The organism is Streptomyces sp. MAR4 CNX-425 (assembly GCF_048656465.1).
Taxonomy (GTDB): Bacteria; Actinomycetota; Actinomycetes; order Streptomycetales; family Streptomycetaceae; genus Streptomyces.
In genome coordinates this window covers 573,826-630,090 of record NZ_JBMDLF010000004.1, presented here as the reverse complement: position 1 = coordinate 630,090, position 56,265 = coordinate 573,826, and the positions used below count along the sequence as shown (strand labels likewise).

49 protein-coding genes and 1 pseudogene (2 of these 50 cut by a window edge) are annotated in these 56,265 nt (G+C 75.1%); 31 read left to right on the top strand and 19 right to left on the bottom strand.

Translation table 11 applies throughout. The annotated features are described in order from the left end of the window. On the top strand, window positions 1-746 hold the 3' portion of the coding sequence (locus tag ACHZ99_RS15665; RefSeq protein WP_420305180.1) for a LacI family DNA-binding transcriptional regulator. Its footprint begins 259 nt before the window's first position; 746 of the gene's 1,005 nt are visible here — the last part of the coding sequence; the start codon falls outside the window, past its left edge; its stop codon occupies window positions 744-746. 111 nt (window positions 747-857) lie between these two features. Further along, the gene (locus tag ACHZ99_RS15660) at window positions 858-1,832 is read left to right on the top strand and encodes an acetylxylan esterase (protein WP_420305179.1); all 975 of its coding nucleotides are present in this window, start codon (window positions 858-860) and stop codon (window positions 1,830-1,832) included. Here ACHZ99_RS15660 and ACHZ99_RS15655 read toward each other — a convergent pair. After that, complete coding sequence (locus ACHZ99_RS15655; RefSeq protein WP_420305178.1) at window positions 1,829-2,413, bottom strand: GntR family transcriptional regulator; 585 nt, start codon at window positions 2,411-2,413, stop codon at window positions 1,829-1,831. The two genes, ACHZ99_RS15660 and ACHZ99_RS15655, sit on opposite strands and share 4 nt — an antisense overlap. A gap of 176 nt (window positions 2,414-2,589) precedes the next feature. Here ACHZ99_RS15655 and ACHZ99_RS15650 point away from each other — a divergent pair, with 176 nt between their 5' ends. From ACHZ99_RS15650 to ACHZ99_RS15640, 3 genes are all read left to right on the top strand, one after another. Then, window positions 2,590-3,540 carry a (2Fe-2S)-binding protein gene (locus ACHZ99_RS15650; protein ID WP_420305177.1) on the top strand — a complete coding sequence of 317 codons (951 nt, stop codon included), beginning with the start codon at window positions 2,590-2,592 and terminating at the stop codon, window positions 3,538-3,540. A 126-nt stretch (window positions 3,541-3,666) separates the two neighbouring features. Further along, complete coding sequence (locus ACHZ99_RS15645; protein ID WP_420305176.1) at window positions 3,667-4,698, top strand: DUF2637 domain-containing protein; 1,032 nt, start codon at window positions 3,667-3,669, stop codon at window positions 4,696-4,698. Between the two features lie 94 nt (window positions 4,699-4,792). Next, window positions 4,793-7,930, top strand: a complete 3,138-nt coding sequence (locus ACHZ99_RS15640) for an alpha-mannosidase (protein ID WP_420305175.1) — start codon at window positions 4,793-4,795, stop codon at window positions 7,928-7,930. A gap of 32 nt (window positions 7,931-7,962) precedes the next feature. Here ACHZ99_RS15640 and ACHZ99_RS15635 read toward each other — a convergent pair whose 3' ends face one another. Continuing rightward, on the bottom strand, window positions 7,963-9,201 hold the full coding sequence (locus ACHZ99_RS15635; RefSeq protein ID WP_420305174.1) for a protein phosphatase 2C domain-containing protein: 1,239 nt from the start codon (window positions 9,199-9,201) through the stop codon (window positions 7,963-7,965). A gap of 1,781 nt (window positions 9,202-10,982) precedes the next feature. Here ACHZ99_RS15635 and ACHZ99_RS15630 point away from each other — a divergent pair. Continuing rightward, window positions 10,983-11,987: a helix-turn-helix domain-containing protein gene (locus ACHZ99_RS15630; protein ID WP_420305173.1), complete on the top strand. Its 1,005-nt coding sequence runs from the start codon at window positions 10,983-10,985 to the stop codon at window positions 11,985-11,987. Between the two features lie 121 nt (window positions 11,988-12,108). On the opposite strand, the gene rsgA is transcribed toward ACHZ99_RS15630, so the two are convergent. After that, a complete protein-coding gene (gene rsgA, locus ACHZ99_RS15625; protein WP_420305172.1) occupies window positions 12,109-13,227 on the bottom strand; it encodes a ribosome small subunit-dependent GTPase A in 1,119 nt (372 codons plus the stop codon). Between the two features lie 292 nt (window positions 13,228-13,519). Between rsgA and polX the strand changes: the two genes are divergently transcribed. Continuing rightward, window positions 13,520-15,253, top strand: coding sequence for a DNA polymerase/3'-5' exonuclease PolX (polX, locus tag ACHZ99_RS15620; protein ID WP_420305171.1), 1,734 nt, complete (start codon window positions 13,520-13,522; stop codon window positions 15,251-15,253). An 80-nt stretch (window positions 15,254-15,333) separates the two neighbouring features. On the opposite strand, the gene ACHZ99_RS15615 is transcribed toward polX, so the two are convergent. Further along, complete coding sequence (locus ACHZ99_RS15615) at window positions 15,334-16,212, bottom strand: NAD(P)-dependent oxidoreductase (protein WP_420305170.1); 879 nt, start codon at window positions 16,210-16,212, stop codon at window positions 15,334-15,336. A 95-nt stretch (window positions 16,213-16,307) separates the two neighbouring features. Here ACHZ99_RS15615 and ACHZ99_RS15610 point away from each other — a divergent pair, with 95 nt between their 5' ends. Beyond that, window positions 16,308-16,910 carry a TetR/AcrR family transcriptional regulator gene (locus ACHZ99_RS15610; protein WP_420305169.1) on the top strand — a complete coding sequence of 201 codons (603 nt, stop codon included), beginning with the start codon at window positions 16,308-16,310 and terminating at the stop codon, window positions 16,908-16,910. Between the two features lie 63 nt (window positions 16,911-16,973). On the opposite strand, the gene ACHZ99_RS15605 is transcribed toward ACHZ99_RS15610, so the two are convergent. Then, complete coding sequence (locus tag ACHZ99_RS15605; protein WP_420305168.1) at window positions 16,974-18,224, bottom strand: YihY/virulence factor BrkB family protein; 1,251 nt, start codon at window positions 18,222-18,224, stop codon at window positions 16,974-16,976. Between ACHZ99_RS15605 and ACHZ99_RS15600 the strand changes: the two genes are divergently transcribed. Together ACHZ99_RS15600 and ACHZ99_RS15595 are read left to right on the top strand one after the other, a co-directional pair. Further along, window positions 18,207-19,862, top strand: coding sequence for an acyl-CoA dehydrogenase family protein (locus ACHZ99_RS15600; protein WP_420305167.1), 1,656 nt, complete (start codon window positions 18,207-18,209; stop codon window positions 19,860-19,862). The genes ACHZ99_RS15605 and ACHZ99_RS15600 overlap by 18 nt on opposite strands. Before the next feature lie 374 nt (window positions 19,863-20,236). Beyond that, entirely contained in the window at window positions 20,237-21,529 is a 1,293-nt protein-coding gene (locus ACHZ99_RS15595) for a GAF domain-containing protein (RefSeq protein ID WP_420305166.1), read from the top strand. Window positions 21,530-21,551: 22 nt separating this feature from the next. Here the strand turns inward: ACHZ99_RS15595 and ACHZ99_RS15590 are convergent. Together ACHZ99_RS15590 and ACHZ99_RS15585 are read right to left on the bottom strand one after the other, a co-directional pair. Next, a pseudogene (locus ACHZ99_RS15590) lies at window positions 21,552-21,914 on the bottom strand (response regulator transcription factor); the annotation flags it as partial. A gap of 8 nt (window positions 21,915-21,922) precedes the next feature. Next, complete coding sequence (locus tag ACHZ99_RS15585) at window positions 21,923-22,525, bottom strand: ArsR/SmtB family transcription factor (RefSeq protein WP_420305165.1); 603 nt, start codon at window positions 22,523-22,525, stop codon at window positions 21,923-21,925. A gap of 175 nt (window positions 22,526-22,700) precedes the next feature. On the opposite strand from ACHZ99_RS15585, the gene ACHZ99_RS15580 reads away from it, so the two are divergent. Then, window positions 22,701-23,894, top strand: a complete 1,194-nt coding sequence (locus ACHZ99_RS15580) for a serine hydrolase domain-containing protein (RefSeq protein WP_420305164.1) — start codon at window positions 22,701-22,703, stop codon at window positions 23,892-23,894. A gap of 83 nt (window positions 23,895-23,977) precedes the next feature. Here ACHZ99_RS15580 and ACHZ99_RS15575 read toward each other — a convergent pair whose 3' ends face one another. Next, window positions 23,978-24,415, bottom strand: coding sequence for an ATP-binding protein (locus ACHZ99_RS15575; RefSeq protein ID WP_420305163.1), 438 nt, complete (start codon window positions 24,413-24,415; stop codon window positions 23,978-23,980). Between the two features lie 99 nt (window positions 24,416-24,514). Beyond that, window positions 24,515-25,726 (bottom strand): helix-turn-helix domain-containing protein, encoded by a 1,212-nt coding sequence (locus tag ACHZ99_RS15570; RefSeq protein WP_420305162.1) that lies wholly within the window; start codon window positions 25,724-25,726, stop codon window positions 24,515-24,517. 67 nt (window positions 25,727-25,793) lie between these two features. On the opposite strand from ACHZ99_RS15570, the gene ACHZ99_RS15565 reads away from it, so the two are divergent. Continuing rightward, window positions 25,794-26,381, top strand: coding sequence for a hypothetical protein (locus ACHZ99_RS15565; protein ID WP_420305161.1), 588 nt, complete (start codon window positions 25,794-25,796; stop codon window positions 26,379-26,381). Between the two features lie 187 nt (window positions 26,382-26,568). Here the strand turns inward: ACHZ99_RS15565 and ACHZ99_RS15560 are convergent, their stop codons facing one another. The 3 genes from ACHZ99_RS15560 to ACHZ99_RS15550 form a co-directional block, all read right to left on the bottom strand. After that, window positions 26,569-27,378 carry an ABC transporter ATP-binding protein gene (locus ACHZ99_RS15560; RefSeq protein WP_420305160.1) on the bottom strand — a complete coding sequence of 270 codons (810 nt, stop codon included), beginning with the start codon at window positions 27,376-27,378 and terminating at the stop codon, window positions 26,569-26,571. A gap of 3 nt (window positions 27,379-27,381) precedes the next feature. Further along, on the bottom strand, window positions 27,382-28,398 hold the full coding sequence (locus tag ACHZ99_RS15555) for an ABC transporter substrate-binding protein (RefSeq protein WP_420305159.1): 1,017 nt from the start codon (window positions 28,396-28,398) through the stop codon (window positions 27,382-27,384). 112 nt (window positions 28,399-28,510) lie between these two features. Further along, a complete protein-coding gene (locus ACHZ99_RS15550; RefSeq protein WP_420305158.1) occupies window positions 28,511-29,392 on the bottom strand; it encodes an ABC transporter permease in 882 nt (293 codons plus the stop codon). Window positions 29,393-29,715: 323 nt separating this feature from the next. Between ACHZ99_RS15550 and ACHZ99_RS15545 the strand changes: the two genes are divergently transcribed. The 11 genes from ACHZ99_RS15545 (at window position 29,716) to ACHZ99_RS15495 (ending at window position 40,806) form a co-directional block, all read left to right on the top strand. Then, the gene (locus ACHZ99_RS15545) at window positions 29,716-30,276 is read left to right on the top strand and encodes a GNAT family N-acetyltransferase (RefSeq protein WP_420305157.1); all 561 of its coding nucleotides are present in this window, start codon (window positions 29,716-29,718) and stop codon (window positions 30,274-30,276) included. A 94-nt stretch (window positions 30,277-30,370) separates the two neighbouring features. Next, on the top strand, window positions 30,371-30,454 hold the full coding sequence (locus ACHZ99_RS15540; protein WP_367648462.1) for a putative leader peptide: 84 nt from the start codon (window positions 30,371-30,373) through the stop codon (window positions 30,452-30,454). A 168-nt stretch (window positions 30,455-30,622) separates the two neighbouring features. Further along, window positions 30,623-32,317 carry a nitrite/sulfite reductase gene (locus ACHZ99_RS15535; RefSeq protein ID WP_420305156.1) on the top strand — a complete coding sequence of 565 codons (1,695 nt, stop codon included), beginning with the start codon at window positions 30,623-30,625 and terminating at the stop codon, window positions 32,315-32,317. Then, window positions 32,314-32,496 (top strand): hypothetical protein, encoded by a 183-nt coding sequence (locus ACHZ99_RS15530; protein ID WP_420305155.1) that lies wholly within the window; start codon window positions 32,314-32,316, stop codon window positions 32,494-32,496. The genes ACHZ99_RS15535 and ACHZ99_RS15530 overlap by 4 nt, the downstream gene beginning before the upstream one ends. Beyond that, window positions 32,493-33,197, top strand: a complete 705-nt coding sequence (locus tag ACHZ99_RS15525; protein WP_420305154.1) for a phosphoadenylyl-sulfate reductase — start codon at window positions 32,493-32,495, stop codon at window positions 33,195-33,197. Before ACHZ99_RS15530 ends, ACHZ99_RS15525 begins: the two co-directional genes overlap by 4 nt. 73 nt (window positions 33,198-33,270) lie before the next feature. After that, the gene (locus ACHZ99_RS15520) at window positions 33,271-34,026 is read left to right on the top strand and encodes a sirohydrochlorin chelatase (protein ID WP_420305153.1); all 756 of its coding nucleotides are present in this window, start codon (window positions 33,271-33,273) and stop codon (window positions 34,024-34,026) included. A gap of 217 nt (window positions 34,027-34,243) precedes the next feature. Next, window positions 34,244-35,362 carry an ABC transporter substrate-binding protein gene (locus ACHZ99_RS15515; protein WP_420305152.1) on the top strand — a complete coding sequence of 373 codons (1,119 nt, stop codon included), beginning with the start codon at window positions 34,244-34,246 and terminating at the stop codon, window positions 35,360-35,362. Window positions 35,363-35,395: 33 nt separating this feature from the next. Continuing rightward, window positions 35,396-36,199 carry an ABC transporter ATP-binding protein gene (locus ACHZ99_RS15510; RefSeq protein WP_420305151.1) on the top strand — a complete coding sequence of 268 codons (804 nt, stop codon included), beginning with the start codon at window positions 35,396-35,398 and terminating at the stop codon, window positions 36,197-36,199. After that, window positions 36,186-37,100 carry an ABC transporter permease gene (locus tag ACHZ99_RS15505; RefSeq protein ID WP_420305150.1) on the top strand — a complete coding sequence of 305 codons (915 nt, stop codon included), beginning with the start codon at window positions 36,186-36,188 and terminating at the stop codon, window positions 37,098-37,100. Before ACHZ99_RS15510 ends, ACHZ99_RS15505 begins: the two co-directional genes overlap by 14 nt. A gap of 236 nt (window positions 37,101-37,336) precedes the next feature. Further along, window positions 37,337-39,640, top strand: coding sequence for an MMPL family transporter (locus ACHZ99_RS15500; RefSeq protein WP_420305149.1), 2,304 nt, complete (start codon window positions 37,337-37,339; stop codon window positions 39,638-39,640). After that, window positions 39,637-40,806 (top strand): alpha-hydroxy-acid oxidizing protein, encoded by a 1,170-nt coding sequence (locus tag ACHZ99_RS15495; RefSeq protein WP_420305148.1) that lies wholly within the window; start codon window positions 39,637-39,639, stop codon window positions 40,804-40,806. Before ACHZ99_RS15500 ends, ACHZ99_RS15495 begins: the two co-directional genes overlap by 4 nt. On the opposite strand, the gene ACHZ99_RS15490 is transcribed toward ACHZ99_RS15495, so the two are convergent. Beyond that, the gene (locus ACHZ99_RS15490) at window positions 40,733-41,656 is read right to left on the bottom strand and encodes a bile acid:sodium symporter family protein (protein WP_420305147.1); all 924 of its coding nucleotides are present in this window, start codon (window positions 41,654-41,656) and stop codon (window positions 40,733-40,735) included. The genes ACHZ99_RS15495 and ACHZ99_RS15490 overlap by 74 nt on opposite strands. A gap of 100 nt (window positions 41,657-41,756) precedes the next feature. Here ACHZ99_RS15490 and ACHZ99_RS15485 point away from each other — a divergent pair, with 100 nt between their 5' ends. Next, entirely contained in the window at window positions 41,757-42,380 is a 624-nt protein-coding gene (locus ACHZ99_RS15485; RefSeq protein WP_420305146.1) for a LysE family translocator, read from the top strand. Window positions 42,381-42,393: 13 nt separating this feature from the next. On the opposite strand, the gene ACHZ99_RS15480 is transcribed toward ACHZ99_RS15485, so the two are convergent. Then, window positions 42,394-42,900, bottom strand: a complete 507-nt coding sequence (locus ACHZ99_RS15480) for an NUDIX hydrolase (protein ID WP_420305145.1) — start codon at window positions 42,898-42,900, stop codon at window positions 42,394-42,396. A 106-nt stretch (window positions 42,901-43,006) separates the two neighbouring features. On the opposite strand from ACHZ99_RS15480, the gene ACHZ99_RS15475 reads away from it, so the two are divergent. Further along, complete coding sequence (locus ACHZ99_RS15475) at window positions 43,007-43,582, top strand: FHA domain-containing protein (RefSeq protein ID WP_420305144.1); 576 nt, start codon at window positions 43,007-43,009, stop codon at window positions 43,580-43,582. Between the two features lie 20 nt (window positions 43,583-43,602). Here the strand turns inward: ACHZ99_RS15475 and ACHZ99_RS15470 are convergent, their stop codons facing one another. After that, a complete protein-coding gene (locus tag ACHZ99_RS15470; protein WP_420305143.1) occupies window positions 43,603-45,204 on the bottom strand; it encodes a penicillin-binding transpeptidase domain-containing protein in 1,602 nt (533 codons plus the stop codon). Window positions 45,205-45,363: 159 nt separating this feature from the next. On the opposite strand from ACHZ99_RS15470, the gene ACHZ99_RS15465 reads away from it, so the two are divergent. Continuing rightward, window positions 45,364-47,325 carry an ABC transporter ATP-binding protein gene (locus tag ACHZ99_RS15465; RefSeq protein WP_420305142.1) on the top strand — a complete coding sequence of 654 codons (1,962 nt, stop codon included), beginning with the start codon at window positions 45,364-45,366 and terminating at the stop codon, window positions 47,323-47,325. 27 nt (window positions 47,326-47,352) lie between these two features. Here ACHZ99_RS15465 and ACHZ99_RS15460 read toward each other — a convergent pair whose 3' ends face one another. Both ACHZ99_RS15460 and ACHZ99_RS15455 read right to left on the bottom strand, forming a co-directional pair. Then, window positions 47,353-48,618 carry an MFS transporter gene (locus ACHZ99_RS15460; RefSeq protein ID WP_420305141.1) on the bottom strand — a complete coding sequence of 422 codons (1,266 nt, stop codon included), beginning with the start codon at window positions 48,616-48,618 and terminating at the stop codon, window positions 47,353-47,355. A gap of 70 nt (window positions 48,619-48,688) precedes the next feature. After that, a complete protein-coding gene (locus tag ACHZ99_RS15455) occupies window positions 48,689-49,450 on the bottom strand; it encodes a nucleotidyltransferase domain-containing protein (protein WP_420305140.1) in 762 nt (253 codons plus the stop codon). Between the two features lie 489 nt (window positions 49,451-49,939). On the opposite strand from ACHZ99_RS15455, the gene erm reads away from it, so the two are divergent. Continuing rightward, window positions 49,940-50,875 carry an ErmE/ErmH/ErmO/ErmR family 23S rRNA (adenine(2058)-N(6))-methyltransferase gene (gene erm / locus ACHZ99_RS15450; RefSeq protein ID WP_420305139.1) on the top strand — a complete coding sequence of 312 codons (936 nt, stop codon included), beginning with the start codon at window positions 49,940-49,942 and terminating at the stop codon, window positions 50,873-50,875. A gap of 107 nt (window positions 50,876-50,982) precedes the next feature. Here erm and ACHZ99_RS15445 read toward each other — a convergent pair whose 3' ends face one another. Further along, window positions 50,983-51,816: an exonuclease domain-containing protein gene (locus tag ACHZ99_RS15445; protein WP_420305138.1), complete on the bottom strand. Its 834-nt coding sequence runs from the start codon at window positions 51,814-51,816 to the stop codon at window positions 50,983-50,985. 146 nt (window positions 51,817-51,962) lie between these two features. Continuing rightward, window positions 51,963-53,246 carry an SAV2148 family HEPN domain-containing protein gene (locus ACHZ99_RS15440; RefSeq protein WP_420305222.1) on the bottom strand — a complete coding sequence of 428 codons (1,284 nt, stop codon included), beginning with the start codon at window positions 53,244-53,246 and terminating at the stop codon, window positions 51,963-51,965. A gap of 331 nt (window positions 53,247-53,577) precedes the next feature. Between ACHZ99_RS15440 and ACHZ99_RS15435 the strand changes: the two genes are divergently transcribed. The 4 genes from ACHZ99_RS15435 to ACHZ99_RS15420 all read left to right on the top strand — a co-directional run. Continuing rightward, window positions 53,578-54,339, top strand: a complete 762-nt coding sequence (locus ACHZ99_RS15435; protein WP_420305137.1) for a S1 family peptidase — start codon at window positions 53,578-53,580, stop codon at window positions 54,337-54,339. 230 nt (window positions 54,340-54,569) lie between these two features. Continuing rightward, complete coding sequence (locus ACHZ99_RS15430) at window positions 54,570-54,794, top strand: DUF397 domain-containing protein (RefSeq protein WP_420305136.1); 225 nt, start codon at window positions 54,570-54,572, stop codon at window positions 54,792-54,794. A 133-nt stretch (window positions 54,795-54,927) separates the two neighbouring features. Next, entirely contained in the window at window positions 54,928-55,479 is a 552-nt protein-coding gene (locus ACHZ99_RS15425; RefSeq protein WP_420305135.1) for a SigE family RNA polymerase sigma factor, read from the top strand. Beyond that, window positions 55,476-56,265, top strand: the 5' portion of a protein-coding gene (locus tag ACHZ99_RS15420) for a PQQ-binding-like beta-propeller repeat protein (RefSeq protein ID WP_420305134.1). It continues 560 nt past the right edge of the window; only the first 790 of its 1,350 coding nucleotides appear in the window; its start codon is at window positions 55,476-55,478; its stop codon lies beyond the right edge, outside the window. The genes ACHZ99_RS15425 and ACHZ99_RS15420 overlap by 4 nt, the downstream gene beginning before the upstream one ends.

Genomic DNA, 56,265 nt, shown 5'->3' with positions numbered 1-56,265 from the left:
GGATCGTCATCGACAGCGTGCCGGACCGCGCGGACGTCCTGCGCCACACCCTTGAGCGCATCATGGCGCGCGGCAGCGACGGCGTCCTGCTCGTCCACCAGGTGCCGGCGGCCGAGACCCGCGCGCGGCTGGCGGCGAAGCGGATCCCGCTGGTCGTCATCGACCCGCCGGCCGAGCCGGGCCCCGGCATCCGCTCCGTGGGCTGTACGAACTGGCAGGGCGGCCTCGCCGCCACCCGCCACCTCATCGAGCTGGGCCACCGCCGCATCGCCGGCGTCACCGGCCCGCTCGGCGTCTGGTCCGCCCGCGCCCGCTTCGACGGCTACCGCGCGGCGCTGCTGGAGGCCGGGCTGCCGGTCGCGGAGGAGCTGATCCGCCGGGCCGACTTCTTCGCGCCCGACGGCCGGGCCGGCGCGCTGGCGCTGCTCGACCTGCCCGAGCCGCCGACGGCGGTCGTCGCGGCGAACGACGGGCAGGCGTTCGGCGTGCTGCAGGCGCTCGCGGAACGGGGGCTGCGGGCACCGGCGGACGTGAGCGTCACCGGGTTCGACGACACCCCGGTGGCCGCGTGGGCGGCGCCGCCGCTGACCACCGTCGTACAGCCGCTGGAGGCGATGGCGGCGACGGCGTTCCGGATGCTGCGGCTGCACGGCGAGGGCGGCGCGGCGCAGCCGGAGCAGGTGGAGCTGGCGACGACGCTGACGGTGCGCGAGTCCACGGGCCCGCCGCCGTCCCGCACGCCGTGACCGTCCCGTACGCCCGCCCCGAACCGCTCCCCCGGACGCGCCCGCACCGCGTCACCGCACCGCGTTCCCCGTCACCGTCCCCGTCACCGTCATCACCGACTGGAGCACCGTATGGCCCTGTTCGACATGCCCCTCGACGCACTCCGCGACTACCGCCCCGAGCGCGAGGAGCCCGCCGACTTCGACGCCTTCTGGACCGCTACGCTCGCCGAGGCGGAGTCCGCCGCGGGCGGCCTCGCCCCGGAGTTCCGCCCGTACCCGACGGACCTGACGGCGGTCGACGTGCACGACGTGTCCTTCGCCGGGTGGGGCGGCCACCGGATCTCCGGCTGGCTCGTCCTGCCGCGCGGGGCCGACGGGCCGGTGCCGTGCGTCATGCACTACATCGGCTACGGCGGCGGCCGCGGGCTGCCGCACGACCACCTGTTCTGGCCCGCCGCCGGCCGCGCCGTCTTCGTCGTCGACACCCGCGGCCAGGGCGCCGCCCACCGCAACAACGCGGGCTCCACCCCCGACCCGTACGGCACGGGCAACGCGCAGACCCCCGGCTTCCTGACGCGCGGCGTGCTCGACCCCGCGGAGTACTACTACCGCCGGGTCTTCACCGACGCGGTGCGCGCCGTCGACGCCGCCGCCGCGCACCCGGCGGTGGCCGCCGACCGGATCGCGGTCAGCGGCGGCAGCCAGGGCGGCGCGATCGCCACGGCGGTCGCGGGGCTGCACCCGGAGGTGCGGGCGGCGATGATCGACGTGCCGTTCCTCAACCACTTCCGCCGGGCGGTCACGATCACCGACAAGGACCCGTACCAGGAGCTGGTCCTGTACCTGGCCACCCAGCGGGGCGCGGACGAGCGGGTGTTCCGGACGCTGTCGTACTTCGACGGGCTCAACTTCGCGGCCCGCGCGCGGATGCCCGCGCTGTACTCGGTGGCGCTGATGGACGAGGTGTGCCCGCCGTCGACGGTCTTCGCCTCGTACAACCACTGGAGCGGGCCGAAGGAGATCGAGGTCTACCCGTGGAACGGCCACGAGGGCGGCGGGAACGAGCACCGGGTGACCTCGCTGGCCTGGCTCGGGCGCCGCTAGGGGCCGAGCAGCTCCCGCAGCACCGCCTCCGCCGCCGCCGTGTCGCCCGCCGCCAGCGCGTCGACCAGCGCCTGCCGGCGGGCCTGCGGCGCCGGCGCGCGCCGGGCCCGGGCCCGCAGCTCGCCGGCGACGCGGACCAGCTGGCGGTTGCCGGAGAGCGCGACCAGCGCCTCGTGGAACTCCGCGTCGTCCGCCGCCAGCCGGCTCAGGCCGACCCAGCGCTCCGGCGGCAGCCCGGCCGCCAGCCGGTGCAGCAGCGGTACGAGGAGCAGGGCCCGCACCTCCGCCAGCTCGGCCAGGTCGCGGGCGCTGGGCGCGAGCACCCGGAAGCCGCGGTTGGGCAGTATCTCCACGGCGCCCTCCGCGGCGAGTTGCTGCATGGCCTCGCGCACCGGCGTCGCCGAGACGCCGAAGCGCTCGCCGAGCGCGGGCGCGGAGTGCACGTCGCCGGGCCGCAGCTCGCCGCGGAGTACGGCGGTGCGCAGCGCGTCGAGCACCTGGTCGCGTACCGAGTGCCGGCGCACGCGGGCCCGCGCGCGGGGGTGGCGCGCCGCCGCCGGCGTGAGCCCCGCCTCGTCCACTGTTTTCTCCCGATTCGCCCCAGAAGTACGCCCGCCGGGCGATCTCCGCGCCACACCATAACCCGGTGCCCCTTGCCTACCCCGGGATCAAGACGGTTAAGGTAAGGCTTACCTCAACCCGTCGACGGGTCGAGAACACGCCACGCCCCGCCGAGCCCAGGGTGGTCACCGCACCGATGTCCGCACCCGCAGTGCCGCAGCCGCTCGACGACGCCGGTGCCCCGAGCGAGCCCCGCGAGCCGGGCCCGCCGAGCGCCGCGCGCGCCCGGCCCGCCGGCGGCACGCCGCTCACCGCGGCGTACACGCGGCTCACCGAGGTCCTGCCGTTCCTGGCCGTCACCGAACTCGGCCCCGCGGACCCGCTGCCCGCCGGGCCCGGCTGGGTGGCCGCCGCGGACCTCGCCGCCGGCGGCGGGGTCCTGGACGACTTCCTCGCCTGGGACGCCGGGCAGGTCCGCCGCACCTACGGCGAGGAGGCCCGCCCCGACGTCGTGGCCAGCTTCGGCCTGCACCGCTACGCCTGGTCCGCCTGCCTGCTGGTCACCCTCCCCTGGTTCCTGCTGCGCCGGGTGCCCCGCCTGCCGCTGGACGCCGTGGCGCTGCACCGCAACGCCGACGGCAGCCGCGCCCGCGTCGCCGCCCGCGGCGCCGGGTTCGCCTGCCTGCCGGACGACCCCGCCGCCGGCCTGCCCGGCGCCCGCGTCGTCGCCGGCGAGGAGGCGCTGCGCGCCGAGGTGCGGGGCGCGGTGGCCGGCCATCTGGAGCCGGTGCTCGCGGCGTTCGGGCCGCGGATGCGCCGCGGGCCCCGCGCCCTGTGGGGGATGGCGACGGACGAGATCGTCGAGGGCCTGTGGTATCTGGGCAGCCTCCTGGGCGAGGAGGAGCGGGCGATGGCCGAGACCGGGCTGCTGCTCCCCGGGAACGGCGCCGGGACCGGGCCCGCCACCGCCCCGTACCGCGGCGGCGCCGCCTTCCGCACCCTCACCGGACCGGCCGGGGAGCCCCTGGCCACCCGGGACCGGGCGAGCTGCTGCATGTACTACACGCTGCGGCCCGAGGACACCTGCGTCACCTGCCCCCGCACCTGCGACTCGGAGCGCGTCGCCCGCCTCGCCGCAAGCGCTTAGCCCGCAAGCCACCCCTTTGAGTGGCTGATTTCGTTTCCTCCGGAATCGCCGTGCAGTTCCGCGAGTATCGGTGCCCGAAACACGAGTCACCGGTCACCGGTCATCGCGCGAGGCAAGGGACATCCGATGGGATTCAACGGGATATCGCTGAGCTGGGCCCTCCCGGCCGCCGTGCTGCTGCTCGGGCTGCTCGCGGCCGTCGCCGTCGTCGTACGCGGCCGGCAGCGGGCCGACGAGCCCGCGGACTCCTGGGAGGCGGGCGAGCAGCGCCGCCGCCGCAAGGAGGCGATGTACGGAACGCTCGCGTACCTCCTGCTCTTCTGCTGCGCCGCGGTCGCCGCCGCGCTCTCCTTCCACGGCCTGGTCGGCTTCGGCCGGCAGAACCTCGGCCTGTCCGGCGGCTGGGAGTACCTGGTCCCGTTCGGGCTCGACGGCGCCGCCATGTTCTGCTCGGTCATCGCCGTGCGCGAGGCCAGCAACGGCGACGCGGCGCTCGGCTCCCGGCTGCTGGTGTGGACGTTCGCGGGCGCGGCGGCCTGGTTCAACTGGGTGCACGCGCCGCGCGGCACCGGGCACGCGGGCGCCCCGCAGTTCTTCGCGGGCATGTCGCTGTCCGCCGCGGTGCTCTTCGACCGGGCGCTGAAGCAGACCCGCCGCGCGGCGCTGCGCGAGCAGGGGCTCGTGCCGCGGCCGCTGCCGCAGATCCGGTTCGTACGCTGGCTGCGGGCGCCCCGCGAGACGTTCCGGGCGTGGTCGCTGATGCTCCTCGAAGGCGTGCGCACGCTGGACGAGGCCGTCGACGAGGTGCGCCGGGACAGCCGGGACGAGGCCCGCCGGCGGGCCGAGGAGCGCGAGCAGGCCCGGCTGGAGCGGGCCCGGCTCAAGGCCCTCGGCAAGCACCACCGCGCGCTGGTCCCGGGCGAGCTGACCGCGGCGCGCGCCGAGCCGCCGGTGGCGCTGACGCCGGAGCCGGTCCCGGAGGCGGCGCGGCTGCCGCTGCGGTCCCGGCAGGCGGTGGGCGGCGGGAAGCCGGTCACGGGCGCGGGGCCGGGCGTGGGCGCAGGGCCGGGTGCCGGGCCCGTACCGGACGACGAGCTCGCGGCCCCGCTCGACACCCTGGAGCAGAAGCTCACGGCCATGGAGAACCAGCTCCGCTGACGGTGTTCCCCCGCCGCCCGGGGAGGTGGGTCCTCTTGCCCGGTCGCCCGCGCGCGGGTTAGGCAGATCACAGCGACGACTGTGAGGAGCCGCGATGCACGACGAGCGAGGACTGGCGGAGGGCCGCCTGGAGCGCGCGCTGCGCCAGTTCATCCGCCCCGCCCAGTACACCGCACGCGTCCCGCTGGAGCTGTCGGTGTGGCACCGCCCCGGCGAGCCGGTGCCCGCGGCGGAGGCGCTGAAGGTGCCCCCGGAGGAGTACGAGCCCTTCGCCGCCGGCACCCGCTGGGGGCCGCCGTGGTCGACCAGCTGGTTCCGGCTGACCGGCACCGTGCCGGCGGGCTGGGCGGGACGGCGCGTCGAGGCGGTGATCGACCCCGGGTTCGGCGCCGAGATGCCCGGGTTCCAGGCCGAGGGCCTCGTGTACGACGCGGCCGGGGTGCCCGTCAAGGGCGTCCACCCGCGCAACCGCCACGTGCCGGTCGCCTCCCCCGCGGCCGGCGGCGAGCCCGTACGGCTGCTGCTGGAGGCCGCCGCGAACCCCGCCGTCCTCCAGGACTTCACGCCCACCCTGCTGGGCGAGCTGCGCACCGCGGGCGACGCGCCCCTCTACACCTTCCGCTCCGCCGACCTCGCCGTCCTCGACGAGGACGTGTGGCATCTCGTCCTCGACATCGAGGTGCTCGCCGAGCTGATGCACGAGCTGCCCGCGGACCGGAGCCGCCGGCACGACCTCCTGCACACCCTCGACCGCATGCTCGACGTGCTCGACCTGCACGACGTGCCCGGCACGGCCGCCGCCGCCCGCGAGGCGCTGGCCCCGGCGCTGGCCCGGCCCGCGGCGGCCAGCGCCCACCGGGCGTACGCCACCGGCCACGCGCACATCGACTCCGCCTGGCTGTGGCCGCTGCGCGAGACCGTGCGCAAGGCGTCCCGGACGTTCGCCAACGTCACCGAGCTGGCGCTGTCCGGGGACTACCCGGAGCTGGTCTTCGCCTGCTCGCAGGCGCAGCAGTACGCCTGGGTCAAGCAGCACCAGCCGCACCTCTACGAGCGCATCCGCGCCGCCGTGGCCGCCGGCCGGTTCGTGCCGGTCGGCTCGATGTGGGTGGAGTCCGACGCCAACATGCCGGGCGGCGAGGCGCTCGCGCGCCAGCTGGTGCACGGCAAGCGGTTCTTCGCCGAGGAGTTCGGCGTGGACACGCAGGAAGTGTGGCTGCCGGACTCCTTCGGCTACACGGCGGCGTTCCCACAGCTCGCGCGGCTGGCGGGGATCCGCTGGTTCCTCACCCAGAAGCTGTCGTGGAACCAGACGAACAAGATGCCGCACCACACCTTCTGGTGGGAGGGCATCGACGGCACCCGCGTCTTCACCCACTTCCCGCCGGTGGACACGTACAACGCGACCATGCACGCCGCCGAACTCGCGCACGCCGAGCGCAACTTCGCCGACAAGGGGCGGGCGAGCATGTCGCTGGTGCCGTTCGGGTACGGCGACGGGGGCGGCGGGCCGACGCGGGAGATGCTGGAGAAGGCGCGCCGGCTGCGGTCCCTGGAGGGCTCGCCGCGGGTGGAGGTGGCGCGGCCCGCGGAGTTCTTCGCGGCGGCCGAGGAGGAGTACGGGGCGGCGGCGCCGGTGTGGTCCGGGGAGCTGTACCTGGAGTTCCACCGGGGCACGTACACCAGCCAGGCCGACACCAAGCGCGGCAACCGGCGCAGCGAGCACCTGCTGCGGGAGGCGGAGCTGTGGGCGACGGCGGCGGCGCTGGCGGACCCGGCGTACGCGTACCCGTACGAGGAGCTGGACCGGATCTGGAAGACCGTGCTGCTGCACCAGTTCCACGACATCCTGCCGGGGTCGTCGATCGCGTGGGTGCACCGGGAGGCGGCGGAGACCTACGCGGCGGTGCGGGAGGAGCTGGCGGGGATCACGGCGGCGGCGGTCGCCGCGCTGGGCGCCGCGGGCGGCGTCGCCGCGCTGAACGCCTCGCCGTACGACCGGGACGAGGTCGTGGAGCTGGCCGCGGCGGAAGCGGCCGCCCTGCCGCCGGAGGCGGTGACCCAGCCGGCGGGCGACGGGCGGTCGCTGGCGCGGGTGCGGGCGCCGGGGCTGGGCGCCGGGACGGTGGGCACGGCAGGCGGCCGCGCGGTGGTGGTGACGTCCGAGGGCGACGGTACGGTGCTGGACAACGGGCTGTTGCGGGTCGTCGTCGACGGCGACGGGCTGCTGACCTCCGTACGGGACCTGACCGCCGGCCGCGAGGTGCTGGCGCCGGGCGCCCGCGCCAACCTGCTCCAGCTCCACCCCGACCACCCCAACCGGTGGGACGCCTGGGACATCGACGAGTTCTACCGCCGCACCCGCACCGACCTCGTGGCGGCGGAGTCGGTCGCGGTCACCGAGTCCGGCCCGCTGCGCGCGGCGGTGCGGGTGACGCGGGCGGTGGGCCGGTCGCGGATCGTGCAGGACATCAGCCTGGCGGCGGACAGCGGGCGGGTGGACTTCACCACCGAGGTCGACTGGCGGGAGCAGGAGAAGGTCCTCAAGGCCGCGTTCCCGCTGGACGTGCACGCGGAACGGTCCACGTCCGAGATCCAGTTCGGGCACGTGCACCGGCCGACGCACGCGAACACCAGCTGGGACGCGGCGAAGTTCGAGGTCTGCGCGCACCGCTGGCTGCACGTCGGCGAGCCGGGGTACGGCGTGGCGCTCCTCAACGACGCCACCTACGGCCACGACGTGACCCGGGAGCCGCACGGGGCGGGCCTGGGCACGACGGTCCGGCTGACGATCCTGCGCGCGCCGCGGTTCCCCGACCCGGAGACGGACCTCGGAGTGCACCGCTACCGCTACGCGCTGCTGCCGGGCGCGGACGTGGGCGCGGCGGTCGCGCAGGGCCTCGCGCTGAACCTGCCGCTGCGGCCCGCGCGCACGGCAGCGCGGGAGCCGCTGGTGTCGGTGAGCGACCCGGCGATCACGGTCGAGTCGGTCAAGCCGGCGGAGGACCGCGGCGGGGACGTGGTGGTGCGGCTGTACGAGTCCCGCGGCGGGCGGGCGTCGGGGAGGCTGACGACGTCCTTCGCCGTGCGGGACGTACAGGTGACGGATCTGCTGGAGCGCCCGCTGGAGCCGGACGCGGCGGGGGCCGCGGTCCCGGACGGGGACGGCGGCGTGGAGCTGCGGCTGCGCCCGTTCCAGATCCTGACGCTGCGGATGCGGCCCGTACGGTGAGGTACGGGGCCCGGCGGCGCCGGGCCCCCGGCTCAGCTCTCCCAGAGGGCGGCGGCGGTACGGTCGTCGGCGAAGCCCTTGGCGCGCAGCTGGACGTCCTCAAGGAACGCGGCGAGCCCCGGCGGCGCCTGGCCGCCGCGCCACCGCTCGGCCAGCTCCGCCGCCAGCCCCGGCGCCCCGCGCAGCGGCTCGGCGAACCCGGGGCTGCACAGCAGCAGCACGTCGCCCGGCCGCCCCTCGGACGCCCGGAACGCGAACGGCGCCGGCTCCCCGGGGCCGGGCGACGCCACGGGCGCGCCGAAACCGGGCGGGGCACCGGGCGGGCCGCCGGGCGGCGGCGCCGAGCCGGGGGCACCGAAGCCGGGCGGCGGCGGCCCGGCGGGGTCGCGGCGCGGGGGGCGGGCGCCGAGGTCGACGGTGAGCCGCGGATCGACGGGCGCGCCGGGCCGCTCCGCCGGTTCCCCGCCGCCCTTCCCGTCCTCGTCGTCGGCCGGCGGGGCGGGCTCCAGGTCCTGCCACTCGTCGCCGCGCAGCCGGAAGAGGCCGCCGGGCCCGGTACCGAAGAACACCCGGGTACGGCAGCCGGGGTCGGCGGACAGCAGCAGGCAGCGCAGCCCGGCGGAGTACCCCGCGGGATCCACGCCGAACTCCTCCGCCTGCGCGCGCATCAGCCCGTACGTGCGTCCCGTGAGCCGGTGCAGACCGCCCTTGAGCGCGGCGCGGCGGCCGGTGCGGATGTCCTCCGAGAGCCGCGCCCGGCTGCGGCCCACGGCCTCGCCCATCCACCGCACGAGCGAGGCGGCGGCCCGGTCCGTACGGGGCACGCCGCGGGCGCCGGTGGCGACGGCGACGAACACGAGCGCGTCGTCACCGCCGCCGAAGCGGGCGGTGAGGACCGCGTCGCGGCGCAGCTCGCCGCGGTAGCGGGGGCTGTCGCCGCGGGTGGCGGCGGTGCGGAGGGTGAAGGACCCGTAGCGCGCGCCGTCGAGAACGGTGTCGGGCACCAGCTCCCCGAGCGCCGCCGGCGCGACCTCGGGCAGGGTCGTGGGCTCCGCCTCGTAGGTGGGCGGCCCGCCCCCGACGAAGGCCCCGGCACGGCGGCCGGCCCAGTCGGCGTCGGTGACGGTGTCGGTGGCGGACACGTGCCGCAGCCGCAGAGTGGCGGGCGGAGGCCCGCCGTCGTCGGGGTCCGCGGAGCCCGCGGGGTCGGCCGGAGCGGGGCCCGCGGCCGCGGGTGCGGGCGGGGCGGGCGGATCGGCAGTCGTCCGCACCGGCGCCACCCCCCGCGAAGCTGGAACGGACGGCGCGGCCTCCCCGGCCGGAGGCCCGGGGGGCGCCGCAGGATCGGCGGGCACGGAAGCACCCGGAGCAGGCGGCGCGGGGTCCGCGGGAGGGGGTGGCGCGGGCGGGGACGATGTCGGCTCAGCGTCCCTCCGCGCGGGTGGCACCGGCCCCGCCTCGGCCCGCGCGGCAGGCGCGGGCGGCACGGTCGGCCCGGGCGGGGGCGCCGCGCGGTCCGCAGGGCCGGTCGGCGCCGGTCCCACCGAAGCGGGCGGCGCGGAGGCAGGCGGCGCGGAGTCCTCAGGGGCGGACGGTACAGAGGGGCGCGGCGCGGTCTCCCCGGCGCGGGGCTCCCCCGCGTCCGCAGCAGCACGCGGCCCCGGCGGCGTCTCCCCCGGAGCGGGCGTCGTCCTCTCCGCGGGGGCCGACTCCGCCGAGGGGCCCGGCGGGGGCGCGGCGTCCGGGGCTCCGTCCGCGGGTTCCCCGCGACCGGACGGCACCGTACCGGTCGAGGCATCGTCCGCAACGGTCCGCGGTCCAGGCGGCGGCTCCGTGGACTCCCACCGGGCGGGCGCCACCGCTTCGTCCGGGGCCGGCGGCCCCGCCGCCTCGGCCGGTGCGTGACCCGCAGGCCCCCCGGGGCCGGTGGGCGGCTCTTCCGCCGGGACCGGATCCACGGCTTCCTCCCGGCCGGGCGCCTCCGCGTCCACCGGAGTGCGACCCGCCGACTCCCACCACGCGGGCCCCGCGGACTCCCACACTCCGGCCACCGCCGACTCCCGTGGCGCGGGCGCGGGCGGGGGCGACGGCGGGGCGTACGGCACCGGGTCCTGTTCCGGCTCGTCCTCCGCCTCGACCTCCGGCTCCGCCACCGCTGCCTCGTCCGCGACACCCGGCCCGTCCGCCTCGTCGGGCTCGTCCATCTCCGCGCGCTCCAGGCGGCGGTCCGCCCTCAAGTCCTCCCGCATGCCCGCGTGGCCGGTGGGCGCTCTTCCGCCGGGACCGGTTCCACGGGTGCCTCCGGCCGGACGGTTCCGCGTCCACCGGGCGCGATCCGCCGTCTCCACCACGCGGGCCCCGCGGACTCCACCTCCGGCCACCGCCGACTCCGTGGCGCGGGCGGGGGCGGGGCAGGCGGGCGTACGGCACCGGGTCCTGTTCCGGCTCGTCCTCCGCCTCCGCCTCCGGCTCCGCCACCGCTGCCTCGTCCGCGACACCCGGCCCGTCCGCCTCGTCGGGCTCGTCCATCTCCGCGCGCTCCAGGCGGCGGTCCGCCCTCAAGTCCTCCCGCATGCCCGCGAACACGTCGTCCGTCCAGCCACGGCCCTCCGGCGGCTCCGAAGCCGGCGGCTCCGGAGCCGCCGGTTCCGCGCGCTCCGTGAAGCCCGGGACGCCCGACACCGAAGGCGCCGCCGACGCGGAGTCGGCCAGCGGCGGGTAGTCGGGGTCCCGCATCTGGTCGTACGGCTCCGCCGCCGACGCCCGCGACGCCCGCGACGGCCCCGCCGCCTCCGACTCCTCCTCCACCGCCCGCGTCGCCGACGCGAAGCGGTCGTCGAGCGTGTCCCCGCCGCGCTGCGGCCCCGTGTCCGGCACTCCCTCCGCGTACAGGTCGTGCCACCAGTCGTCCTCGCTGCGGCGATCCCCCGCCGTATCCCCCTGCCGGTCCATGCCCCTATTGTTCCCCGCCGTCCCCGTCCGGAACGACCGGACCCGCAAGATCACGGCAAGGGCCTTCCACCCGGGCCGCCCGTGCGGTCAGGATGTGCGGGTGCTCGGTGCCATCGGACTCGACGAGATGCAGGAGTCGGCCTACCGCGCGCTGGTGGCACTCGGCGCCGCCGACGTCCCCGAGTTGGCGCGGCGGCTGACGCTGCCGGAGCCGGAGGCGGTGCGGACGCTGCGGCGGCTGGAGCAGCACGGGCTGGCGGCGCAGTCGTCGGCGCGGCCCGGCCGGTGGGTGGCGGCGCCGCCGTCGGTGGCGCTGGGGGCGCTGCTCATCCAGCAGCGGCACGAGCTGGAGCGCGCCGAGTTGGCCGCGGCGCTGCTGGCGGAGGAGTACCGCGCGGAGGCCGGGGAGCCCGCGGACGTACACGACCTGGTGGAGGTGGTGACCGGCGCGGGGGCGGTGGCGCACCGGTTTCTGCAGCTCCAGCTCGGCGCGGAGCAGGAGGTGTGCGCGCTGGTCACGCGGGAGCCGCTGGCGGTGCGCAGCCAGGACAACACCGCGGAGGAGAAGGCCGCGGGCCGCGGTGTGCGGTTCCGGGTGGTGCTGGAGCGCTCCCGGCTGCTGGCCCCGGGCACGGTGGCGGAGGCGGCCGAGGCGCTGCGCCGGAACGAGGAGTTGCGGGTCGCGGACGTGGTGCCGACGAAGCTGGTGATCGCGGACGGGGCGACGGCGATGGTGCCGATGTCCGCCGAAGCCGGCGAGCCCGCCGCGCTGGTGGTGCACGCGAGCGGGCTGCTGGAGTCGCTGATGGGGCTCTTCGAGAGCCTGTGGCGGCAGGCGGTGCCGCTGCGGCTGCCCGCGGGCGGCGGGGCGGTGGCCGAGCAGGGGCCGGACGGGCCGGACGCGGTGGACCTGCAGATCCTCGGGCTGCTGCTCGCGGGGCTCACGGACGCGAGCGCCGCCAAGCAGCTGGACCTGGGGCTGCGGACCGTACAGCGGCGGGTGAAGCGGCTGATGGAGATCGCCGGGGTGCACACGCGGCTGCAACTGGGCTGGTACGCCCGGGAACGCGGCTGGTGCGCGGACGGCTCTCCCGGGAGCCGCTGACGCGCCGCGCGCGGTCACACCGCCGGGAATCCGGCGGTCGTCTCGGGGTGGCGGGCGGGGCGGCTCCGGCCCGTACGGCGCCGGGGGCCGGGCGCACCGGCCGCGGCGGCCGGTGGGCCGCTCACTGCCTCCCCTTGCGCGCCCGCGCCTCGCGGTCCGCCGCGTCGCGGCGCTTCCACTCCCGGCGCCGCTCCGCCTGGAGCCGGGAGTCCGTGCGGGCCGCCATGCGGGCGTTCTCGCGCCGCAGGCGGCGGTAGCTGTCCAGCCGGCGGGGGTGCAGCTCGCCGTTCTCCAGGGCCGCGACGACCGCGCAGCCCGGCTCGGCCGTGTGCGCGCAGTCGTGGAAGCGGCAGTGTGCGGCCAGCTCCTCGATCTCGGCGAAGACCTGGCCCAGCCCGTCGTCGGCCTCCCACAGGCCGACGCCGCGCAGGCCGGGGGTGTCGATGAGGACGCCGCCGCCGGGCAGGGGCAGCAGGTCGCGGGTGACGGTGGTGTGCCGCCCCTTGCCGTCGGCGTCGCGTACCGCGTGGACCTGCTGGGCGGCGGTGCCGAGCAGGGTGTTGGCGAGGGTGGACTTCCCGGCGCCGGAGGCGCCGAGGAGCACGGAGGTGCCGGTGGCCAGCGCGGCGGCCAGCTGCTGGAGGCCGGCGCCGGTGGCGGCGCTGACGGCGAGGACGCCGGTGCCCGGGGCGACCTCCTCGGTGTCGGCGACCAGGTGGCCGAGGACGACAGGGTCGTCGACCAGGTCGGCCTTGGTGAGGACGATCAGCGGTTGCGCGCCGCTGGACCAGGCGAGCGACAGCATCCGTTCCAGGCGGGCCGGTTCGATGTCGGCGGCGCGGGTCGCGGCCAGCGAGACGGCGATGACGGCGTGGTCGACGTTGGCGGCGATGACCTGGCCCTCGGAGCGTTTGGAGGACGCCGAGCGCAGAAACGCGGTGCGGCGCGGCAGCAGGGCGGTGACGGCGGGGCGGGCGCCCGGTTCGAGCGCGGCCCAGTCGCCGGTGCAGGGCAGCCGGGTGAGGTCGGCGGTCCGCCCGGCGGCGCGGTCGGCGCCCGCGAGGCGGGCGGTGGTGGCGCGTACGGGGCCGGTGTCGGTGAGGGCGACGCAGGAGCCGCGGTCGACCCGGGCGATGCGGGCGGGGATCAGCCCTTCGGACTCGTACGGCGCGAAGGCGTCGGCGGCGGCCTCATCCCAGCCGTACGCGGAGAGGGGACGGGAGGCGGGGAGGTGTGTCAACGGAGTGACCCTTCGGAAAGGAGCGGGCGTGCGGCTGTCCTGCGGGGACTGTGCCCCTGACGGCTTCGGTCATGGCCCTCACCTCCCTGGTCGGTACCGGTCACCTGGTGCGCTGGAAGCGTACGCAGCTGCGCACACGTGGCGCCAGCGGTTTTCGTCCGCGCCAGCGCCGCGCTCGGGCGGCGCGGAGCGCGGATCGGCGGCATGCTTGTCGGCACGGGCGCGTCGCTTCGGGCCGCCGGCCCCCGCCGCCCGTACCACTCCCCCGCGACGTGGACCGAGGTGAGCTGAGGTGGATTCCAACGAGGAGGTCGCCGCGCTCCTTCAGGAGTACGCCGACCTGCTGTCCATCACCGGCGGCGACGCCTTCAAGGCGCGCGCCTACGAGCGGGCCGCCCGCGCGGTCGGCGGCCACTCCGCCGACGTGTCCGGGCTGGACGCCCGGGCGCTCAAGGCGATCCCCGGGGTGGGCGGCTCCATCGCGGACAAGATCGGCGAGTATCTGCGTACGGGCCGGGTGGCGGCGGTCGACGAGGCCCGGGAGCGGATCCCGGCCGGGGTGCGGGAGCTGATCGCGATCCCCGCCCTCGGCCCCAAGCGGGCGCTGCTGCTCTACGAGGAGCTGGGCGTGTCGTCCGTCGACGAGCTGGCCGCGGCGATCGGCGAGCACCGGCTGCGCGGGTTGAAGGGGTTCGGCCCGAAGAGCGAGGAGAAGCTGCTCCACGGCATCGACCTGCTGCGCTCGGCCACCGGCCGGATCCCCGTCGACACGGCGCTGGCGCTGGCCGAGGACATCGTCGCGCGGCTGTCGGCGGTGCCGGGCTGCGAGCGCTGCGCGTACGCGGGCTCGCTGCGCCGGCGCCGCGGGACGGCCGGGGACCTCGACGTGCTCGCCGCGGCGGCGGACTCCGGGCCGCTGACGGCGGCGTTCACCGGGCTGCCGATGGTCGGGGAGGTCATCGGCACGGGCGGGACGAAGACCAGCGTCCGCACCACGGACGGCGTCCAGGTCGACCTGCGGGTGGTGCCGCCGGGCGCGTGGGGCGCCGCGCTCCAGTACTTCACCGGGTCCAGGGAGCACAACATCCGCCTCCGCGAGATCGCGGTGCGCAAGAAGCTGAAGCTGTCGGAGTACGGGCTGTTCCACGCCCGCAGCGGCCGCCGCGTCCGCGTGGAGACCGAGGAGGACGTCTACGCGCGCCTCGGCCTGCCGTGGATCCCGCCGCCGCTGCGGGAGGACCGCGGCGAGATCGAGGCGGCGGCCGGGGACGGGCTGCCGGAGCTGGTGACGGAGGACGACCTGCGCGGCGACCTGCACACCCACACCGACCTCACGGACGGGATCGACTCGCTGGAGGCGATGGTGGACGCCGCCCGGGAGCGCGGCTACACGTACTACGCGATCACGGACCACGCCCCCGAGCTGCGCATGCAGCGCATGACGAAGGAGAAGATGCTCGCCCAGCGCGAGACGGTGGCGGAGCTGGACGCGCGCTCGCGGCGGCGCAGGGGCGGGATGCGGCTGCTGCACGGCACGGAGCTGAACATCGCGCCGGACGGCTCGGTCGACTGGCCCGGGGAGTTCCTGGAGACGTTCGACGTGTGCGTGGCGTCGGTGCACTCGCACTTCACGCAGCCGCGGGACGAGATGACCCGGCGCTTCCTCGCCGCGGTCGAGAACCCGCACGTGCACATCATCGGCCACCCCACCACCCGCAAGGCGGGCAAGCGGCCGGCGGTCGACGCGGACTGGGACGCGGTCTTCGCGGCCTGCGCGCGTACGGGCACGGCGCTGGAGGTCAACGCGCACCCGAACCGCCTCGACCTGCCGGACGAGCTGATCCTGCGGGCGCGCGGGTACGGGGTGAGGTTCGCCGTCGACAGCGACGCGCACTCGGTGCCGGACCTGGCGAACATGCGCTACGGGGTGGGCATCGCGCGGCGCGGCTGGCTGACGCCGGAGGACGTGATCAACACCTGGCCGCCGGCGCGGCTGCGCCGCTTCCTGCGCGCGAAGGGGACCTGACGCGCCCCGGTCCCGGGCCGTGCGGGCGCCCGCACGGCCCGGGACCGGGGCCGGGACCAGGACAGGGGCCGGGGCGGAGGCTACGCCGCCCGTTCGGCGAAGACCTCGCCCAGGCTCGTCAGGCTGTCGCCCGCGTGCCCGGCCGTCATCCCCCGGCGCACCGCCTCCAGGAACGCCGCCGGCAGCGCGGCGTCCACCCGCGCGTCCGCCGCCGTGTGCCGCACGTGGTCGAGGCTCGCCTCCGCCATCGCCAGCCGGTCGACGTCCCCGGCGTGGTCCCGGGCGTCGATGCGCGGCGCGTAGAAGTCCGCGAAGGCAGGCAGGGAGCCGAGGGTGTCCTTCGCGTACGGCAGGAAGCCGCCGGCGGACAGGCCGTGCGCCCGGGCCAGCGCCATCGCGTGCACGTAACCCAGCATCGCCGGCCAGAACATGGCCATCCCGATCTGGTAGTAGACCTGCGCGAGACCGGGGTCGGCGCCGCGGTAGTCGGTGCGGTTGAGGACCTCCAGGGTCTCGCGGTGCGCCGCGAAGACCGCCTCGTCCCCGCTGTAGTACGTCATCGTCTCCCGGCTGCCGATGCCCGACGGCGGCGACCCCACGCCGCCGGCGAGGAACGCCGCGCCGTGCTCCGCGGCCCAGGCGGCGGCCGCGCGGGACTCCTGCGGGGTGTCGGAGCTGAGGTTGACCAGGACCCGGCCGGGCAGCGCGGCGGCGGCCGGGGTGAGGACCGCGTACATCGCGGCGTAGTCCGTCAGGCTCAGCACCGTCAGCCCGCCGGCGCGGAGCGCGTCCTCGACCGTGTCCGCGGGGGTGGCGCCCCGCGACGCGAGCGCGTCGGCGCGGCCGGGCGTGCGGTTCCAGACGGTCACCGGGTGCCCGGCCGCCAGGAGCGCGGCGGCCATGGCCCGCCCCATCGGGCCGAGGCCGATCACGGTCACGTGCTGCTTGCTCATCGTCATCCTTCCCTGCCGACGGATTGGAACGAACGCTCCATCCAATGCCTCGACGCTAGCACGCCCCCTGGAACGAACGCTCCATCCAGTAGGGTGGGCACGTGCAGACCACGTCACGGCCACAGCGGCAGACACGGACCCCCGGCACGCGGGAGCGGATCGTCGAGGCCACGTCCCGCCTGTTGCAGCGGCAGGGGTACGAGGGCACGTCGGTGAAGGAGATCGCGCGGGCGGCCGGCGCCACCCTCAGCTCCGTCTACCACTTCTTCCCCGGCGGCAAGCAGGAACTGGCCGTCGCGGCGATCCGGCACGGGGACGCGGAGTTCGCGGAGTTGCTGTCCGCGTCGCTGGCGCGGGAGGCGGACCCGGCCGCCGCCGTGGTGGCCTGCACGGACGCGCTCGCCGCCGGGCTGCGGGACTCCGGCTGGTCCGACGGCTGCCCCGTCACGGCCACGGCGCTGGAGACCGCCGGGCGCATCCCCGAGATCCAGCGGGCGTGCACGCAGACGTACGAGCACTGGCAGCGGCTGGTGGCCGAGCGGCTGGTGACGGCGGGGTTCGCCGAGGCGGACGCGCGGGAGCTGGCGTGGACCGTGGTCACCACCATCGAGGGCGCCGAGGGCGCGGCGCAGGTGTTCCGCAGCGCGACGCCGCTGCATCTCGCCGGCCGGCACCTGGCCCGGCTGCTCGACGCGTACCGCTGACGGGGCGCCCCGGCCCGTACCGGCCCCGACCCGTACCGGCGGCGGGGCGGGCGGGGCGGGCGGTCACTTCACCTCGTGCCGCGCGTCCTCCTCCCGGGGCTCGCCCCGGGCGTCCGGCCGGTACGCGTCCGCGCCCCCGCCCCGCTCCCCCGCCCGTCTGGCCTCGGCCCGCGGCGCCTCCTCGGCCTCCTCCTCCGCCCACTCCTCCACCGGGTCCTCCGCCCACTCCTCCGCCGACGAGTCGCCGTCGAGCCCCCGGGCCCGCGCCAGCCGCTCCGCGGCGGCCTCGGCGACCACCCGGGCCGCCGCCTCCTCCCGGGCCCGGGCGGTCTCGGCGCGGCCGGTGGCGGTGGCGACGGACGGCCAGACGCGGTCGAACGCGGCGTTGACCGCCGCGCCGACCAGCACCGCGAACGCCGACACCCCGAACCAGAGCAGCACGGCGACGGGCGCGGCGAGCGAGCCGTAGATCGTCGGGCCCTCCACGGCGTTCAGCAGGTAGAGCCGGAGCAGCAGGCTGCCCAGCAGCCACATGCCGAGCGCCACCAGCGCGCCCGGCACGTCCTCGCGCCACGGCGAGCGGACGGGTACGGCGGCGTGGTAGAGCGTCGTCAGGAACGCGACGGACAGCACCACGACGACCGGCCAGTACAGCACCCGTACGGCGGTCTCGCTCCACGGCAGCAGATGCACCACCGCGTCCGGCCCGGCCACCATCAGCGGCAGCGCGACCACGCCGATGACCAGCGCCACCAGGTACAGCCCGAACGCCAGCAGCCGGGTCCTGACGATGCCGCGGTGGCCTTCGAGCCCGTACATGATGGTGATGGTGTCGATGGTGACGTTCACGGCGCGCGAGCCCGACCACAGCGCGAGCGCGAAGCCGAACGAGATGAGGTCCGGGCGCCCGCCGCGCGTGACGTCGTCGAGGAGCGGGCGGACTATCTCGTCGACGCCCTTCTCCGTCAGGACCGCGTCGGAGGCGTCGATGATGTTGTGCCGGATGGTCCCGACGTCGATGAGCCACTGGTCGAAGTAGCCGAGCAGGCCGAGGAGGCCGAGGAGCAGCGGCGGCAGCGACAGGAGGCTGAAGAAGGCGGCCTCGGCGGCGAGGCCGATCACGCGGTGCTGCATGCAGGAGTTGACCGTGTCCTTCAGCAGCAGCCACGCCACGCGGCGCTTGGGGAGGTGCTGGTACAGGGCCCGGGCCCGGCGCAGCCGGCCGCGGGGTCCGCCCCGTCCGCCCTGTTCCGCGCCCGTTTCCCGTTCTGCTCCCACCTGCCTACCGTAGCTGTCATGGCAGCAGGTACTCATACAGTGACGAATCAGGCACCGCCACTGGTCGGCTACGACGTCTACGCCGCGGACGCGGCGCTCACCGAGGCGGTCGGGCGGTACGTGGCCCCGGAGCGGCACGACGCGGCGCGGGCGGAGCTGAGCGCGCTCGGCCGCGCGGCGGGGTCGGCCGAGGCGCAGCGGTGGGGCGCCGAGGCGAACGCCGCGCCGCCGGTGCTGCGCACCCACGACCGCTACGGCCGGCGCGTCGACGAGGTCGGCTTCCACCCCGCCTGGCACCGGCTCCTGGAGCGCGGCGTGGCGGCCGGGCTGACCGGCGCCTGGAACCGGCCGGACGGGCACGTGCGGCGGGCGGCCGGGTTCCTGGTGTGGACGCAGGCGGAGGCCGGCCACGGCTGCCCGCTGTCGATGACGCACGCCGCCGTCCCGGCGCTGCGCGCGCAGCCGGAGCTGGCCGCGGTCTGGGAGCCGCTGCTGACGTCGCGGGTGTACGAACCGGAGCTGGCGCCCGCCGCCGGGAAGGCGGGCGCGCTCGCCGGGATGGGGATGACGGAGAAGCAGGGCGGCTCCGACGTACGGGCCAACACCACGCGGGCGGAGCCGGCCGGGGCGGGCGCGTACGCCCTGACCGGGCACAAGTGGTTCTGCTCGGCGCCGATGTCGGACGCCTTCCTGGTGCTCGCGCAGGTGCCGTCCGGCGGCGCGGGACCGGGCGGGCCGACGTGCTTCCTGCTGCCGCGGGTGCTGCCGGACGGCAGCCGCAACACCTTTCTCCTCCAGAGGCTGAAGGACAAGCTCGGCAACCGCTCCAACGCCTCCGCCGAGGTCGAGTTCGACGGCACGACGCTCGCCTGGCGGGTCGGCGAGGAGGGCCGGGGCATCCGGACGATCATCGGGATGGTCGCCGCCACCCGGGTGGACTGCGCGACCGCCGCGGCGGCCGTGATGCGGCAGGCGGTGGCGCAGGCGGTGCACCACTGCACGTACCGCACGGCGTTCGGCGGGGTGCTCGCCGGCCAGCCGCTGATGCGCAACGTGCTGGCGGACCTGGCGCTGGAGTCGGAGGCGGCGACGGCGCTGGCGCTGCGGCTGGCGGCGGCGTACGACGCGGGGACGGACGAGGAGCTGGCCTTCCTGCGGCTGGCGGTGCCGGCGGCGAAGTACTGGGTGACCAAGCGGTGCACGCCGGTGGCGGCGGAGGCGCTGGAGTGCCTGGGCGGCAACGGGTACGTCGAGGAGTCGGGGATGCCGCGGCTGCTGCGCGAGGCGCCGCTGAACTCGATCTGGGAGGGCTCCGGCAACGTACAGGCGCTCGACCTGCTGCGCGCGCTGCGGCGGGAGCCGGGCGCGGTGGACGCGGTGCTCACCGAGATCGGCCGGGCGCGCGGCGCCGACCACCGGCTCGACCGGGCGGTGAAGGACCTGCTGACGGAGCTGGCGGACCTGGCGGGCGTCGAGGCGCGGGCCCGCCGGCTGGCGGAGCGGCTGGCGCTGGTGCTGCAAGGGGCGCTGCTCGTACGGCACGCGCCGGCGGCGGTCGCGGACGCCTTCTGCGCGTCGCGGCTGGGCGGCGAGTGGGGGGCGGCGGCGGGGACGCTGCCGCACGGGCTGGACCTGCGGGCGGTGGTGGACCGGGCCCGGCCGGTGGCGGAGTGAGCCGCGGCGGTGGCGGATCCGAGGGTGGCCGGGGGCGGCCGGCGGGTGGGGCGACGGCGGAAGGCCCCTCCCGCAGGGAGGAGAGGCGGCCTTCCGCCGGTGCAGGGTGCGGGAAACGGTGCCGCGCCGACTCGGCGCCCCTTCCGCTCACTACCCCACGCCACTCAACTCCCGCGCACGCGCGTGGGCAAAGGTTGCACAACGTTGCAGCGTGAAATTGCAGCGAACGATCGGTTTGGTCGAAGAGGTGGGCGCGGGGGCGAAGACGCGGGCACCATTGACCCCGGGCCCGGTGAACTGCCGGGCCGGCGGGGAGTGTTGTGCCGGAAACTGCGGATGCGGGCGGCGGGCGGGGGCCCCGGCAAAACGGCCGGGTGCGCGGCCCGCGGGGCGGCTGGCACCGGACACCGGGCGGCGCCGCCGGCGCGGGCGGCGGCCGGGCGGCCGAGGCGTACGCCGTCCCCTTCCCCGAGCCGCCGCCGGCCACGCCGGCCGCCGACGTACCGCGCGAGTTGATCGGGGAGTCGTGGCGCCGCGCGCGGGAGCGCGGCCTGGACCGCGAGGGCGGGCGGCCGCGGCGGCAGGTGGGCGTCGCGGAGCTGGAGTGGCGGCGCCGTACGGCGGGGGTCGGCGTCCTGCGCGAGGTGCTGCGGGACGGGCTGATCCCGGCCGAGGACACCGTGCCCGAGCACGTCGTCGTGGTCACCGACGCCGACGGCGTGGTGCTGTGGCGGGACGGGCAGAGCGCGATGCTCAAGGCCGTGGACCGGATCGGGCTGGCGGAGGGCGCGAGCTGGAGCGAGGACTCCGCCGGCACCAACGGCATCGGCACCGCGCTGGCGACCGGCCGCCCCGTCGGCGTCTACGGCGACGAGCACTTCCTGCGCACCTGCCGCCGGTGGAGCTGCGCCGCCGCCCCGCTGACCGACCCGCGCGACGGCCGGCTGCTGGGCGTGGTCAACGTGACCGGCCCGGCGCGGACGATGCCGACGATGTCGCTGGCGTTCGTCACCGCCGTCGGCCGGGTCGCGGAGGGCGAACTGCGGGACCGGCACTGGACGGCGATGGGCCGGCTGCGCGCGGTCGCGGCGCCCGTCCTGGCCCGTATCGGCGGCCGGGCGCTGGCCGTGGACGAGCACGGCTGGGCGGCGGCCGCCACCGGGATGGCGCCGCCGGAGCGGGTGGCGCTGCCGAAGTCGCCGCAGGCGGGCGCGTGCGTGCTGCCGGGGCTGGGGCGGTGCGCGCTGGAGCCGCTGCCGGGCGGCGGGTGGCTGGTCCGGGTCGAGCCGGAGGGCGCCGCGCCGCCGCCCACGGGGGTGGTGCTGGACCTGACCCGGCCGGCGGCGGCGAGCCTGTCGGTGCTGGGCGGCGCGGGCCGGTGGACGCAGCAGGTGAGCCCGCGGCACGCGGAGTTGCTGTACCTGCTGGCGGTGCACCGGGCCGGGCTCAGCGCCACGGCGCTGGCGGGCGCGCTGTTCGGCGACCCGGAGCGTACGGTGACGGTACGGGCCGAGGTGTCGCGGCTGCGCCGGAAGTTCGCCGGGCTGCTGGCCCACAGGCCGTATCGTTTCTGCGACGCGATCGACGTCCAGCTCCGCCTCCCCGCCCACCCCGCCGACCTGCTCCCCCACTCCCACGCCCCGGCGATCCTGGCCGCCCGCCACTGAGGCGGCGCGGGCGCCGTCCGCGTCAGACGGGCCCGGCGCGGAGGTAGGCGAGGACCGCGAGCACCCGGCGGTTGTCGCGGCCCGCGGGCGGGATGTCGAGTTTGGTGAAGATGGCGTTGATGTGCTTGGCGACCGCGCTGCGGCTGAGGACGAGCGCATCGGCGATGCCGCTGTTGGAGCGGCCCTCGGCCATCAGCGCCAGCACCTCCCGCTCCCGCGGTGTGATGCGGTCGAGGAGGCGGTCGTGACCCCGGCCCGGGGTCCGTGCCCTGGCCCGGGCCCGGTCCGTGCCGTGCTCCGCCAGCAGCCGGGCGAGGGCCTGCCGGAGCATCTCGGGGTCCTCGGCGATCAGGACCCGGGTCGCGCCCCCGTCCGCGGTGGGGCCCGCCATCGTCAGTCTTCTTCCCGGGCGGTGAGGACGCCGAGTCCGGTGGGCACGGCGTAGACGGCCGTGTGCACGGGATGCGCGCCGGGGTCCGGTGCGCCGCCGCGCTCGGCGTAGCGGTGGAGTACGGCGAGCAGCTCGGCGCGCAGCTCGCGGAGCTCCTCCGGGGTGAGCCGGAGCGGGGTGCTGGACATCGCGGAGACGTTGCGCCAGCGCTGCGGCAGCCGGTGGCGTCGGCGGATGAACTCCTCGACCACCCGGGCGTCCCGGGCCAGCATGGCCGCGGCGAAGGCGTCCGCCGCGTGGGTGGCCTCGGGCTCCTCGTCCGGGTCGTGGGTGTAGCCGAGGGCGATCTCGCGCAGCCGCCAGGGCCGGGCGCGGCCCTTGCCGCCGTGGGTCTCCTCGATGACGCCGTACTTTCCGAGCGTGCCGAGGTGGTACGAGCACACCTTCGCGGATAGCCCGAGCAGCTCCGCGGCCCGGCTCGCGGTCAGCGGGCCCTCCCGCTCCAGCAGGTAGAGCAGGTCGAGCCGGACCGGGTGCGCCAGCGCCCGCAGGGCGCGCGGGTCGGACCCCCCGCCTCCGTCGGAACCTTTCTTCTCAGAAGACATGTTCTGATAGTGCGGAGAGCGTGCGGCCCGCGTCAAGACTGCACAAATCTCCACCCCGGACGGGCAGAAGAGCTACCGACACGGCACCCGTCCGGCGGCCAGACTCGCTCACCAGAGCCGAGGAGGTCCCCGCATGCACTCACCGTCGTCCCCTCACCGTCACCGCCGTCGCGCCGTGGCCGGCGCCGGCCTGGCCGCCCTCGCCGCCGCCCCGGTGCCCTTCGCCGCGGCACGGGGCTCCGGCGCCGCCGGCACCGACGGCCCCGGCGGCGGCCCGCTGCGGCGCGAGGTGGAACGGGCCCGGGCCGACGGCAGTTTCGTCAGCCTCGTCGCCCACCTCCACCACGGCCGGCGCCGCGCCCGCGCCCGCTCCGGCGTCGCCGACCTGGAAACCGCCGAGCCGCCCCCGTACGACGGCCACGTCCGCGGCAACAGCATCACCAAGACGTTCATCGCCACGCTGGTCCTCGCCCTGGAGGCCGAGGGGCGCCTGACCCTGGACGACCCCGTGTCCCGCTGGCTGCCGGGCCTGATCACCGGCAACGGCTACGACGGCGACGCGATCACCCTGCGCCACCTGCTCCAGAACACCAGCGGGCTGCCCAACCACACCCAGCTCATCGACTTCGACCAGACCGGGGAGTCCTTCCGGCGCCACCGGTACCGCCACTACGCCCCCGCGGAACTGGTCGCCATGTCGCTGGCGGAGCCGCCCTCCTTCCCGCCGGCCGACCCGGACGACCCCGAGCCCGACTGGGAGTACTCCAACACCAACTTCGTCGTCGCCGGCATGGTCACCGAGGCGGTCACCGGCCACGGCTGGCGCCGGGAACTGCACCGCCGCGTCACCCGCCCCCTCGGCCTGCGCCACACCTACGCGCCCGCCGACGACCCGGCGCTGCCGCAGCCGCACGCGCGCACGTACAAGCGGTTCCCGGAGAGCCGCGCCGAGTGGACCGACACCACCGTACGGAACATGACCTTCTACGGCGCCTCGGGCGAGATCGTCACCACCCCCGGGGACCTGGCCCGCTTCACCACCGCCCTCCTCCGCGGCGACGTCCTGCCCCCACCCCAACTCCGCTCCATGCTGCGCTCGGTCCCCCTCACGGCCGACTACGCCCGGCTCATCCCCGGAGGCCGCTACGGCCTGGGCATCATCCGCCGCACCCTGCCCTCCGGCCGCCCCGTATGGACCCCGGCGGGCCAGGGCGCGGGCAGCGAGACGTACGCCTCCTGCACGGAGGACGGCCGCACGGCCGTCGTGGTCCACACCACCGGCACCGGCGACCCCGCCCAGATCACCCGCGGCATCGCGGCGACCCAGCGCCTGATGGACACAGTCCTGGACGATGCGCGCGGGCGGTAGAGGCGCCACCCGAACCGGCGTGGCCCACCCGGCGGCCGGGAGTACGGGGTGGTTCGGCCCACCATCGGTGGGCGATCTCGACCTCATCCCGCAGCTTGAGGAGCCGGACGGTCCCCATCCGTGATCACAGCCCACACGCACTTGCCGACCCCGCCGCGCTCCGCCACGCCCCACCGTGCCGACAGCTCATCCACCAGCGTCAGCCCGTAGCCTCCGGACTCGTCCGGCACCCGCGGCACCGGCAGTTCCCCGGAGGCGTCGTGCACCTCGATACGCACCCCGCCGTCCACCGGGACGAACCGGGTGTGGACCTCCCGCCCGGGCGGCACTCGTGCATGCACCACCGCGTTCGCCACCAGCTCCGACAGGACCGCCACCGCCGCGAACTCCAGCTCGGCCATCCCCCACCGCGCCAGCATCTTCCGCAACTGGGCCCGCGCCAGCCCGACACATCGCCGATGCCGGGTCCAGCTCCACTTCACCGGCTGCTGCAGCACGGACGTCGTCTGCTGTGTCGTCAACTCGGGCACGGTCCTCGCCTCGCCTCGGCTCTCGGAACACCCCGATGGTCGCGAAAGTGACGGTCGAGCCCCAGGGACGGAACGGCCTAGTTTCGCGCGCTAATCCCTGATCCCCAGGAACTCGACGATCTTTCGCAGCCCGGGCGGTGGGGACGGCAGGGCGCGGAGGTCATTGACAATGGCGACGGCCAGCGTGTGGTGCCGTATCCACGCCGGAGCGACGCGGCGCAGCCGTTCCAGTGCCGTTACGGCACCGGCCGCATCTCCCAGATCCGTGTAAGCGCGCGCCACATCCAGCAACAGCCAGGTGCGCCACGAGGGGGGCGTGTCCGCCGACAGCCGAAACCCGCGCGCAAGCTCAAGGGCCTCCTCGGGCCGCGCGTGCTGAACGGCCAACCGCACACGTTCGATACGTACTGACGAGCGGCTGAACACGGATACGAGCTTGCCGTTCTCAGGGGGCTTCAGGCGGTTGAGTCGCCGCGTCGCCTTCTCGGCGGCGCGCATCATCTCGTCCGCGGTGTCGTAGTCGCCGGAACGGGCCGCGCTGGTGGCCGCCGACATCAGCAGCCCGCCCCAGACACGCACGCCCTCGGCCGTGTCGTAATACTCCCGTTCAACCCCGTCAGCGGCATGAACGGCCAGGTGTTCCGCGTCGTCAAGCCGATTCTGGCGCTGGTAGTTCCACGCCACGCTGTTCGCGATCATGGGGGCCAACAGCGCGTCGGAGGACCGCGACGCGGCGTCCATGGCGCGTTCCAGGGCGGACAGTGCGAGATCCGTCTTACCCAGCCGGATGGCGAGATGCCCGCCGAGCTGGAGTGCCTTGCCGAGCGCGGCCTGTCCTGCCGCCCGATCGTCCGTGGAGCCAACGGCAGCGGCCAGCCGGGCATCCGTGATGATGCCCGGCAGAACATCCGTCAGGCGCCCGAACTCGGCGTCGTGGTACAGGGTCCAGCCATCTGCGAGTTCTCGCCGCAGCAGAGAAACAGACAGGTGCTCCACCGAGTCCGGCTCCGGGGGCGGTGCGAACAACGGCGGCATGATGGCACGGCGCACACCGACCAGTTGGGGCGGATCCGCTTCGCCGGTCGACGGGACGCCGGGCGGATCGCCGAGCAAGGCGGTCAGCTCGACCCCAAGTCCCTCCGCCAGCGCATGCAACATCGGGAGTCGTGCGCTGTGTTTTCGGTGCTGTTCGAGCTTCCGCACTACGTCGGCGGAGAGGCCGGAACGCGCCGCCAGCCCTTCCTGCGTCAGGTCGGCCAGCCGACGCAGCCGCGCCACCCGGTCACCAAGATGCTCGCCCATAGGCAGAGGCTACGCCTGCGGAGCAACGCGGCCACGAATTGTCAGAGCCGTCTGGCAGGCTGCGTCCGTGGAAGAGCTGATGGGAACCCAGAAACCGGTGCGCAGGATCCTCGCTCCCGAAGAGGCGATCGCCGCACTGGAACGCGTCGTCCCCGGGCTGGCGGAACTCCGTCGGCAGGATAAGGGCGTATTCGACTGGAGGACGGCCGAGGAAAAACTCGGTACGGGTCTGCCGTCCGACTTCAAGGCGCTCGCCGAGTGGTATCCGGCCTTCGAGCTGGACGACTTCCTGGGCGTGTTCACCCCCTGGCCGGGGGAGGAAGGCGAGTGGGCCGAGGCTCGGGACGAGGAGGCCCGGGACTCTTCGTACGACGCCGATCTGCGGCCCCCCGAGCTCGTCACGACCCATTTGATCTCCTGGGGGGAGTCGAAGGAGGGCGACCGATTCTTCTGGAGTGTGCTCGGGGACGATCCTGAGGACTGGCGGGTCACCGTCTGCTCCCGCAACGGCCCTTGGTGGCACTACGCGGGTGGGGTCGTCCAGTTTCTGACGGAGCTCTGCGACGGAGTACTCGAGCCCTGGGCGCTCCCTCCGGTCCGCCCCGAGGTCACCGGCTGGGGTGATGGGGAGGGCGGCTGGCAGGTTACCGTCTGAGACATCCCAGGCGAGGACGGGACGGCGCCGCCGCTGTGGCCGGTCCACCCCGGGGGCGCCGAGACCGGACGGGTGGCTCGCCGGCCGGGGCCCTCGTCGAGGCCCCGGCGGCTTGCTGGTGGACACGGACCGTCGTGACCGCCGACCGGGGATCCAGTGACCCGGCGATCCGTGCTCCGGGAAGGGGCTAGTGCGCGCCTCCCAGGAGGGTGCGGATGCGGGCGGCCAGGGTCTCGAACTCCGGGGCGGACATGACCTTCCCGTACTCGCGCGCCGCCGGCAGGTCCACCGGCATGGTCTCGACGATCCGGCCCGGGCGCGCGCTCATCACCTCCACCCGGGTGCCGAGGTAGACCGCCTCCGAGATGGAGTGGGTGACCAGCACGATGGTCGTGCCCGTCTCCCGCCAGATGCGGTTCAGTTCGACGTTGAGGTGCTCCCGCGTCAGGGCGTCCAGCGCGCCGAACGGCTCGTCGAGCAGCAGCACCGGCGGTTCGTGCAGCAGCGCCCGGCAGAGGGCGACGCGCTGCTGCATGCCGCCGGACAGCTCGTGCGGCAGGGCGTCCTCGAAGCCCGTCAGGCCCGTCAGCTCGATGAGCTCGTCGGCCCGGCGGGCCGCCGTGGCCTTGTCCATCCCGCGCATCTCGGCCTGGAGCAGGATGTTCTTCCGGGCCCCGCGCCACTGGAGCAGCGAGGCCCGCTGGAACGCGAAGCCGATGTTGCGCTGCGGGCCGGTGACCTGCCGGCCCAGCAGGCTGACCTGGCCCGTGGTGGGCAGCACCAGGCCCGCGATCATCTTCAGCAGGGTCGACTTGCCGCAGCCCGACGGGCCGAGGATGGAGACGAACTCACCGGGCTCGATCCGCATCGAGACCCCGTCGACCGCCGTGGTGCGACTGCGCTTCGTCGTGAAGGTGCACGTCACATCGCGGACGTCGATGCTTGCGGACGCCGCCGTGCCGTTCGCGGCGGCCTTGTTCTTTTCGAGCTGCGGCACTGCTCACCCCTTTGCGGCGTACGACGCGTCCCAGTAGGCGGCGGGCTCCTGGGCCTCCTTCAGCATCCCGCCGTCCGCCAGCAGATCGACAGTCTCCTGCCACGATTCCTCGGAGTTGACGCCGATGGCGCCGCCGTCGCCCTCCAGCAGCGGCAGCGTGTCCTTGAGCTGGTTGGCGAGGACGTTGTCCGGCGGCGGCTCGGTCGCGGCCTCGGACATGATCTTCACGGCCTCCTCCTGGTTGGCCTCGACCTCCTGCCACGACTTGGTGGTGGCCCGGACGAACGCCTTGGCCAGTTCGGGGTCCTCGGCCAGCAGCTTGTCCGAGGCGACGATGCCGGTGCCGAGGACGTTCATGCCGAAGTCGGAGAAGAGGATGTAGTCGACCGTCTCGCCGGTGGTGTTCTCGATGGTGGGGCCCTGGTCGTGGAAGAAGCCCATGATGGCGTCGACCTTGCCGGCGGCCAGCTGCGAGATCTTGTCCGCGGGCTGGACGTTGACGACCTTCACCTCCGAGGGGTCCACGTCGTTGGCTTCGAGCCAGCCGGGGAAGGTGGCGTACATCGCGTCGCCCGGCGTGCCGGCGACGGTCTTGCCCACCAGGTCGGCCGGTTCCTTGATCTCCTGGTCGGACATGAACTGCACGGAGGACGGGCCCTTCTGGAGGTACACCCCGAGGCTCTTGACCTCCATGCCCTCGTTGATGCCCGCCATCAGCGGCGGGGTGTCGGCCCAGCCGAAGTCGGTCTGGTTCTGCGCGACCTGCTGGATGGTGGCGCCGGAGCCGTTGCCCGGCTTGATCTCCAGGTCGATGCCCTCGTCGGCGTAGAAGCCCTTTTCCACGCCGTAGTAGAAGGGGGCGTGCTCCCCGTACGGCACCCAGTTGAGGGTCAGCGTGACCTTCTCGCCCTTCTCGTCGCCGGAGCCGCCCCCGCCGTCGTCGTCCGACGTGTCGGGGGCGCAGGCGGCGGCGGCGAGCAGCGCGCTCAGCAGGGTGAGGGTCGCCGCGGTGCGTTTCATGTGGTTTGCCTTCCTGGGTGGTCCGGTGGTCCGGTACTGCGGGATACGGGCCGCGGCGCCGTGGCGGCGGACCGGGCGGGCCGGGCGGTGCACGGGCCCGGGCCCGGGCGGTTCAGGTCGTCGCCATGGTCACGCTGGAGCCCTCCCGGCGGCTGGCGTGCCACGGGATGAGCAGGGATTCGGCGATCTCGATGACGACGAACAGCACCACGCCGATCGCCGACATGAGGATCAGGTCGGCGAACAGCAGCGCGGAGTTCAGGTTGCCGCTGGCGAGCAGCAGGATGTAGCCCAGTCCCTCGCTGGCGCCGACGAACTCGCCGACGACGGCGCCGACGACGGCGAGGGTCACCGCGACCTTCAGCCCGGCCATCAGCTGCGGCAGCGCGCCGGGGAAGCGCACCTTGACGAAGACGCTCCACCGGCTCGCCCCCATCGTCGCGGAGAGGTCGAGCAGTTCGGGGTCGGTGTCGCGCAGTCCGGCGACGCCGGAGACGACGACCGGGAAGAAGGCGATGAGCACCGCCAGGATGATCTTCGGGGACAGCCCGGTGCCGAACCACACGATGAGGATGGGCGCGATGGCGATCTTCGGGATGACCTGGGCGAAGAGGATGATCGGGTACAGGGAGCGCTCGGCCGTCCTGGAGTAGACGATGAGGACCGCGGCGGCGATGCCGATGGCGGCGGCCAGCAGGAAGCCGATGACCGTCTCGTAGAGCGTCACGTAGGTGTGCTCGGCCAGCATCGACCGGTCCTCCCACATGACCTCGAAGACGGAGCCGGGGGTGGGGACGAGGTAGCGCTCGACCATCTCCCGCGCGGTGACGAACCACCAGACGAGGCCGATCAGGGCGAGCACGATGAGGGGGCGCCACACGGCGGAGCCGAAGGCGGCCAGCTGGTTGCCGAGGCGCGCTCCGCGCCGCACCGTCCGCTCGGGGGCGGTCGGGACGGCGGCGGGCGTCTTGAGGTCGTCCTGTGCCGTTGTCACTCGCGATGCATCCAATCGAGGTTGAACAGGTGGCCGTCGCCGGGTGGTTCCTGCGGACGGGGAACGGTTCCCGGCCGCCGTCCGGGTGGGTGTCCGGCGCGGTGACCGTGGATGCTGCTCCGGGCGTCCGGCGGTCGTGCATCGAGGTGGTGCCGGGTGCTGCCTGGTGGTTCCTGGTGCGGTGCTCCGTCAGTGGCCAAGGCCACAGAAAGCGCTTGCCATAAGCTACGGGCGGCGCCCACCCGCGGGCAAGGGGTCGTGACGCAGATTCCTGCACCGCACCCGGGTCCGCAAGACGCCGCGCACCGTGGTCTGATTCCGGCATGGAGAGCACCGCCGTCACCACCTGGTCGCTGGAGCAGACCGCCGCCGCCGACCTCAGCCCGGCGGCCGAGCCCGCGGCCGTCGCGGCCGGCGAGCTGACCGTCGTACGCGCCGGGATCCCCTCGCCCGGGTTCAACCGCTACCTCTACGGGGCCGTCGGCGCCGACGTGTCGTGGACGGACCGGCTGGTGTGGGACGAGGAGCGGTGGCGCGCCTTCGTCGAGGAGCCGGGGACCGAGACCTGGGTGGCGTACGAGCGCGGGACGCCGGCCGGGTACCTGGAGCTCCAGGGGCAGCCGGACGGGGTGGTGGAGATCACGTACTTCGGGCTGCTGCCCGCCTTCCGCGGCCGGCGCATCGGCGGGCACCTGCTCTCCGTCGGCACGGCGCGCGCCTGGGACCTGGCCGGGCGCTGGCCCGGGCGGGCGGCGACGCGCCGGGTGTGGGTGCACACCTGCAACGACGACGGCCCGTACGCCCTGGACAACTACCGGCGCCGCGGCTTCCGGATCTTCGACGTACGCACCGAGGACACCCCCGCCGGCAGCGCACGGACGTAGGCACGTCAACCCCGCGGTCCATATAGCAAGACCGTACTGTCCGCATGGCGGATTACTGTGGACGGCTCCCCGCACCCCGTGCCACGCTCTCTCCATGGATCGAGCTGGAGTCGCCCTGGTGAGTCGGCGTCACGTCGATCTCGGCCGCATGTCCAGCGCCATCTGTCCGGCGGGCTGAAAGTCACAGCACCGCCGACCTCCCGCCGCCACCCAGCCGTCCCCACCGTCGCGGACGCTCGCGCGCGCCCCTGTCACACCGCCCTGCCGGAGAACCGTTTGCGCAGGTCACACCGGGTCATGCGCAATTCCGGCCGGCTCCCTCGCTTGCCTTAAGGACACTCCTGTCATGGCTAACTCCTCCACGCGCCCCACCGCGGCCGGGCGCCGCAAGGCCGGCCGCCACCGCGGCGAAGGCCAGTGGGCCGCCGGCCACTTCACGCCGCTCAACGCCAACGAGCAGGTCAAGAAGGACGACGACGGTCTCAATGTGCGGACACGTATTGAGACGATCTACTCCAAGCGCGGCTTCGACTCCATCGACCCCGCCGACCTGCGCGGGCGGATGCGCTGGTGGGGGCTGTACACCCAGCGCAAGCCCGGCATCGACGGCGGCAAGACCGCGGTCCTGGAGCCGCACGAGCTGGACGACGAGCACTTCATGATGCGCGTCCGCGTCGACGGCGGCCGGCTGACGGTCACCCAGCTGCGGACGATCGGCGAGATCTCCCAGGAGTTCGCCCGGGGCACCGCCGACATCACCGACCGGCAGAACATCCAGCTGCACTGGATCCGGATCGAGGACGTCCCGGAGATCTGGCGCCGGCTGGAGTCGGTGGGCCTGTCCACCACCGAGGCGTGCGGCGACGTCCCGCGCGTCGTCCTCGGCTCCCCGGTCGCCGGCATCGCCGCCGACGAGATCATCGACGGCACCCCGGCGCTGGAGGAGATCCAGCGGCGCGTCGTGGGCAACCCGGCGTACTCGAACCTCCCCCGGAAGTTCAAGGGCGCGGTCTCCGGCTCCCCGCTGCTCGACATCGTGCACGAGATCAACGACGTCGCCTTCGTCGGCGTCGAGCACCCGGAGCTGGGCCCCGGCTTCGACGTGTGGGTCGGCGGCGGGCTGTCCACCAACCCCAAGCTGGGGGTACGGATCGGCGCCTGGGCGTCGCTGGAGGACGTGCCGGACGTCTTCGAGGGCGTCGTGGGGATCTTCCGCGACTACGGCTACCGCCGGCTGCGCAACCGGGCCCGGCTGAAGTACCTGCTCGCGGACTGGGGGCCGGAAAAGTTCCGCCAGGTCCTCCAGGACGAATACCTGCTGCGCACGCTCGCCGACGGCCCCGCGCCCGCGCAGCCGGCGCAGCGCTGGCGCGACCACATCGGGGTGCACCGGCAGCGGGACGGGCGCTACTACGTCGGCTTCGCCGCCCGCGTCGGCCGCGTCGACGGCGGCACGCTGACGAAGGTCGCGGAGCTGGCGGCGGAGCACGGCTCCGACCGGCTCCGTACCACCGTCGAGCAGAAGATGCTCATCCTGGACGTCGAGGAGGACCGGGTCGGGCCGCTGCGCGAGGCGCTGGCGGCGCTGGACCTCCAGGTCGAGCCGTCGGCGTTCCGGCGCGGCACGATGGCCTGCACCGGCATCGAGTTCTGCAAGCTGGCGATCGTCGAGACGAAGGCCCGCGGCGCGGCGCTCGTCGACGAGCTGGAGCGGCGGCTGCCCGCGTTCGACGAGCCGATCACCATCAACGTCAACGGCTGCCCGAACTCCTGCGCCCGTATCCAGGTGGCGGACATCGGCCTCAAGGGGCAGCTGGTCACCGACGAGAACGGCGAGCAGGTCGAGGGCTACCAGGTCCACCTCGGCGGCGGCCTCGGCCTGGACCCCGGCTTCGGCCGCAAGGTCCGCGGCCTGAAGGTCACCGCGGCGCAGCTCCCCGACTACGTCGAGCGCCTGCTGACCCGCTACGCCGCCGGCCGCGCGGACGGCGAGCGGTTCGCCCAGTGGGCCGCCCGCGCCGGCGAGGAGGACCTCACGTGAGCGGGCGGGCGGCGCCCTTCTACTGCCCGTACTGCGGCGACGAGGACCTGCGTCCTTCCGAATCCGGGCACGGCTCCTGGGAGTGCCGGGCCTGCAATCGCGCTTTCAAGCTCTCGTTCCTCGGACTGCTGGCCGACGGCCTGCGCTCCGACAGCGATGGAGGGAACCACCACCGATGACGGTCATCGAAGACGCGGATACGGATACCGCGGCGCTCGCCGAGCGGGCCGGCCGGGAGCTGGAGGACGCCCCGGCGCTTACGATCGTGCGCTGGGCCGCGGACACCTTCGGCGAGCGCTTCTGTGTCACCTCGTCGATGCAGGACATGGTCGTCGCGCACCTGGCGTCCCGGGTCCTGCCGGGCGTGGACGTCCTGTTCCTCGACACCGGCTACCACTTCCCCGAGACCATAGGCACCCGCGACGCCGTCGCCGCCGTGATGGACGTGAACGTCGTCTCGCTCACCCCCCGGCAGACCGTCGCGGAGCAGGACGCCGAGTACGGCCCCCGGCTGTACGAGCGCAACCCGGACCTGTGCTGCGCGCTGCGCAAGATGCAGCCGCTGGAGGACGGCCTCGCCGCGTACGACGCCTGGGCCACCGGCCTGCGCCGCGACGAGTCGCCGACGCGCGCGGACACGCCGGTCGTCGGCTGGGACGCCAAGCGGCGCAAGGTGAAGGTCTCGCCGATCGCCCGCTGGTCGGAGGCGGACGTGCAGCGTTACGTGGCCGAGCACGGCGTGCTCACCAACCCGCTGCTGGCCGACGGCTACCCCTCCATCGGCTGCGCGCCCTGCACCCGCCGGGTCGCGCCCGGCGAGGACGCCCGCGCGGGCCGCTGGGCGGGCTTCGCCAAGACCGAGTGCGGCATCAACGTCTGAGCCCCGGCGCCGCGGCGACGGCCGCGGCGCCGCCCAACCGTCCCCCAACCGGACCGTCCTAGCGTTGCGAGCCATGCATCCCGTACTGCTGATCGTCGCCCACGGCAGCCGCGACCCGCGGCACGCCGCCACCGTCGCCGCGCTCGCGGCGCGGGTGGCGGCGGCGCGGCCGCACGCGCGGGTGGAGACCTGCTATCTGGACCACTGCGCCCCGCGCGTGCCGCGGGCGCTGCGGCGGCTGCACGACGAGGGCGTACGGGACGTCGTCGCGCTGCCGCTGCTGCTGGCCCGCGCCTTCCACGCCAAGTCCGACATCCCCGCCGCGCTGGACGAGGTACGGGCCGCGCTGCCGCGGCTGCGGGTGGCGCAGGGCGGCGTGCTGGGCCCGGACGCGCTGCTGACGGCGGCGCTGGACCGCCGGATGGCGGCGGCCTGGCCGTACCCGCCCGCCGACCGGGCCCGCACGGGTGTCGTGCTGGCCGCGGCGGGCTCCTCGGACCCGGAGGCGATCGCGAGCGTCGCAGAGACCGCGCGGGAGTGGCGGCGTACCGCGGGATGGTGCGCCGTGCGGCCCGCGTTCGCCTCCGCGGCCCCACCCCGCACGGCGGACGCCGTCCGCGCCCTGCGCGCGGACGGCGCCGAGCGGGTGGCGGTCGCCCCGTACGTCATCGCCCCGGGCTTCCTGCCGGACCGCATCGTGCGCGGGGCGCGGGAGGCGCGGGCGGACGTGCTCGCGCCGGTGCTGGGCGCGGCGCCGGAGCTGGCGGAGCTGCTGGCCCGGCGGTACGACGAGGCCCGCGCGACGGCGCCGCTGCCGCTGTCCGCGTAGCGGGGCGCGGCCCGCCCGGCCGGGCGGGCCCCGGGCGGCTCTCCCCCGCCACAGCGGTCACCCCGTACCGAAGTACCGGCCGAATCCCGGCGGGTTCGTCCCACTCCGCAAGAACCCCCTTGACCCGAACGCCCCGTCCGGAGTATTCCTACTAAATCAATAGGGATACTCGGAAAGACAACCCCGGGTCCGCGAACACCCCGAGAGGAACCCTCCCGTGTCTGCACCACGCCGCCGCCGCGCGGCCCTGCGCCTGCTCGCCGCCACCGCCGCCCTCCCCCTGCTCGCCCTGACCGCCTGCGGCTACGGGTCCGAGAGCGACGACGACGGCGACGACGCGGCCCCCGCCGCCCGGGGCGAGAAGATCGGGGGTCTCGACGAGATCAGGCTCGGCTTCTTTCCCAACGTCACGCACGCCACGCCGCTGGCCGGCCTCGACGACGCCGGCCCCCTCACCGCGGAACTCGCGGGCACCCGGGTGAAGCCGCAGGTCTTCAACGCCGGGCCGGCGGCCGTCGAGGCGCTCAACGCCGGTTCGGTCGACATGACCTGGCTCGGCCCCTCCCCCGCACTCAACGGCTTCACGCAGGCGGACGGCCGGAACCTGCGCATCGTCTCCGGCGCCACCTCCGGCGGCGCCTCCCTGGTGGTCGACCCCGACAAGATCACGTCCACGGACGACCTCGGGGGCAAGCGGATCGCCACCCCCTCGCTCGGCAACACCCAGGACGTAGCGCTGCTGAACTACCTCGCCGCCGAGGGCTTCGAGGTCGACCCGCGGTCCGGCGAGGGCGAGGTCTCCGTGATCCGGCAGGACAACAAGGAGATCCCGACCTCCTTCCAGCAGGGCAGCCTCGACGGCGCGTGGGTGCCGGAGCCCACCGCCTCCACCGTCGTGGCCAAGGGCGGCCGGGTCCTCGTCGACGAGCGGGACCTGTGGGACGGCGGGAAGTTCGTCACCACGCACCTCGCCGTGTCCCAGTCGTTCCTCGAAGAGCACCCGGACGTGGTCGAGGCCGTGGTCCGCGGCTCGGTGAAGACCAATGCCTGGATCAACGAGCACCCCGACGAGGCCAAGGCGCGCATCAACGACGCGCTGGCGGAGTACGGCGGCAAGGAGCTGCCCGAGGACGTGCTCGCCTCGGCCTTCGAGGCGATCGAGGCGACCGACGACCCGCTCGCCGCCACCCTGCGCGAGCAGGCCGAGCACAGCGTCGCCTCCGGCCTGCTCGACAAGGTCAGGACGGACGGCATCTACGACCTGTCCCTCCTCAACAAGGTCCTCGAAGCCGAAGGCCGGCCCGCGATCGACGACGCCGGCCTCGGCGTCGAGTAGCCCTGCCCGCCCCGCCTGAGGAAGGTGCCCGACATGTCCACCCTCACCACCGGCGAGTCCCCCGCCGGCCCCGCGCCGGCCGGAGACGGGCCCGCGGCCCGCATCACGCACGTATCCAAGTCCTTCGGCCGCCCCGGCGAGAGCATCGAGGTCCTCGACGACATCACCGTCGACGTCGCGCCGGGCGAGTTCGTCACGCTGCTCGGCGCGTCCGGGTGCGGCAAGTCCACCCTGCTCAACCTGGTCGCCGGCCTCGACGCCCCGTCCGCCGGGACCGTCGGGGTGCGCGGCGGGCAGCGCCCGGCGCTGATGTTCCAGGAGCACGCGCTGTTCCCGTGGCTGACCGCGGGCCGGAACGTCGAACTGGCGCTGCGGATGCGCGGCCTGCCCCGGGCCGAGCGCCGCGCCGAGGCGGAGCGGCTGCTCGCGCTCGTCCGGCTGTCCGGCGCGTACGGCAAGCGGGTGCACGAGCTGTCCGGCGGCATGCGCCAGCGCGTCGCGCTGGCGCGCTCGCTCGCGCAGGACAGCAGGCTGCTGCTGATGGACGAGCCGTTCGCCGCGCTCGACGCCATCACCCGCGACGTCCTGCACGGCGAACTGACCCGCATCTGGGCGGAGACGAAGGTCGCGGTGCTCTTCGTCACCCACAACGTGCGCGAAGCCGTCAAGCTCGCCGAGCGCGTCATCCTCCTGACCTCCCGCCCCGGGCGCATCGCCCGCGAGTGGACCGTCGGGATCCCGCAGCCGCGCCGGATCGAGGACGCCGCGGTGGCCGACCTGTCGCGGGAGATCACCGAAGAGCTGCGGGAGGAGATCCGCCGCCATGGCAAGCACTGAGAGCCGGGCCGGCGAGGCCCCCGGAGGCCGGGAGGACGGCGGCCTCGACGGGCTCGAAGCCGGCCTCGACGCCCTCGACGCCGTCGGCACCCGCGCCGCCGCGCGCGCCCCGCTGGGCCGGGCGCTGCTCCAGCGGGTGCTGCCGCCCATCGTCGCGATCGCCCTCGTGCTGGCCGGCTGGCAGCTGCTGTACGTGCTGGAGGTCAAGCCCGACTACCAGCTGCCGGGCCCCGCCCAGGTCTGGGACGCAGCTGCCGACCAGTGGTACGAGGGCACGCTCTTCGGGACGATCTGGACGAGCCTGTCCCGCGGCGCGCTCGGCTTCCTCCTCGCCATCGCCCTCGGCACCCCGCTCGGACTGGTCGTCGCCAAGGTGCCGTTCGTGCGCGCCGCGATCGGCCCGATCCTCACCGGGCTGCAGTCCCTGCCCTCGGTGGCCTGGGTGCCCGCGGCGATCATCTGGTTCGGCCTCACCCCGTCGATGATCTACGCGGTGGTGCTGCTCGGCGCCGTCCCGTCGATCGCCAACGGGCTGGTCTCCGGCATCGGCCAGATCCCGCCGCTGTACCTGCGCGCCGGCCGGGTCCTCGGCGCCACCGGCCTGCACGGCGTACGGCACGTGCTGCTGCCGGCGGCGCTGCCCGGCTACCTCGCCGGGCTCAAGCAGGGCTGGGCGTTCTCCTGGCGGTCGCTGATGGCCGCGGAGATCATCGCCACCTCCCCCGATCTCGGGGTGGGCCTCGGGCAGCTGCTGGAGACCGGCCGCGGCTATCAGGACATGGCGCTCGTGCTCAACGCGATCCTGCTGATCCTGGTCGTCGGCGTCGCCATCGAACTGCTGGTCTTCGGGCCGCTGGAGCGCCGGGTGCTGCGCAACCGGGGGCTGCTCCTCACCCGCTGAGCCCGCGCGCCGCGCACGGGCGCGGCCGCCCCTCGGGCCCCGGGGGCGGCCGGGCCCGGGGTGATGCGTGTAAGGGACATGACTCCTCCGCGGTGGGGTTATCCCCCCTTCTTCCGGTGGAGCTGAGCACCGCCCGGTTCACCAGCCAGCACGATGGGGACCGGGCCCGCGCTTCCCTAGCGTCGTATCGGCAGGTGGGGGCAGTGTGCCGCCGCCGCGCACGAGGGAGAACGACGATGGGGGCACCGAGGGCTCCGAGGCACACCGGGCGGCGGCAGGGCGTCGCCGCCGCCGTGGGCGGCTGGAGCGTGACCCACCGCTGGGCCGCGGTGGGGATTTGGGTGTTGTTCGTGGTGCTGGCGACCGTCGCCGGCTCCGCGGCCGGCCGGGCGGAGGTCAGCGACAGCGAGGAGGTCCCGGGCGAGACCGGGCGGGCCGCGGAGATCCTTGAGGACGCGGGGGTGGACGAGCCGGTCGGGGAGAGCGTGCTCGTCCAGTCGCCGGACGGCGCGCTGAAGGCGTCGGCCGGCGAGTTCCGCACGGCGGTCGAGGACGTCGTACGGGCCGTTGAGGGCACCGGCGAGGTGGCGGACGTCGTCTCGCCGTACGACAGCGACACGATCTCCGGGGACGGGCGCTCCGCGCTGGTGCAGTTCCGGATGAAGGGCGACCCCGAGACCGCGGCGGACCGGGTGGAGCCGGTGACCGACGCGGTCGCCGGGGTCCAGGAGAAGCACGAGCCGTCGGGGCTGCTGGTCGAGGAGATCGGCGGCGCCAGCATGGAGAAGACCTTCGACGACGCGTTCGGCGAGGACTTCAAGAAGGCGGAGTACTCGGCGGTGCCGATCGCGTTCGGCATCCTGCTGATCGTCTTCGGCGCGTTCGTGGCCGCGCTGCTGCCGGTGGTCCTCGCGCTGACCGCGATCGTGGCGACGGTGGGCCTGATGGGGGTGGTCAGCCACGTGCAGCCGATGAGCGACGTCGCCGACTCGGTGATGCTGCTGGTGGGGCTGGCCGTCGGCGTCGACTACTGCCTGTTCTACCTGCGCCGCGAGCGCGAGGAGCGGGCCAAGGGCCGGGACGCGCGGACCGCGCTGGAGATCGCCGCCGCCACCTCCGGGCGGGCGGTGCTGGTCTCCGGCGTCACGGTCATCGTCGCGATGTCCGGCATGCTCTTCACCGGTCTTGCGGACTTCGAGGCGATGGGCGTGGCGTCGCTGATGGTGGTGGCGGTGGCCATGGTCGGCTCGGTCACCGTGCTGCCGGCGATGCTGTCGCTGCTCGGCGAGCGGGTCGAGAAGGGCCGGGTGCCGTTCCTGGCCCGGCTGAAGCGGGGCCGTACCAACGCCGGCGGCGAGAGCCGGGTGTGGCGGGCCGTGCTGACGCGGGTGCTGCGCCGCCCGAAGGCCGCGGTGATCGTGGCGACGGGCGCGCTGGCGGCGATCGCGCTGCCGGCCGTCGGGATGAACACCGCGAACCTCACGCTGGACCAGGAGTTCGGCGACTCGCTGCCGATCGTGCAGACCTACGACCGGATCAACGAGGCGTTCCCCGGCGGCTCCGACCCCGCCGAGGTGGTGGTCAGGGCCGACGACATCAGCGCGCCCGAGGTCCGCAAGGCCATCGCCGACTTCGAGGAGCAGGCGCTCGGCACGGGCGCGTCGAAGGGCCCGATCGACATCCAGGTCCACGACGACGCGAACGTGGCCATCATCGACGTGCCGCTCGTCGGCGGCTCCGACCAGGACGAGGCGGAGAAGAGCCTCGCGCTGCTGCGGGACGAGATCCGGCCCGCGACGCTGGAGGCGGTGGACGGCGTCGAGGCGCCGGTCGGCGGCCAGGTGGCCGGCAGCAAGGACTTCAACGACCAGCTCGTCGGCGCGGTGGTGCCGGTCTTCCTCTTCGTGGTGGCCTTCGCCTTCCTGCTGATGCTGATGGCCTTCCGGTCGCTGACGATCGCGGTCACCTCGATCCTGCTCAACCTGCTGTCGGTGGGCGCGGCGTACGGCGTGCTGACCATGGTCTTCCAGCACGGCTGGGGCGCCGGCCTGGTGGGCGCCGAGGGCGTCGGGGCGATCGTCGCCTGGCTGCCGCTGTTCCTCTTCGTCATCCTCTTCGGGCTGAGCATGGACTACCACGTGTTCGTGGTCTCCCGGATCAAGGAGGCGCGGGCGCAGGGGCGGAACACCGCGGACGCCATCTCGCACGGGGTGATCACCACCGCGGGCGTGGTGACCAGCGCGGCCGTCATCATGGTCGCGGTGTTCTCGATCTTCGGCACGCTGTCGATGCAGTCCATGAAGCAGATGGGCGTGGGCCTGGCCACGGCGGTGCTGATCGACGCGACGATCATCCGCGGCGTGCTGCTGCCCGCGGTGATGTCGCTGCTCGGCGAGCGCAACTGGCACTTCCCGAAGGCACTGCGCTGGCTGCCCGACCTGGAGCACGACGAGCCGCACGAGCCGCAGCCGGTACCGACGGGTAGCGCTTGGCCGCCGGTTCCCGCAGACTCTCCCCTGATCGAAGGGAGCCGCCGATGACCCTGCCGTTCGGCAACTACCAGAGCGAGATCTACCTGAACGGCCTGGCCGACAAGGTGCCGCCGTTCACCACCGACCTCACCGCGCTGGAGCAGTCCGCGCGCGAGCGGCTGGCGGACGGTCCGTTCTGGTACGTCGCGGGCGCGGCCGGCTCGGGCGCCACCGCCCGGGCCAACCGGGAGGCGTTCGACCGGGTCCGCCTCGTCCCGCGCATGCTGAGCGGCGCCACCGAGCGGAGCCTGGCCACCACGGTGCTGGGCTCCGCCCTCCCCGCGCCCGTGCTGCTGGCGCCCGTCGGGGCGCAGTCGATCCTGCACCCCGACGGGGAGCTGGCCACGGCCCGCGCCGCCGCCGCCCTCGACGTGCCGATGGTGATGTCCACGGCCTCCTCGTACTCGATCGAGGAGGTCGCCCGGGCGGGCGGCGCGGGCCCGCGCTGGTACCAGCTGTACTGGCCGAACGACGACGAGGTGTGCGCCAGCATCCTGGCGCGCGCCCGCGCCGCGGGCTTCACCGCCCTCGTCGTCACCCTCGACACCTGGACGCTGGCCTGGCGCCCGCACGACCTCGACGCCGCGTACCTGCCGTTCATCCGCGGCGTCGGCACCGCCGTCCCCTTCTCCGACCCGGCGTTCCGCGCCGGTCTCGCGCGGCCGCCGGAGGAGGACCTGGGGGCGGCGGTGCTGCGCTGGGTGCCGATGTTCACCGGCACGGACCGGACGTGGGACCGGCTGCCGTTCCTGCGGAAGCACTGGGACGGGCCGATCCTGCTCAAGGGCATCCAGCACGTCGACGACGCCCGCCGGGCCGCCGCCGCGGGCATGGACGGCATCGTCGTCTCCAACCACGGCGGCCGGCAGGTCGACGGCGCCGTCGCCGCCCTCGACGTGCTGCCGGAGGTCGCGGCGGCGGTCGGCGACCGGCTCGAAGTGCTCTTCGACTCGGGCGTACGCACCGGGGCCGACGTGCTCAAGGCCCTCGCGCTGGGCGCGCGTGCGGTGCTGTACGGCAGGCCGTACGCCTACGGGCTCGCCCACGGCGGCGAGGAGGGCGTCGCGCACGTGCTGCGCAGCCTGCTCGCCGACCTCGACCTCACCCTGGGACTGTCGGGTCACCGCTCGACGGGCGGGCTGGGACCGGACGACGTGCGGCGCGCTCCGGGCTGACCGCGCGCAGCGCGTAGCCGGCGGAGGTGGCGGCGACGTAGCTGAGGACGGCGTACACCGCGCCGGGCATGGCCATCTCGGTGCTGTCCAGCAGCGTGGGGCTGATCGCGATGGTCATGGCGAGGCCCACGTTGTGCATCCCGATCTCGAAGCAGCACGCGACGGCCTGCGGGTGCGCGGCGCGCACCAGCCGGGTGGCGCCGTAGCCGACGGCCAGCGAGAGCAGGGTGAACAGGAACGTGATCGGCCCGAGGTCGACGAACGAGTCGGTGATCCGGTCCCGCTCGGCGACGGCCACGCCGACGATCACCAGGAAGAGGCCGAACAGCGACGCCACCCGGACCGGCCGGTCGATGCGCTCCCGGACGCGCGGGGCGCGGGCCCGGGTCAGCATGCCGAGGCCGACCGGGATCAGCACGATCGCGAAGACCTGGAGGATCTTGTCGTAGTTCAGGCCGAGGGAGTCGCGGCCGACGTCGAAGTACTCCAGGGAGAAGTTGACGATCAGCGGCAGGGAGAACAGCGACAGCCCGGAGTTGACGGCGGTGAGCGTGATGTTGAGGGCGACGTCGCCGCCGAAGAGCCGGCTGTAGTAGTTGGCGATGGCGCCGCCGGGCGAGGCGGCCAGCAGCATCATCCCCACCGCGTACGCGGGCGCCAGGTCGAAGGCCAGCACCAGCCCGAAGCAGGCGGCGGGCAGCAGCAGCACCTGGCAGACCAGCGCCGCGGCGACGGCGCGCGGGTGGTGCCGCACCCGCCGGAAGTCGGCCAGGGTGAGGCCGAGGCCGAGGCCGTACATGATGACGGCGAGGACGATGGGCATCATCACGGTCGTTACCGGGGAGTCCACGCGCCCCAGCCTGGTGGGTGGCGCGGCGCGCTGTCCATGCCGGAATGGTCTCGGTTAATTCGATGGCGCCCGCGCCGACGCCGGGACCACGATGGCGCGCATGCTCACGACCCTCCTCGCCTTCCTCGGGGCGTGCACGCTGATCGCCGCGACGCCCGGCCCCAGCACGGTGCTGATCATCCGCAACTCGATGCGCGGCCGCCGCGCCGGGATGATGACCGTCCTCGGCAACGAGACGGGCGTCTTCCTGTGGGGCGCGGTCGCCGCGTTCGGGCTCACGGCGCTGCTGGCGGCCTCGCAGCTCGCGTACGACGTGATGCGCTGGACCGGCGCGGCGGTGCTCGTGTGGTTCGGGGCGCAGGCGCTGCGGGCGGCGCGGCGGGGGACGGCGGCGGAGTTCGCGGCGCAGGAGGCGGCCCAGGCCACGCCGGGGCGCGCGTACCGGGCGGGGCTGCTGCTGAACCTGGCGAACCCGAAGGTCGGGATCTTCGCGATGTCGTTTCTGCCCCAGTTCGTTCCGGCGGGGGCGCCGCAGCCGATGACGACGGTGGCGTTCGCCGCGCTCTGGGCGGTCTACGAGGTCGGGTGGTACGCCGTGTACGTGTGGTTCGTGGGGCGGCTGAAGGGGCTGCTGTCCCGGGCCGGGGTGCGCAGGCGGCTGGAGCAGGTGTCGGGCACGGTGCTGGTGGCGCTGGGGATCCGGCTGGCCGTGGACGCCCGGTAGGGCGGGTCCGGCGCTACGCGCGGTGCGCGGGGGCGACCGGCAGGTAGCCGAGGTCCACGGGCCCGCCGCGCGGGGCGGCGAGAAGGCGGGCCAGCGGCGGGGGCCACAGCGGCTCGTCCGGGTCGGCCGCCTCCGCCGGGGGCCACCAGCGCCAGCCGAGGATCCGGTCCTCCGGATGCCGGGCGACCGCCTCGGCGGTGGGCTCGCGGCGCGGCCCGGCGGCCAGGTAGATGTGCTCGTGCTGGCGCACCGGGACGCCGAGCCGGGTGAAGTCGTGCTCCCAGGTGCACAGCAGCTCGCCGGCCTCGACGTCCGTCCAGCCGGTCTCCTCGCGCAGCTCGCGCACCGCGGCCGCGCGGGGGCTCTCGCCGGGGTCCAGGCCGCCGCCGGGCGTGGCCCAGTGGATGCCGGCCTCCACGTCGTCGTAGCGGAACATGAAGACCGCGCCGGCGGGGTCGAGGAGCGCGAGCCGGGCGGCGCGGCGGGGGGTGCGAGCGGAGGTGCGGCCGGAGGTGCCCATGGGGCGACCCTAGCCGGTGCGGCGGCGTGTCGATCATTTGTCACGGGTCCGTACGGGAACGGAAGCGCACTGGACACCCGCTGTCGCACCGCCCGACAATTCGAGGGTGTCCGGCTCCGACCACCCCACGTACTCCGCGTACCCCGTGTACCCGGCGGGGACCCCGCGCGTCTCCGACGAAGAACGCGACAGGGCCATCGAGTTGCTCCGCGAGGGCGCGGCGGAGGGCCGGCTGTCGCAGGACACGTTCCTGGCCCGGATGGAGCTGGCCTTCGCCGCCCACTCGCACGAGCAGCTGGCGGCGCTGACCGCCGATCTGCCGCCGCGCGAGGGGCGGTTGACCCGCGCGATCCTCGGCACGGTCGCGCGGGCGTCGTCGCTCGGGGTGCGGGTGAAGCAGGCGTGGCAGGCGGAGCGGCTGCCGCCGCTGATGCTGCCGGCGCCGGGCTCGTTCCCGCTGCGCATAGGGCGGGATCCGCGCAACGGGCTGCGGCTGATGGAGGAGACGGTCTCGCGGATGCACGCGGAGCTGCGCTGCGCGAGCGGGGTGTGGCTGCTGCGGGACCTCGGGTCGACCAACGGCACGTTCATCAACGGCCGCCGGCTGACGGGCGAGGCCCCGGTCCGCCCGGGCGACCAGCTCGGCTTCGGCCACACCCGCTACCTGCTGACGGCCCGCTGACCCCCGGCCGGGCCGCCGCCTCAGCCGGCCGCCAGCACCGCCTTGACCACCGGCCCCGCCGCCTGCGCGCCGTGGCCCCCCGCGGGCACCACCGCCGCCGCGGCCACGTCGCCGCGGTACGCCGTGAACCAGCTGTCCGGCCGCTCCTGGCCGTCGACCTCCGCCGACCCGGTCTTGGCCCCCGCGCCGGGCCCGAGCCCGAGGCCCGCGGCCGTGCCGTCGGTCGCGGTGAGCTCCATCAGCCGCCGCAGGTCCGCCGCGACCGGCGCGGGCAGCGGCTCGGCGGCGGCGAGGTCCCGGTCGTCGAACGCGCGCGGCAGCAGCACCGGCTGGCGGAACTCGCCGGTGGCGACGGTGGCGGCGACGGACGCCATGGTCAGCGGGTTCATCTGCACCTCCCCCTGGCCGATGATCGCCGCGGACTTCGCGTCGCCCGCGCCGACGACGGGCACGCCGCCGTCGAAGGTGGAGACGCCCGTCCGCCAGTCGTTCTCGCCGAGCCCGAACCAGCGGCGGGCGGTGACGGCCAGCTCGTCGTCGGACAGCTCGTCGCTCAGCGAGACGAACGCCGTGTTGCAGGACTGCGCGAAGTCCTGCGCGAACGTGGCGTCCTCGATCGCCCCGCCCTCCACGTTGTGAAAGGTCATGCCCTGGTCGTGCGCGTAGGTACGGGGGCAGCCCACCGGCGTCCCGGGGGTGACGCCGCCGGCGAGCAGTGCTGCCGCCGTGATGATCTTGAACGTGGAGCCGGGTGCCGTCGCGCCCTGGAGCGCCGGGTTGAACTCGCCGCCCCGCTCCGCGTTGGCGATCGCGAGTATCTCGCCGGTGGCGGGCCTGACGGCCACGACGGAGGCCCGGCCGCGGTCCCGTACCGCCTGCTCGGCCGCCCGCTGCACCCCCGCGTCCAGCGTCGTCGGCAGCTTCGCCGGCCTGCCCTTCGAGACGCTCAGCAGCGACCTGGCCTCCTGCGATCCGTCGGTCCGCTCGGCCATGACCTCGATGCCGGGCTCGCCGCCCAGCCCGGCCGCGTACCGCTCGCGCAGCTGGGCGAACACCGGGCCCAGCGAGGGGTACTTCTCCTCGCTCAGCGTCCTGCCGTCCGCGTCGACGGCGACCACCTGCGGGGTCTCGCCCTCCCGGGTCACCAGCCGCCGGTCGCCGGCGAGCGCGGGGTGCACGACGGAGGGGTCCCAGTCGACCAGCGGCAGGCCGGTGGTCCGGCCGCGTACGACGGTGAGGGCCGAGTCGTACGTCCACGTCTTCGCGTGCCCGCCGGCCTCGATCCGCGCCGTCACCGAGAACGGCACGGTGGCGCCCCGCGCCGCCCCCGGCTCCAGCGCGACCCTCTGCACCTTCGCGTCCGTGAAGTACGCCCCGAGCACCGGCCGCGCCTCGGCGGCGTAGTCCGTGAGCCGGGCCGCGGCGGCCGGGCGGCGGTCGGCCCAGGCGGCGAGGAAGCCGCGGGCGGTCGTGCGCACCTCGGCCGCGCTGGGCGGGCCGGTCTCCACCTCGTCACCGCCCCCGCCGTCGAGGGCCCGGTAGATGTTGGTGACGCCGAACACGGCCAGCGCGACCATCCCGGCGAGCGCCAGGCATAAGACGGCCTTCGCTCCGGTTCGCATGCTCATCCCCCCAGTTCGCTCGCGGCCCCTCCCCCGGGCCGTACCGCGACTCTACCGGCGGGGTCCGACAGGCCGCGATTGCGCTGAACCAAGGTTGAGGTTCTAGCCTGGCGCTGCGGGCCGCCGCACCGGCCGCGCTCCACGAGACGGGAGATCCGGATGGACATGCAGGCCACCGCCTGGCAGTCGCTTCACAGCACGGTGACGGCGCAGCGCGACAAGCGCCCGCTGTCGCGGGCCGGGCTCGGGCGCATCTGGCGGTTCGCCCAGCCGCACCGGCGGCTGCTGAGATGGTTCCTGCTGCTCAGCGTGGTCACCGCGGCGCTGGCGGTGGCCACGCCGCTGCTCGCCGGGCAGGTCGTGGACGCGATCGTCGGCGACGAGGACGAGGGCCGGGTCGTCTCGCTGGCCTTTCTGATCGCCGGCATCGCCGTCGCCGAGGCCGGGTTCGGGCTGCTGGCGCGCTGGCTGTCGGCCCGTATCGGCGAGGGGCTCATCCTGCAACTGCGCACCGCCGTCTACGACCACGTGCAGCGCATGCCCGTCGCGTTCTTCACCCGCACCCGCACCGGCGCCCTGGTCAGCCGGCTCAACAACGACGTGCTCGGCGCCCAGCGCGCGTTCAGCAACACCCTCTCCGGCGTCGTCGGCAACCTGGTGACGCTGCTGCTCACGCTCGCCGTCATGCTGCGGCTCTCCTGGCAGATCACGCTCCTCGCGCTCGTGCTGCTCCCCGTCTTCGTGCTGCCCGCCCGCCGCATGGGCGCCCGCCTCGCCCGGCTGCAGCGCGAGGCGGCCGGCCACAACGCCGCCATGAGCACCCAGATGACCGAGCGGTTCTCGGCGGCCGGCGCCACGCTCGTCAAGCTGTACGGGCGGCCGGAGCGGGAGTCGGCGGAGTTCCAGGAGCGGGCCACGCGGGTACGGGACATCGGGATCCGTACGGCGATGGTGCAGACGCTGTTCATCACCGCCCTCACCCTCGTCTCCGCCCTCGCCCTCGCGCTCGTCTACGGCCTCGGCGGCTTCTTCGCCCTGCGCGGCACCCTCGACGCCGGCGCCGTCGTCGCGCTCGCCCTGCTGATCACCCGGCTGTACGCGCCGCTGACCTCGCTGGCGGGCGCGCGCGTGGAGGTGATGAGCGCGCTTGTCAGCTTCGAGCGGGTCTTCGAGGTGCTGGACCTGAAGCCGCTGGTCGCCGAGCGGCCGGACGCCCGGGAGGTGCCGGCGGGCCCGGTGTCCGTGGAGTTCGACGCCGTCGACTTCGGCTACCCGGCCGCCGACAAGGTGTCGCTGGCCTCGCTGGAGGAGGTCGCCGTCCTGGACACCAAGGAGGGCGCGCAGGTGCTGCACGGGGTGTCGTTCCGCGCGGAGCCGGGGCGGATGGTCGCCCTCGTCGGCTCCTCGGGCGCGGGCAAGTCGACGATCGCGCAGCTGATCCCGCGGCTGTACGACGCCGAGGGCGGCACGGTGCGCCTCGGCGGCGTGGACGTCCGCGACCTGTCGGCCGCCTCGGTGCGGGCGACGCTCGGCATGGTCACCCAGGACGGGCACCTCTTCCACGAGTCGGTGCGCGAGAACCTGCTGCTGGCGCGGCCGGGCGCGAGCGACGCGGAGCTGTGGGACGCGCTGCGCAAGGCACGCCTCGACGAGCTGATGGCGGAGCTGCCGGAGGGCCTGGACACCGTCGTCGGCGAGCGCGGCTACCGGCTGTCGGGCGGCGAGCGGCAACGGCTGACGATCGCCCGGCTGCTGCTGGCGGAGCCGCGCGTGGTGGTGCTCGACGAGGCCACCGCGCACCTGGACTCCACCTCGGAGGCGGCGGTGCAGGAGGCGCTGGGCGAGGCGCTGGCCGGGCGCACGGCGGTGGTCATCGCGCACCGGCTGTCCACGGTGCGGGCCGCCGACGAGATCCTGGTGGTGGAGGAGGGCCGGATCGTGGAGCGGGGCACGCACCCGGAGCTGCTGGCGGCCGGCGGGCGGTACGAGGAGCTGTACCGGACGCAGTTCGCGGAGGACGGCGGCGGGAGCGAGGCCGGCGGTGCGGGGAAGGACGCCGTCTGCGTCGTCGGCGGCGAGGGGTGCGGCGGGGGCAAGGAGCTGGTCCCGCAGGAGGCGTAGGGGCCGGGGGCGTACGGACCGGGCGCGTCAGACGACCCGGTCCGGCTCCGGGACGGGGGCGCCGGGGAGGTGGCGGCGGGCGCGTACCGGCGAGAAGAACAGCGGCAGCGCGGCCACCCCGAGGATCACCGCCCCGGTCCACAGCGCCGCGCGCACGCTCGCGAACTCGCCGATCACGCCGGACAGCGCCGACCCCAGCGCCACCGACCCCATCAGCAGGAACCGGAAGGTGGCGTTCATCCGGCCCAGCAGCGCGTCCGGCGTCAGCCCCTGCCGCAGGCTCAGCCCCAGCACGTTGTCGACGCCGATCTTCACCGACACCAGCGCCATCCCCGCCACCCCCGCCGCGCACAGCAGCGGCGGCCGGCTCAGCAGCGGTACGAGCAGCGCCGCCGGCGCCACGCACAGCCCCGCCGTGGCGAGCGTCCACCCGCACCCCCGGCGGGCGGCGAGCGGCCGGGCCAGCCGGGCGCCGACGAAGGTGGCGGTGCCGCAGAACACCCAGTAGACGCCCAGCAGCCAGGCGGGCAGCCCGAGTTGCCGCACGAAGAGCACCGGGACCATGGTGTTGACGGTCTGCGCCCCGAGGTTGGCGCAGGCGGCGCCGAGCGCGAGCGAGCGCAGTTCGCGGCTGCGCAGCACGTGCCGCAGCCCGTCGCGCATCTCGGCGGCCAGCCGGCGGGACGCGGCCGGCGCGGGCCGCGTCCGGCGGTCGGTGCCGCCCCGGATGCCGGTGAGGGACACCGCCGCGGCCAGGTGGCTCACCCCCTGCGCCGCGACCGCGACCGGCGCCGTCAGCACCTCCACCAGCAGCCCGCCCACCCCGCGCCCGGCGACGCTGGCGACGGCGTACAGGCTCACGATCCCGGCGTTCGCCCGCACCAGCGCCTCCCGCCCCACCACCGCGGGCAGGCAGCTGTGCGAGGCGACGTCGAAGAAGACGGTCGCGCAGCCGACCAGCAGCACGGCCGCGTACAGGGACGGGAGCGTGAGCGTGCCGAACCACCAGGCCAGCGGCACGGCGGTGAGCAGCACGACCCGCACCAGGGCGGCGGCCACCAGCACCGGGACACAGCCGAGCCGGTCCACCCACACGCCGGAGGGCAGCCCGATCAGCAGGTACGCCGAGGTGCCGAGCGCGGCCAGCAGGCCGATCTGACCGGGGCTCGCGCCGAGGCCGAGCGCCACCAGCGGTAGGGCCAGATGGCCGATCTGGATGCCGGTCTGGTCGGCTGCGGTGGCGGCGTACAGCCGTCGGAAGGCGGGCACGCGCCAGGGGGATGCGTATGCCATGGAGGGGAGCTTGCCGTGCCGCCCGGGCGCGGCGAAACCGGAGCGCGTACGTCCCGCTCCGGCGGGCCCGCTACCGGTATGCTCCGCCCTCCGCGCCCGCCGGCGGCCGCGCGGCCCCGGGCGCGGCGAGCAGCGGCAGGACGTCCTCCACCAGCTCCAATTGCAGCCGCAGCGCGTCCCGCGGGGCGGCCCGCAGCACGGCGCGCAGCAGCTCGGTGGCGCCCGCGGGGACGGTGAGGTCGTCCAGGTGGCGCTGGCAGGCGCCGAGGTCGAGGGAGGGGTTGGGCAGGTCGTTGGCCGCCCAGAGGGTGCGGATCAGCTCGTTGGTCAGGACGGCCACCGCCCACCCCGTCTCGACGGGGTCGCCGCGCCGGCGCACGGCCCGCATCTTGGGTACGGCGTGCGCCCAGAGCGTGGCGTAGTGCGCCTTGACGGGTGCGGGGGTGCGGTAGCCGGCGTGGATGGCCGCGGCGTCGGCCATGAGGCGGGCGACGGCGCCGTCGGGGTCGTGCAGGGCGACGCCGTCGAGGAAGGCGTACCCCCAGGACTCGTCGCCGACCCGGTCCGGGGCGAAGCGCGAGCGCCACTGCTCGGCGGTGCGGGGTATCAGGTCGACGGGCAGCGGGCGGCGCCGGGACCGCCACGGCGCGGGCCGCACGGGTTCGAGGGCGGTGACGACGAGCACGTCGAGGTCGGAGTCGGGGCGGCCGGTGCCGCGGGCGAGGGATCCGGCCAGCAGGATGCCGCGGACGTCGGGGTCCGCGCGCAGTTCGGTCAGCACCACCTCCAGCACCGTGCGGTGCAGGGGGGTGGGAAAGGCAGCGGTGGTCATCTCGCTCCCGGGTACGGCCCAGCGGGAGCGTAGCAGCCCCGGCACCGAGCGTGCGGGGCGGGGGGCGGGAGGGCCGGGGTGCGCGGAGGGCGGGGGTGCGCGGAGGGCGGGCGGCCGGTTAAGGTGGGCGGCGGAACTGCATTCGAGGCATGATCCGAGACAAGGAGACGTCGTGGCAGGCTGCTGCGCGTGCGCGGGCATCGGCGGGTACACCCGTCTGTGCACCGGTGGCCACGCGAGCCTGCGGAACGCGGCCTTCTTGCTCCTGCCCCACCGTCCCCGCGTGGCCCCGGCGCCCTGACCGGCAGCCCGGGACGGCACTTCCGCTGAGCGACCCCGTCGCAGCCCCCGCGATCCGCGCGCCCTGAGCGCGCGCGCCGGGCTTTCCCGTCACGTCTCCGCGCCCTCGCTGAGGGCCGGCGTCGCGCTGCCCGGCCAGGGCCATCCGCCAGTCCAGGAACGCACTTCTTCCCGGAAGGACGGCAGGCTGTGGCCCGCTCCCACCGACGCGCGCACGCACGCGCGGATTCCGATACGAACCGTCGCGCCGGCGACGCCCGCACGCACACGGGCGGCGACGCCCGCACGAACCGCCGCCGCGGCTCCCCGGAGCAGGGCCGGGGTGAGGCCCTCCGCGGCGCCGGCGCCCGCTCCCGGCGGGGCGCGTACTCCCGCTCCCTCTCGCAGAACTTCCTGGCCAGCCGGACCGTCGCCGAGCGCGTGGTGCGCGTCGCGGCGCCGGAGCGGGACGGCGGCCTCGTCGTCGAGGTCGGCGCCGGCACCGGGGCGCTGACCGAGGCGCTGGCCCCGTACTGCCGGGAGCTGATCGCCTACGAGATCGACCGCCGGCTGATCGGCGAGCTGCGCGCCCGTCTCGCCGCCCACCCCCATGTCCGGGTCGTGGCGCAGGACTTCCTCGCCGCCCGGCCGCCGCGGGAGCCCTTCTCGGTGGTGGGCAACGTGCCGTACGCGCGCACCTCCGCCATCGTGGACTGGTGCCTGCGCGCGCCGCGGCTGGACGCGGCGACGTTCATCACCCAGCTCGAATACGCCCGGAAGCGGACCGGGGACTTCGGCCGCTGGAGCCTGCTGACCGTGCGGACGTGGCCGTGGCACGAGTGGCGGCTGTGCGGGCGGGTGCCCCGGGAGTGCTTCCGGCCGGTGCCGCGGGTGGACTCGGCGGTGCTGCGGATCGAGCGCCGCCGGCGCCCGCTGCTGCCGCGGGGTGAGGAGGCGGCGTACGGCCGCATGGTCGAGGCGGGCTTCGGCGGGGCGGGCGGCACGCTCTACGCCTCGCTGCGCCGCGCGGGCCATCCGCCGGCGCGGCTGGCGACGGCCTTCCGCGCGGCGGGGCTGGCGAAGGACACGGTCGTGGCCTTCGCCGCCCCGGCGCAGTGGCTGACGCTCCACAAGACGCTGCGCTGAGCACCCGCGCCGAAGCGCGCTCCGGCCCCGCCCCGCCGCCGGGGCGGCGGGGGCGGGGCCGGAGCCACCGGCGGCGCCGCTTCACGGTGCCGCCGCGTGTGCCCGCTTCACCGGCCGCTGCCGCCCCGGGAGGGGAGGTCCGGCGCGGTCTCCACGGGCTGCACGTCCCGCCCGTCCGGCGGCAGGTCCGCCAGCTCCGTTGCCGGGCAGGGCGAGAGCAGCCACGCCCTGAACCCCTCCGGGGCGCCACCGCCGGGATGCCCCCCGTCCCCGCCCCGAAGGGCGGAACGCCGCGCAGCCGTTCGGTGGCCCTCCGCCCGTTCCGCGTGCCAGCCCGCCTGGCCGCGGTGCAGGTCCCAGGCGTCGGCCGTCGCCACGTCCCCGTACCGCTCGGCTATCGCCACCGCCAGCCGGACGGCCGCGAGCGCGTCCTCCGCGGCGTCGTGCGCGCGGCCGAGCACCACCCCGTACTCCGCGCAGACCGCCTCCAGCGTCCTCTTGCCCTCCCGGAACGGGTCCACCGTCCTGTCCATCGCGTACGGATCGATCACCGGTCCCTCCTCCCTTCCGCCCAGCCGCTCGCGCATCGGCGCGAGCCCGTGGCGGCGCAACTCCGCGGTCAGCAGCGTCAGGTCGAACGCGGCGTTGTACGCCACGACGGGGACGCCGCGCGCCCAGTGGGCCGCCAGCACCTCCGCCACCTCGTCCGCGACCTCCGCCGCCGGCCTGCCGTGGGCCGTCGCCCGCTCGTCGGTGATGCCGTGGATCGCGGTCGTTTCCGGCGGCACCGGGACACCGGGGTCGGCCAGCCACTCCCGCCTGCGCGCCGGCACGCCGCGGACGGCCTCCACGACGGCGGCGGAGACGATCCGCGCCTCCCCCGGGTCCGTCCCGGTCGTTTCCAGGTCGAAGCCGACCAGCAGCTCCCCGTACCACCCCATGGGCGCCCTCCCTGCTCCGTGGCCAGTGACTCCACACTCCCACCCGCCACTGACATACCGGACCACCAGATTCCGGTTACCGGGGGGCCGCGGGGGAGGCGAAAAGGCGCCCGGAAGGGGCGTACGAACCGGGCGGGCGGCGGGGCTCAGGACACCGGCCGCGCGTCCGTCCAGAAGCTCTCGAACTCCTCCCGGTACACCTCGAAGAGCCCCGGCTCGCCGCCGCCCTCCCCGTGCACCAGCTCCCGCCGCGCGGCCCGCAGCACCAGCGCCGGCGCCTCCGCGCCGCGCGCCCGCCGCAGGTACGTCTGCACCACCCCGAGGCCGTCCGGCCGGTCGCCGTTGATGAGGTACGCCGTGAACCGCGGCGTCTCGTCGAAGACCCGGATCTCGAACGCCCCCGCCGCCGGACCGCCGCCGGGCAGCCGCACCCGGGAGCGCACCCGGCGCATGTGGATGATGTTCGTCTCCACCGCCCGCGCCAGCTCGCCCCGCTTCATGCCCAGCTCGCGCTCGCGCCGGCGCACCGTGCTGGCCGCCGGGTTGAGGAACAGCAGCCGGATCCGGCAGCCGGCCTCCGCGAGCCGGCCGAGGCGGCGGCCGGAGTAGTTCTGCACCAGCAGGTTGAGCCCGATGCCGATCGCGTCCAGCCGCCGGGCGCCGCCGAAGAGGTCCTCCGCGGGCAGCGCCCGCTGCAACCCCACCCGGTCCGGGTGGACGCCGACCACGTCCGCGTACCGGTCGCCGACCAGGTCCTCCACCGCGTCCACGGGCAGCCGGTCCGCGGACGGCGGCCGGTCGTCGGCGCCCAGGAGGCGCAGCAGCCGGGCGGCGGCGCGCTCGGCCTGCGCCAGTACGGTGCCGGAGAGGGCGCGGTTGCGGGAGACGACGTTGCGGGCGACCTCCAGCTCGTCGAGCGCCAGCTCCAGGTCGCGCCGGTCGTCCAGGTACGGCTCGAAGCACGGCCAGTGCTGCACCATCAGCTCGCGCAGCTGCGGCAGCGTCAGGAAGCTGATGACGTTGTCGTCGGCGGGGTCGAGGAGGTAGCCCTTGCGCCGGCTGACCTCCCGCACCGCGACCGCCCGCTGCACCCACTCCTGGCCCGCGGGCCCCGCCGCGGCGACGACCCACTCCTCGCCGTGCACGGGCTCGTAGACGGGGCGCAGCACCGAGGCGACGACGGAGCGCAGCCGCTGCTCGACGACGTTCAGCCAGATGTACGCCCGGCCCGCGCGCGACGCGCGGGTGCGTACCTCGTCCCAGTCGTCCTCGCCCCAGCCGATCTCCGCGCCGATCTCCATCGGCCGGGCCAGCGACACCGTCCCGGGCGGCGGCGGCGCGCCCGGTGGCGGCTCGGTCGAGCCGCCACCCCCGCGATCCCCGTCCTCGGGACCGCCTGCCGGGGGCAGCTCAAGACCGCCCGCACCCACGCCCGTACCGCCTTCCGCGCCCAGCTCCACGATCACGGCAGCGTACTGCCACGATCCCCCCGGGCGCATCCTGATCGGACCAGGGGCGGCCCAACTGCCGTGCCGGATGTGCCGGTTGTCACCGGGCGGCCCCGCGTCACCGCGTACGCCGCCGCGGTCCGGGCCCTGCCGGCGGGCCGGCGGGCCCGGCGGCCCGGCCATCGCCGCGTGTTATGGGAAGTTGTGATTACCGCGAACTCCCGGTTTCCGGAATCCTGACGCCTGGTACTTCCCTGGCCCTCCACGCGCGGGCCGGCCCACCCGGCCCGCGTGCCATCGGAAACGAGGAACCTTGCGAATAACCAGATCACTCCCCACACTCGTCGCCGCGCTGCTGGCCGCCCTCACCCTGGGCGGCACGGCGGTCGCCGCGGACCACACGTCCGCCCGCGGCGCCACCGACGTCCGCGCGGCGGCCGAGGTCCGTACGCCCGACGGCCCGCCGTCCACGAAGATCATCGGAGGCGGCTACGCCCAGAGCGGCCCCTGGGCCGCGCGGCTGTTCTCCAACGGGCGCCAGACCTGCAGCGCGTCGATCATCGCGCCCACCTGGATCCTCACCGCCCGGCACTGCGTCAGCGGCGGTGGGCTGTCCTTCCGCATCGGCAGCCTCGACCAGACCACCGGCGGCACCGTGGCCAACGGTGTGCAGACCTACACCCACTCCTCCGACCTGGCGCTGGTCCGGCTCGACCGGTCCGTCTCCACCACCTACGCCACCCTGGGCCAGCCCGGCTCGGTGCGGGTCGGCCAGAACGTACAGGTCTACGGCTGGGGCGCCACCTCCCGCTGCGGGCAGGAGATCAACTGCCAGTCCCGGTACCTCAAGGTCGCCAACGTCACCGTCACCCACGGTTGCAGCGACGCCTACGGCGGCAACGCCATCTGCGCCCGGCGCGGCGACGGCATCACGGCCGGGGGTGACTCCGGCGGTCCGATGATGCTGAACGGCACCCAGGTCGGCGTCGCGTCCACCAGCGACCGGCAGACCACCACCGCGTACACGAACGTCACCAGGTACCGCTCCTGGATCCAGTCCATCGCCGGTGTCTGAGCCGCGCCCGCCGCGCCCGCGGCGCCGCGGCTGATGAAGCCGGACGGACGCACCCGGTTCGTACGCCGGCACGCCCGACCCGGGTGCGTCCGTCCACTCTCCGCCCACCCGCCCCGCCTGTCCCGCCTGACTGCGCGCGGGGCGGGTGGGCGGACCACCGGCGGCCCTGCCGGTTTGTACGAGGAACGATCCCTTGCCCCGTTCCGGCCCCGGACGAAAGACTGAGGGGCATGACCGCATGGAACGACCGGTTTGACCTGAGTGATGCCCGGTGGCGCAAGACCAGCTACAGCGACTCCCCGGCGACCGCCTGCCTTGAGGTGGCGGACGGGTTCCACGCCACTCTGGTCCCGGTACGCGACAGCAAGGACCCGCACGGCCCCGCCCTGATCTTCACCGCCGACGCCTGGGAATCGTTCGTCGACTGCGTCAAGTCGGGCGACTTCGGGGCCTAGGGCCGCTCCTCCGGATCACCTGCCGTGCCCGCGGCCGAGGCCGTCGGACGGGTGCGGCGAACATTTTTGCCCGCCGGGGGATAGCCGCGGGCGGCCCGTCTCGTCGTGAGGGGTGCCAAGACGGGGAGGGTTGATGAAGGCGTCGAGTCACGACGAGTTCCGGGACTTCGTAGCGATGCGCTCCACCGCGCTGCTGCGGCTCGCGGTGCTGCTCACCGGCGGAGACCGGCACGCCGCGGAGGATCTGCTGCAGATCGCGCTGATGAAGTCCTACGGGCGCTGGGAGCGCATCGAGCAGCCCGAGGCGTACATCCGCCAGATCATGTACCGCCAGCAGGTCAACCGCTGGCGGCTGCGCAGGCACCGCGCCGAGACGACGGTGCCCGTGCCGCCGGAGTCCGGCACGGCCGCCGACGCCGGCGCGGACGCCGAGCTGCGGGTCGCGCTGTGGGCGGCGCTGGGCCGGCTGAACAAGCGGCAGCGGGCGGTGGTCGTCCTCCGCTACTTCGAGGACCTGCCCGAGGCCGAGGTCGCGGAGCTGCTGGGATGCCCGATCGGCACCGTGCGCAGCACGGCGCACCGGGCGCTCGGCAAGCTCCGGACGCTCGTGCCGGAGCTGGGGCCCGAAGAGGCCGGGAAGCAGACGCAGCCGCTCAGCTACACGCCGAAGGAGGCCCGGGGATGACGAAGGAGCGGGTGGAGGAGAAGGTCCGCGAGACGCTGCGCGCGGTTCCCCTGGACCACGTGCAGGCGCCCGGGGACCTGGTCGAGACGGTGGTACGGCGGCGTGGCCGGCGCCGCTTCTCGCAGGCCGCGGGGGCGGCGGTGGCCGTGGCCGCGATCTCCGTGGCGGCGGTGCTCGGCATCGGGGGCGGCGGTGCGGCCGATCAGGACCGGCCGGTGCGGCCCGCGGCGCCGCCGGACGGCTGGCAGCCGTGGCAGAGCGGCGCCCCGGGCGCCAGCGAGCGGGGCTGCCTGGTGGACGGATCCGCGCTGTACTGCAGCGGGTCCGCCTACGACGTCGCGAAGTTCGACGCGAACACCGGCGAGCGGCTGTGGAGGGTCGCGGTCAACGGCGAGGGCGACGGGATCGACCACCCGTTCGCCGTGCGCGACGGCGTGGTCTACGCCTACCGCAACCACACCGCGCAGAAGGAGCCGGACGGGGACTACATGGGCGGCACCGACCTGATGGCGGTGGACGCGGACAACGGCGACGTGCTGTGGGCGGTCGAGATGCCGCAGGACGACCGCACCGGCCAGGCCGCCATGCTCATGGACGGCGCGGTGCTGGCGAACACCCCGTCGCTGCGCACGATGTCGGCCCTCGACCCGCTGACGGGCGAGGAGAAGTGGAACTACACCTGGGACAAGGGCGTGGCGTGCCAGCGGGCGGTGCTGAGCGGCGTGCCGCACCTCCTGTGCCGGCAGGACGTCGAGAGGCCGGACGAGGCCGAGGTGATCCGCCTCG

What these genes read in the sequence shown, in the direction of transcription:
- ACHZ99_RS15660 (WP_420305179.1), top strand. Translation starts at nt 858, where the DNA reads ATGGCCCTGTTCGACATGCCCCTCGACGCACTCCGCGACTACCGCCCC.
- ACHZ99_RS15650 (WP_420305177.1), top strand. Translation starts at nt 2,590, where the DNA reads ATGTCCGCACCCGCAGTGCCGCAGCCGCTCGACGACGCCGGTGCCCCG.
- ACHZ99_RS15645 (WP_420305176.1), top strand. Translation starts at nt 3,667, where the DNA reads ATGGGATTCAACGGGATATCGCTGAGCTGGGCCCTCCCGGCCGCCGTG.
- ACHZ99_RS15640 (WP_420305175.1), top strand. Translation starts at nt 4,793, where the DNA reads ATGCACGACGAGCGAGGACTGGCGGAGGGCCGCCTGGAGCGCGCGCTG.
- ACHZ99_RS15615 (WP_420305170.1), bottom strand. Translation starts at nt 16,212, where the DNA reads ATGACGATGAGCAAGCAGCACGTGACCGTGATCGGCCTCGGCCCGATG.
- ACHZ99_RS15600 (WP_420305167.1), top strand. Translation starts at nt 18,207, where the DNA reads ATGGCAGCAGGTACTCATACAGTGACGAATCAGGCACCGCCACTGGTC.
- ACHZ99_RS15605 (WP_420305168.1), bottom strand. Translation starts at nt 18,224, where the DNA reads ATGAGTACCTGCTGCCATGACAGCTACGGTAGGCAGGTGGGAGCAGAA.
- ACHZ99_RS15585 (WP_420305165.1), bottom strand. Translation starts at nt 22,525, where the DNA reads ATGTCTTCTGAGAAGAAAGGTTCCGACGGAGGCGGGGGGTCCGACCCG.
- ACHZ99_RS15570 (WP_420305162.1), bottom strand. Translation starts at nt 25,726, where the DNA reads ATGGGCGAGCATCTTGGTGACCGGGTGGCGCGGCTGCGTCGGCTGGCC.
- ACHZ99_RS15555 (WP_420305159.1), bottom strand. Translation starts at nt 28,398, where the DNA reads ATGAAACGCACCGCGGCGACCCTCACCCTGCTGAGCGCGCTGCTCGCC.
- ACHZ99_RS15545 (WP_420305157.1), top strand. Translation starts at nt 29,716, where the DNA reads ATGGAGAGCACCGCCGTCACCACCTGGTCGCTGGAGCAGACCGCCGCC.
- ACHZ99_RS15540 (WP_367648462.1), top strand. Translation starts at nt 30,371, where the DNA reads ATGGATCGAGCTGGAGTCGCCCTGGTGAGTCGGCGTCACGTCGATCTC.
- ACHZ99_RS15535 (WP_420305156.1), top strand. Translation starts at nt 30,623, where the DNA reads ATGGCTAACTCCTCCACGCGCCCCACCGCGGCCGGGCGCCGCAAGGCC.
- ACHZ99_RS15525 (WP_420305154.1), top strand. Translation starts at nt 32,493, where the DNA reads ATGACGGTCATCGAAGACGCGGATACGGATACCGCGGCGCTCGCCGAG.
- ACHZ99_RS15520 (WP_420305153.1), top strand. Translation starts at nt 33,271, where the DNA reads ATGCATCCCGTACTGCTGATCGTCGCCCACGGCAGCCGCGACCCGCGG.
- ACHZ99_RS15510 (WP_420305151.1), top strand. Translation starts at nt 35,396, where the DNA reads ATGTCCACCCTCACCACCGGCGAGTCCCCCGCCGGCCCCGCGCCGGCC.
- ACHZ99_RS15505 (WP_420305150.1), top strand. Translation starts at nt 36,186, where the DNA reads ATGGCAAGCACTGAGAGCCGGGCCGGCGAGGCCCCCGGAGGCCGGGAG.
- ACHZ99_RS15500 (WP_420305149.1), top strand. Translation starts at nt 37,337, where the DNA reads ATGGGGGCACCGAGGGCTCCGAGGCACACCGGGCGGCGGCAGGGCGTC.
- ACHZ99_RS15495 (WP_420305148.1), top strand. Translation starts at nt 39,637, where the DNA reads ATGACCCTGCCGTTCGGCAACTACCAGAGCGAGATCTACCTGAACGGC.
- ACHZ99_RS15485 (WP_420305146.1), top strand. Translation starts at nt 41,757, where the DNA reads ATGCTCACGACCCTCCTCGCCTTCCTCGGGGCGTGCACGCTGATCGCC.
- ACHZ99_RS15480 (WP_420305145.1), bottom strand. Translation starts at nt 42,900, where the DNA reads ATGGGCACCTCCGGCCGCACCTCCGCTCGCACCCCCCGCCGCGCCGCC.
- ACHZ99_RS15470 (WP_420305143.1), bottom strand. Translation starts at nt 45,204, where the DNA reads ATGCGAACCGGAGCGAAGGCCGTCTTATGCCTGGCGCTCGCCGGGATG.
- ACHZ99_RS15465 (WP_420305142.1), top strand. Translation starts at nt 45,364, where the DNA reads ATGGACATGCAGGCCACCGCCTGGCAGTCGCTTCACAGCACGGTGACG.
- ACHZ99_RS15460 (WP_420305141.1), bottom strand. Translation starts at nt 48,618, where the DNA reads ATGGCATACGCATCCCCCTGGCGCGTGCCCGCCTTCCGACGGCTGTAC.
- ACHZ99_RS15455 (WP_420305140.1), bottom strand. Translation starts at nt 49,450, where the DNA reads ATGACCACCGCTGCCTTTCCCACCCCCCTGCACCGCACGGTGCTGGAG.
- ACHZ99_RS15445 (WP_420305138.1), bottom strand. Translation starts at nt 51,816, where the DNA reads ATGGGGTGGTACGGGGAGCTGCTGGTCGGCTTCGACCTGGAAACGACC.
- ACHZ99_RS15430 (WP_420305136.1), top strand. Translation starts at nt 54,570, where the DNA reads ATGACCGCATGGAACGACCGGTTTGACCTGAGTGATGCCCGGTGGCGC.
- ACHZ99_RS15425 (WP_420305135.1), top strand. Translation starts at nt 54,928, where the DNA reads ATGAAGGCGTCGAGTCACGACGAGTTCCGGGACTTCGTAGCGATGCGC.